The sequence below is a fragment of the Ruegeria sp. E5 genome (assembly GCF_056534105.1).
Genome location: NZ_JBQFPA010000006.1, coordinates 169,649 through 227,319 on the forward strand (window position 1 = coordinate 169,649; position 57,671 = coordinate 227,319).

Below are 57,671 nucleotides of genomic sequence, written 5' to 3' on the forward strand. Positions count from 1 at the left end.
ATAACCGGCTGAGCCGCTTTGCCGAGCTGTCGCAGAACTCGCAAATTCGGATCGCCGCCAATGACCGGACGCTTTCTGAATTCTCGCATGGATGGTCCAGCGAACACGCCCTGTCGGAACCACTGACCGGGGCGATGTTCGATATTCTGGTCGATATCTACCACGAACGACTGGTAGCACATGACGTGATCGACCCGGAGATGGAGGAGCTCTCGGACGAGTTGGAAGGGACCGACGAATACAACGCGATCATGCAGGACCTGTTCGACGAACATTACGCAGCCGACCCCGAAGGCTTTCGGGTCGCCCTGATCGAAGCGCGTGATTTGCTGGGGTCCTATCTTGCAGATGCGTGGGAGAAACTGGACCCCGATATGCTGAGCTACTTCGGCGTTGAACGCGCCTTGGTCATGGTCGATCACGAGGTCACCGGCGGCGCATTCCGGCAGATTATCGAAGGCAATTTCCGCATGCGCCACATCGGATTGACAGCGCCCGGCCCCCGTTTGACCAAGCCCGACGGAACGAGCCATGCCGCGTCGGTTCGTACGCTGTCACCCGAGGTGAATGAACCTTAAAGTCTTTGTTTTTCCCCCGCTATTGTGGCAGGTTACGCGCACGGGGTGATAATAGTGACATTCAACGCGCACTGAATGCGCAAACCGGGACAGGCGAGGCAATCGGCAGCGTCGACCCCCGATAGGGAGAAAGTGATATGTCTGAGTCCTTACTCAGTTTTTCCGAGGTATTACTGTTTGGGCGAGAGTTAAGTGATTTAAAACTGAAACAACGCTCGGTCCGGTTGGCCGAAGAGGTTGAGGAAGACTACGACTTCAGTAAGAAATTCACTAAAATCGACGGCGTGCATGTCCGGGAAGACGATCGCGTTCTGGTCCAGGTCGGGGATGCGGCGAATGAAAAGTCCGGCATCTACAAGGTCATCAAGGACGGCGACAAGTTCAAGTTCGACAAGCGGAAGAAGGTTCCGCACGACTCGTTTGTCTATATACGCCGCGGACGTCAGTTCAAGCATACCCACTGGCAGCAGATCGCGAACCGGCACTCGGAACAGCTGTTCATCGAACAGGATGGCCGCCGGAGGGGTCGCGGCGTCAATAATTTCATCGGGGACCAGTTCGGAGGCGATGCACGACTGGCCCGGATTTACGGCTTCGCCTATGACGGCACCTATTACGAGATGCCAGAACCCACGATCTTTCTGGTGCATGGCGAAGGCGAGAGCGCGACGGGTGGCAACCTGCCCCATGGCTTCAAGCTGCAGACCAGCAATGACGCTAACGCGCCGGACACCACGCAACAGGCCGCACGCGCGCCGATGAACCCCTCGGTTTCGGGCGTCGCGGCAGCGGATTACCAGATGGCCAATGACATCCGCGTCTGGAACTACGATCAGGCCGATTACACCATCCGCATGGATATCGCAGCCGGTCAGATCGAAGACGTGCTGCTGGACGTCTATTTTGAATATGACGCACCGATGATGTCCGGAGCCAAGGTCTCGGGCGCCAAGGTGAGCGGGGCCAAGGTCTCGGGCGCGAAGGTCAGCGGGGCCAAGGTGTCCGGTGCTAAGGTGTCAGGTGCCAAAGTCAGCGGCGCAAAGGCACGTGGTGAATAGGAAGGTTGAAATGATCCTGACCGATTGACGTTTGGTTTTATTCCAACGTCTGCTTTGGGTTGGCGGGCCATTTGTGCCTGACCCGCCATCCCTTTCGAAGATCAGAACTTGCCGTTTTCGTGCGCCATTTCGGCTGGCGTAGGCGAAACGACGTCCCAATGTTCAACGATCTTTCCATCTTCGACGCGCCATAGGTCGAAGAAGGCCCAAGGGTTCCCGCTGACGGTGGCATCTGAGGCGACAAAGACAAAGTTGCCTTCGGCCACCACAATCTGCGGCTCGAATTTGGTGATCACATTCCCCTGCTCTGCCCAGGCTTTGGTGCCCTCGATCAGGCCATCGATCCCATCAGCAAGCATTGGATTGTGCTGCATATAGACCTCGGAATACATCGGAGCTTTCTCGGGCGCGGCACCGCCCAGAACGTCACGCACAAACCCCAGAACCAGCGCCTTGTTTTCTTCTGTTTTCTCAAGATCGGTGATCTCGGTCGGCCCATCTGTCATGCCACGGCCCGACACTGTTGTTTCAGGAACGGGCTGCAAATTGTCCCAATGTTCAGCAACTTTGCCATTCTCGACGCGGAATATGTCAAAGGCGGCGAGGGTCGGTGCACCAAAAGCGTCCGCGTTGTCGAACGTGCTGTGCAATACAACCATATCGCCCTCGGTGATGACCCGGTGGGTAGTTGCAGTCATCCCGGATTGTTCGACCAAAGGGATCAGGCCGGCCAGGCCTTCGGCTCCGGTCGGGACTTGCGGGTTGTGCTGAATATAGTCCGGGGTAACGAGCTGTAGCGCTGCCTCCGGATCATGTTCAGCAAAGGCAGCCGTAAAAAGTGCGATTACAAGTTCTTTGGGGGACATGTTGATTTCCTGTGATTCGTATCTACTGGATACGTGGTAGCAAATCAATACTACATTTCAATTACGTACTTTAAAATGACCTGGTATGCTTGAGGCTACTGCCCGAATTTTCAGGTAGTTGTACCGAGGCCAACGTAACGCTATTGTGCGATTAAGTTTCGAAACAATACCAGAGATTGATATGCTACCAATTGGTGTTGCCAACAAGGCAGAAGCTTCCAACTGCTCAATCCGTTCCGTACTGTCCAATGTGACGGGCAAATGGCGGATGATCATCATCCTTGCGCTGGAGGATGAGCCGAAACGCTTTGGCGATCTCAAGCGCTGTATCGGAGACATCACACAAAGTGTGTTGACCGAAAACCTGCGCGGGTTGCAACGTGATGGTTATTTGACCCGCACCGTCGATCCCGGACCGCCAGTGGCAGTGTCTTATGAATTGACACCTTTGGGCAGAAGCTTGCTTGAAATGCTGAAACCGCTCGTCTTCTGGTCGCATGAACAAATGGATGAAGTCAGGCGACTACGCATGCAGTTCGACCGCGAACAGGCGAGTTGATTTTTATAGGCGAGATCGGGCAGCAGCTCAGAACCCGGCCTTTTTGAGCCCCTCGACAAAATGCTGCGTGTCGTCGGACAGGCGGTCCGGCTGAACCTTGGCCCAGCGCGATAGTGAGAAATTGGGATGCGCTGCGCGGTGTTTGTCGGCGATCTGGCGGGCCATTTCCAGCTCGCCCTTATGGGCATAGCTGGCAGCCAGCACGCGCTGCCCCTCGGTCGGGTTGTTCATCTTGTTCACGCATGAGATCACGTCGTCATAGCGTTTGAGATTGTAATAGGCCCCGCCCAGATGCCACAGGTACTGATCGGGGAAATAGGGGTTCAGGCGCATCGCCTGCTGCAGATGTTTGATGGCGGTTTCGTTGTCGCCCCAATGGGCCAGCGCATCGGCGTAGTCCGAATGCATGTCCGCATCGTTGGGGTTAAGCTGCAGGGCGCGTTTGTAGGATTCGATCGCCGAGTCATGCTCTTTACGATAAAGCTGCACATAGCCCAGCTCTCCAAACCCGCGCGCGTCTGTGGGGTCAAGCTCCACCGCACGCTGAGCCAGCGACAGCGCCTTGTCCAGCGCGCTGTTTGGGTCTTCGGTCCAGGAATAGCGCCAATCGATGTTGAGCGTGCGTGACAGGGCTGCTGCAGCCCGAGCATAGCCGCCGTCGCGCTCAAGCGCGGATTCGTAGCAATGCTGCGCCTTGCGGTTGTCGTTGCGGGTGTATTTGAAAATATGGTGCTGCCCCTGCAGAACCGAACCATAAGCCCGCAGGTCTGACGGGATTGCCTGCACCATGCGCAGCTTTTCATGCGACTCGATCATGACTGCGGTGGCGGCAACGATGCACTCGGTCACCTCATCCAGGATGTCGAAGATATCATCGAGCTTACGGTCGAACCGTTCACCCCAGATGGTGCGTTCGGTGTTGGCGTCGATTAGCTCGGCCGTGATCCGGATACGACTGGACGAGCGGCGCACACTGCCGCGCGCGATATAGCGCACGTTCAGACGCCGAGCGGCTTCTTGCGGCGACATCGACTGGGTCTTGAAGAAGAACGAGGAATTCCGGGCAATGATGAACAGGTTCCGGAACTTGGACAGGTTCATGATGATGTCGTCGGTCAGCCCTTCGGCGACCCAGCTGTCATCTTCATCCCCGCCTTGGCTGGTAAAGGGCAGCACCGCAACCGACGGGTTATCGGGCCTTTCAAGCACTTCCAGCTGCATCTCAGGACGTAGGGTTGCGGCCATTGTTGCACCCTCGACCTCGGTTCGGACACAATAGGTCGCGACCGGAGACATGATGTTCTTGAGCTGCTTGGGACCAAGGAATTCATAGCCATAGCGCAGGCGGTTACGGATCTGTTCATAGACGGCTGCGCTGACATAAACCCGTTCTGGCTCGGCAATCTCCTGCAGGCGGGCAGCGATATTGACGTTGTCACCGTGGATGCCGCGTTCGTCCATCAGAACTTCGCCCATGTGAACGCCAGCGCGAAATTTGATGTTGTGCTCGTCATCCCGCGCCTGATTATGTTCCGCAGCGATCCGATGCAGTTCGATGCTGAACTCTACTGCACTGGTCGCCGTGTCGAATAAAGCAAGGATGCCGTCACCGCGCACTTCGATGATTTTGCCCTGATACTTTGAGCAAGCCGATTCAAGCTGCGAAAGCAAAGACTTCAACGCGTTATACGTATCCATCTCATTCTCGCTCATCAGGCGGGAATAGCCGACAACGTCGGCAAAAAGCACCGCGCCTAGTTTCTGTTTTATTGATGCGTCCGAACCGGTCGTGTTCACTGGCAATACTCAATTGTGTTGTCATGTCGAATCCGACAGGACTGTTTTAGCAAAAAATGACTCAGAATACGTAACATTTTAGGTATCTGCACCGGAATCGGGGGGCCAAGACCACCCAGAGGCATCAAAACTGACCACTGTTTGGGTGCCTAACTCCTGCGCGAGCACCTCTCGACGCGCGATCCAGTCCTGCTGCAACATGCCGACGACAACCATGTCATGGAACTGCCCATCCGCGAACCAGGCTTGACGCATCGTGCCCTCGATCTCGCAGCCGATTCGCTGGATCAGATCACGGCTGCTGTGATTGTCGGCCCGGTAATACGAGGTGATACGGTTCAGCCCCAATTGCCGGAATGCGAAATCCAGCATCAGCGCAACCGAACGCACCGCCACGCCATGTCGACGGATGGATTTGTCGACAAAAACCGGAACCACCGCATCCCTGTTGACGCTGGAAATTGCTTCAAGCCCGGTCATCCCCACCAGATCACCACTGTCAGATTCGATTGCGAACCAGCATTTGCAGCAGTCCTTTGAGGTGTTTATCGCGTCTTCCCAATATTGTTCGGTCTGTACCAGGTTCTGAGGAATGCGCGACGTTCGGTCGAACAGGGCCAGGTCATGGATATCCTGAAACCAGCGCGCAACTGTTCCCAGATCCGTCTTTTCCAAAGGGCGCAATCTGAACAACCGGGGTGAGCTATCGGGCAAGAGAAAATATCCTCCGAGTACAATTCTGAAAATCTATTCGCGGGATACTAGCACGAAAATTTCAGAAACAATAAGAGGTTGTTCACACAACGCAGCCGTAGGCCGCTACCCGCTGAACGGGTGCAACCGACAAACTTGTAATGGGTGGCAGGTCGTAAAGAAGCGTTACGATCAATCAGCGGTTTTCAGCGCGAATGAGGAAGATGTTGCGCAGGTAGATGGACAGGCCCATCGACTGACCCAGAATAAAGACCGGGTCACGGCGATAGATCGCATAGCTCAGCAGGATAAGCCCGCCGCCGATCGAAAGGTACCAGAACGCCATCGGGATGACGGATTTCTTGGCGCGCTCTGACGTGATCCATTGCACGATAAACCGGGCGCTGAACATCAGCTGACCGGCCAGACCGATAAAGACCCAGAGCGCCTCGGTCGGGCTGTCGACGTGCAGGATTTCCAGAATGGTTTCTTTCATGACCGGGACGCCTCGGTTGCGGAAACGGATTTGGCGCGGCGGGTCAGCCAGACGACGCCGAACAGATCCCAGATGCCGACCATGGCCCGCCCGAAATTGGTGTATTTGGATTCGCCCGACAAACGCTGCTGATGCGCCACATCCACCAGCGCGATATTCCAGCCATAAGCCTTGAACAGAGCGGGCAGATAACGGTGCATATGATTGAAAAAGGGCAGATCAAGGAAAGCCTGCCGTCGGAACGCCTTGAAACCGCAGCCGGTGTCACGTGTGCCGTCTTTCAGCATCCAGCCCCGCAGTGCATTGGCAAAGCGCGAGGCAAGCTTCTTTGACGCAGTGTCTTGTCGGCCAACCCGTTGCCCCGCCACCAGGCCAATCGAGGCATCACCACCCGACACCAGCGGCGCCCAAATCTTTGGCAGTTCTTCCGGCGGGTTCTGTCCGTCGCCATCCAGCGTACAGCAGATATCCGCGCGTGCTTCCTTGACGCCGGAATGCACGGCAGCACTTTGGCCACCGGCCGTTTTGTGCTGCAGGATGCGCAGTTGCGGACAGTCTTTCTGCATCTGTTGCAGCGCCGCAAAAGTGCCATCGGTCGATCCATCATCAACCGCGACAATCTCGAACGCGGGCAATTCGGTCGCAGCAGTGCAGATGCCCTGGATAAGACCAGGAACAGCCCCCTGTTCGTTATGCATGGGAATCACGATCGACACAGTGGGTCGATTGTCAGCGTTGGCATCATGATCAGCATGCATAGTGGATAGCTTTACTTGTTTCAGTCTCAGGGCTTTTGCGGGATCAACGGCGAAAATTCAAGTGGCCACCGCATCGCAGGCCAACATCTGCGCAACTTGTTGGGGCATTGTTCAGCGATGGGGCGGATTGCACCGTGTCTCCTATTCAGGGGCGGGCGTGACACCGGTTGCTGACCAATAGACCAAACCGTCAACCGCAGTTGGCTGCGTCTCGAGCCCGATCAGGTCAGGTGCCAGCTCAGACAACTCACCCTCCGAACAGAGCCCTCGCAGCGGGCCGGTGGCATAGCCGAACCTGTCGAGGTATTTGTGCAGCTCCAGCCGTCTGAGATAGACAAAGCGCCTACCGTTGGAAGCAAAGACCGATGCCGCCCCGGGCGGTACGCGCAACTTGCGGTCATAGGCGCAGAGCAGCAGGGTTTCATCCGGTTGCAGCATTGCACCCAAAGGGGTCAGAATCTCGGCCTCGGGCACGCCCAAACGCACGCGACCCTTGCCCAGATCGGTGGCATCGCGGTCATAGAACAGGCCGCCTGCAACAAAGACCAGACCCAGCGCGGCCACCATCCCGGCCCAGCGCAGGCGCTTGACCGAAAACAACAAACCGGTTGCGGCGACCATCAGCATCGGCAGGATCAGCAGGGTGTAGCGTGCATAAACCTTGCCGGCTGCGGCCCACATCATGATGACGAAGAACGCGGCTATCCCTGTTGCAGCAAGAAGTCTGGGCCGCTTTTGCAGAAATGGCAGAGCGCAGATGCCGACAAAACCCAGTAGCCGCAACCACGGCTCGCCCGCGATGATCAGATCATAGAGTTTCCCGAAGCCGCGATCGCTGAGCGATGGGCGAAAACGATCCAGCATCTCGCCTTTGATGTTGCCATCCAGCGAGTCGCCAAAGAGGAACCGAAGCTCTTGCAGGATCGGCCAGGCGAAGGCCAGCGGGATCGCAATCTTGAGTGTCCGGCGAAACGTTCTGTTCTGCCAGATCTCGCTGAACGGTTCCGCCTGCCATCTGTTGGTCAACTTCAGCGTCAGTAGTGCCAGCGCCAGAAAGGCCAGCGGGGTTGGGCTTTTCTGCAAGGCGGCCAGTACCAGAGTTGCGCCGAAATAAGGCCAGTATTTCGGCTTTTCCAACGCTGCCAACAGGGCTGCAATTCCAAGGGTCGAAAAGAAAACCGCACCGGTATCAAGCATCGCGGATGTGGCGTGTTGCCAGAACTGAAGCGACGTGGCCACCAGCAGGACCGAAGGCAGCATGGCCCAGGGGCTGTCCGGGATCATCACCCGCGCCAGTACGGCCGTTGCCATCAGCGCGCCCAGCGCAAAGATCATCGACGGCAGGCGCAAGGCCAGAATATCAGATACGCCAAACTCCATCAGCAGTGCAGACATCCAATACTGCATGGGCGGTTTTTTCAGGCTAGGTTCGTTGTTGGAATAAACCGCCAGCCAGTCCCCATTGCGCGCAAAGCCTGTACTGCGGTCATAAGTGTAGAATTCATCGTAGTGATAGATGTTCCCAACACCCAGATCAGTCAGATACCAGGACCAGACCATGACCATCACCAATGCGGTGACGAAGTAAGGAAGCAATCTTAGCCAATTTGGGGAGGTACCGGTCATGCTTTCCGTGGTCCTATCGCGTCATAGAAATATGTGGTGTTGATCCCGCCGGGCCTTGTTTGAAACTGCCGCGCGTCGCGCTCCCATTATTGCGTCGCCCGTCCAAGAGCAAGAAGTTTAGAAGGGCGACCGCGCTTGTCAGACTGCAGGCTCGGCCTCGTCGGGCAACATCAGGCTCAGCTCACCCTCTTTGAAGCCATCGAAGGACAAGTCCCAGCTGGCACCGGGCCAAAGCAGTTGCAACTGCTTCTTCGCAGGCCGATAGACCGCAGTATAGAGCGTGCCGAAACCTGATCTGAAAGCCGTTGAATAAAGCGGCGGACGCAGGAACGCATCGATAAACCGCTTCTCGCTTTCCGGGTGCTGATTGAGACGGTTGAGCAAGAACCTTTCGCGTTCCACGGTGGCCGTAAAGCGCGCATGCGTGGACCATTCGACATGGCCCTGATGGTTGGTCGCGACCGGCTGGTCCGAGATTTGCGGGTGCCGGTCTGGGGCTAGATAAACCGTGCTGTGGTTATACTTGGCATCCAGAACGGTGACGTTATAGCTCATGTGGCAGGGGATGCGGCACAGGCAGTCGACCGCCTCGGCCGTTGTCTCGCAGGTTTGAAGGACATAGCGCAGGATCAGCGGCACGCCAAAGCCGTCGCCGACCTCGCGCCGCCCGCCAAAGGTGAGCGAGACCGTCAGACCGGCATCGTTGATGCCATCAAGCAGACCCAGAACGCCGTCGCTCATCCCGATGATCCCGCGCCCGTCCCAGCGGGTTTTCAGCAGAGCGGCGTCAAAGGTTTTTGGATGGTAGTCGTAATTGCGCACCAGAAACGGTGTCTTTCCACGCCAAATCGCCTGGCTGCAGCCCGAAAGATATTTCGGCGGGCAGTAAAAGCTGAGAAACCGTGCCTGGCTGTCGCTGCCGCCGACCAGTTCGACGATCTCTTCGTACAGCGGCAGAATCTCGGGCATGTGTTTTTGCAGGGCGCGTAGACATTCGCGATAGGTGGGGCGGGCCGAATACCCCTCTTGCGCCCACCATTTGCGGTAGGCGGGCCAGTATTCGGCAAACAGCCCGGCCAGCTTGGGACCGGGCTGCGCTTCGTCAATTGAGCGAAAAACAAGCGCCATGGGGCTTTCTACATGATTTTGAAGGCGGGGTCTTCCATCGGTTGTGCGGCGGGCAGCGGTTCAGCCGTATAAGCCGAAGTGATCCCATGAATCCACTTCTTCGATTTGTCTGTCAGTTTGAAGCCCTTGGTCATCGACCGCCCGCGAGTCACGAGGATACCCAGATCAGCACCCTCATAGCGGTAATCACCGACATTCGAGATACGCAGGAAGAACGCTTCGTTCTCGCCCACCGCGCGGCGGTGATAGTCGAAGCGGTCGAACACGACGCGGCCATCTTCCAGCATCTTGTAGATGCCCGACTGTGGGGCCTGCGTGATCCGGTCGACACTGTCATCGGTGTGTTTGATTACCATTTGCGACCAGCTGTCGATCATGTCCGGATCCGCCCAGCGGGCATTCAGTTCCTCGACATCCAGCTCGAAGGGCTTCTTTGAAAACTCAAGCAGGTGGAACAGAAACAGCGGCGCATCGGCGTGTGCAAAGGCCGCGTGGTTGGTCATCGAACTGGCGCCAGTGATGCGGGGGTTCAGTTCACCCAGCCACAGCTCATCGGTTTTCTTGTCAATCAGAAAGTCGAGTTCGAAATAGCCGCGATAGCCGGATTTCCGCAGTTCTTCACCGAACTGGAACGTCAGCTGCCGGGCCTGTTCGCGGGCCTTAGGTGGGAAAGCGGTCGAGAAAATCTCATTCCCGCACCAGCCGCCGCGATAAGGCGTGAGTTCCTTGAAGCCCACAAGCTCAGTCATCAGCGGGCCAACGATGGTACCCTCCGAGGTCGCGCAAGCCTCGATCGCCGCCCCGCGGCAATCGATCCGCTTCATGATCTTGATCTCACCTTCGCCGATGATCTCGTCTTTGTGCTTGTTGAAATCAGCTTCGGACTTGATGAAGAACGTCGTATGGCCGCTGTCGCCAAAGGCGGATTGTAGCACCAGATCATTCCCCAATCCGGCCTTTTCGCAGATCTTTTTCAGGTGATCATAGCTTTTGACAACGCTCAGCGTGTTGGGCACCGAAGGCACACCCGCCTTATTGCCGATACGGACAGTTTCGATCTTGTTGTCACATTTGGTGCGCAGCTTGGCTTTGGGGAACCACAGCTGACCGCCCAGCTCCTTGACCAGCTTCTCGGTCGTCTCGTCGAACATCAGGAAAACAAACTTGGGCTTTCCACCACGCCGCTTGACCAGGTCGATGACCTCTTTGTGCTGCAGCAGATAATTGTTGATGTCTTCGATGGACTGAAACTCATCATGCGGCATTTCCGAAGGCACAAACACGTTCGGATGTCGCCCGTCAAAGCAATCCATGTAGCAGATATAGGTGAAGTTCATCACCCATTCATCCAGTCCCAACAGATTGAAATTGGTCGCCGATACAAAATAGATCGGGTCCTTGTTGGTATGGAAATACCGGCGGATTTCCGAGATGTTTTTCAGCACCTTCTTTGGCATGATTGTTGTCCTCCCTGACCCCTTAGGGGTTCTTTACTGACTTCAAAGCGTCTTCGGTAAAAATGCGCAGGCCCAGATCGGCACGGAACCCATGGATTTCCGAGACGTCCAGTTCCTGCATGAATTTGAGAATTTCAGGGCTGATCACCTGCCCCGGTACCAAAATGGGAAAGCCCGGCGGATAGGGGATCACGAAGGTGGCCGAGACCATCTCTTCCCCGGCTTCGAGCCGTTCCAACATCTCCTTGTCGGGCTCGACGTAGTCGCAATTGTCTTCGTCATAGGACAGAAAAAACGCCGTACGGATGTCACCGGCTTCGGTACCTGCTTCACAGCGGAACGCATCGTGGAACCGACTAAAATCGGGCAGAGGTGGGACGTGTTCGCTCAGATTCCTGACGCGCTTTTCAAAGGCCCGTTTTTCCATCTTCGAGGCATCGTCCATCAGATCGTCGAGTTCCTTGGCGATCTCGACCAGAACCTCGATCAGATAAGCGACCGAGCTGCGTGTGGTGCCGATATTGGTCATGAACAACACGGTATTGCGCGAGGTCTTGTTGATCTGGATGCCGTATTTATCCATCAGGATCTTGGTCTTGAACGTATCGCCGTCCCAGCCCGTGGCGCCCACATGCAGCGTGATGCGGGTGGCATCCAGAACAAACTCGTCCTTGGCCCAGCAATCCCAAACATCGGCCCATCCCTGATCGGGATCGAAATAGCTGGTCATGCCGCTTTCGCGATATTGCTCGGGGATCATGTCGCCCGCCGTGACCAGCTTGAAATACTTTCTGAGCAGCGGATGGGTCGTCACGGCCCGGCGGATTGCCATCGCGCTTTCGACCTGCCGCTGGACGAACTCGTACCCTTCGATCTCGACTTGTCTGCGCCCAACATCCAAAGAGGCGATGATCTGGTAATTGGGAGAGGTCGAGGTGTGGGTCATATAGGCCTCGTGAAACGCCTCTTCGACCGCACCTTTGAACTGCTGGTCATTGACGTGGATCATCGAACCCTGCCGCAGCGCAGTTAGCGTTTTATGCGTTGATTGTGTGGCATAGACCCTAACACGCGCATCGGGCGGAGCGATCAGGCGGGTGTTCAGAAGGGTCTCATCATCCGTGCCCTTCAATTCCTCCTGCTGGTTGGCATGAGCCTCGGCATGTTCTGGGGTGCGGAATTGTTCGCGCAGGATATTGGCTGATCGCATCGCAGTACGTACGCGCGAATTCGGGGCAAAGCGCGCGTAACCGAACCACGCCTCATCCCACAGGAACACAAGGTCCTTTTTGATCGCCAGACATTCCTGCATCACCCGCTGCACGTTGTAGACGATGCCGTCGAATGTGCAGTTGGTCAGCAGCACCATACGAACCTGATCCAGCTTGCCTTCGGCCTTCAGGGTCAAAAGCTTGTGCTTGATTTCTCGGATCGGCACCGCGCCATACATCGAGTAATCGTGCAGCGGATAGCTGTCCATATAGACCACGCTCGCCCCCGCCAGCACCATGCCGTAGTGGTGCGATTTGTGGCAATCGCGGTCGATCAGCACGATATCTCCGGGCCGTACCAGTGCTTGCACAACGATTTTGTTGCAGGTCGAGGTGCCGTTAGTCGCAAAAAAAGTCTGTTTAGAGCCGAATGCGCGTGCGGCAGCCTCCTGCGCCTCTTTTATCGGACCTTTGGGTTCCAGCAGAGAATCCAGCCCGCCCGAGGTGGCCGAAGTTTCCGCCATGAAGATATTTGATCCGTAGAACGCCCCCATGTCCTGAATCCAGTGGCTGCGACTAATCGATTTACCCCGGCTGATCGGCATCGCGTGGAACACGCCCGTGGGCTGTTTTGAGTATTCCTTGAGCGCCGTGAAGAACGGCGTCTTATAGCGCCGCTGCACCCCGCGCAGGATGTTCAGGTGCAATTCCAGAAAGTCTTCCTGATTGTAGAAGACCCGCCGGCACAGGCCCAGATCGAGACCGGCAATATCTTCCGCCGAACGGTCGGTGATTAGATAAGCGTCCAGCTCGGGGCGCAGCATGCCGATCCGGCGGCAGGTTTCTGGTCCGTATTCCGAGGGTGACAGCGCATCAAGATCGGCGCCCTCGCCATAGAGACTGATATAGCGGCCCAAAACATTGGTTTCGTTCTTGGACTTCAGGCTAAGGCCCGGGCGAACAATGACCGCCTGTACATTCTGGTTGAACAGAACCCCGATCAGCGCATCCTCGACACTGGGAACGACAACGGTTTCATAAATAAACGGATCTTCGCTGCGGCGCATCCGTTGCAGGCTGGTTTGCAGGAACCGTTCCTGATGTTCGTTGACCTTGTCAACGATCATCACCTCGAAATATGGGCGGCCCAGCGCGCGGGCTTCATGGCTTTGAGTGGACTCGTCCTCGAACTCATCAACCTCGGTCTCATCCGCGATCAGCGGGATCGAGCGGCGACGATATGCCCCTGAGGTCAGCGCCCGCGACACCCGGCGCACGGCGGTTGAGAAATCGCCAAAGTTTCCATGGTCCAGCAAACGACGCAGATAGTCGAACGCCGATCCGCCCGGAAAAGCGAAATACACCTCGATCGGGGCCAGCGCCTGCAGCAACTGCCGTGCCCGGTCCCGATCTTTTTCGTTACCGCCCTGATCCAGGGACTCGGCCGTTTCCCGCAGCGCGCTCCACCGGTCTGCCCTCAATTGCGAGGCGCTGTAGTAGTCCGAGATGGTGTGGAGCTTTTCGCTATCGGAAATGCCGTGCATGAAATTTTTCCTTTCTGCCGATACCGAAAAGCTGGGCCGGTATCAGTCTGTGCCAGAGCGCCCTTTGTAGAGATACAGATTGTCGGGCTTGGTCGCGGCGTCTTCAGTATATCCCAGCGCCGTTCTGGGGTCGGATGCAGCGACGCCCGCAACGTCGCCTTTCTGCGGAATGCGCAGCGGGCCGAGCGTGTGCAGATAGGCATCCGCCCCGCTGGAACGGTCATAGACCGGGAACTCCGCCTCGCGGTCGCGGAAGCTTTTGAGAACCTGCCCCAGACCTTTCAGTCCGACCTCGCGTTGGCGGCGGACCTGATCAAGATCGATCTCGATAGGGAAGATATCCTCCTGTCCCGCAGACTGGTGCAGCACGGTGGCCGAGGGATCAACGACCAGTGAGCGGCCCACGCCCCCGGCGGCCAGCCCGTTCACGTCAAACACATAGCATTGGAACTGCGCAGCGGTCGCCTTGGCGATCGACAGCTCGGCCTCGCGGTCGGTTGTGCCGGTCAGAACCGGGTGCAGCAGAACCTCGACCCCTTGGCTGGTCAGGTGGCGGGTGGTTTCGGGGAACCAGATGTCGTAGCAGATCGACAGGCCAAACCGGCCCACATCCGGCACATCAAAGATGCAGAATTCGGTACCCGAGGCGATGTTCTGTTCATAAGGTTTGAACGGGAACATCTTGGAGTATTTTGAGACGATCTCACCTTCGGGGTTGATCACCACCGAGGTGTTGAAAATCCGTCCATCTTCGTGCTTTTCGAACATCGAACCGGGGATCAGCCAGATCCCATAACGCCGAGCGGCATCCTGAAAGCGCGACAGGTCGTCATTGGGAAAGGGCTGGGCAAACCGGTCGAGCGGACCATGAGGCGCCAGTTCGCTGAACAGGGCCATCTGGGTCCAAGGGAACCGCGCCATCATAATGTCGATCCGGTGCAGCATCGCGTCGACATTCGACTGCAACGCACCGACATGCATCTGGATTCCGGTTATCGCAAAAGGGGTCATTTTTCGTTTCTTCTCATTTTCTTGCCGATTGCGACCGCCGATTTGATCCGGCGTTCTTCATCGGAACATAAAACCGTGTGGTCACGCAAGCCTGCTGTCCTCAGGCTATGGTTTTCCGAGGCGACTGCCCTCATACTGCGGCTTCCTCGGCGGTATCTTCTGCCTGCGGTTCCACAAAATCGATGTCGTTGCGAACCCAGAAGAACCGGAATCCGCAACTGCGCAGCCATTTCTCAAGCCGATCAAGGCTGGACCACTCCCGCCGCAGCCCGCGCGTGGATTCGACCAGCGCCCATTGGCCATCGACCAGAAAGTATACAGTCCAGGTATTGGGATGCGCCGAGTGGTTGGCAAAGCCGCCGCTGATCACCTCACGCGCCGTGCGAACGGCGACCGGATAGTCGCCGATGCGACCCTCAGCCGCGAGAATGGCCAGATCGTTTTGACGGATCGTGAATGTGGGAAGGGGGGCGTCGTTCATGCAGCCTCGATCTGCGCCGCGTCCAGCAGCGCTTTGCGCCGTTCACTGATATCCGCTGGCTTCAGGTTTTCGACGCGGGTCGCCAACGTCCAGACATGACCAAACGGATCGGCAATCGTGGCGCAGCGTTCGCCCCAATAGGTGTCCGCCGCCTCAGCGATCAGGCTGGCACCGCTTTCCAACGCGACTGCAAGGGCAGTGTCCACATCTTCGACATACATATGATGCCCAATCGGAGTAACTGTGCCCGGAATGGCGGGGCCGTGCGCACCCCATCCGGCGGTGACAAACAGCATCGAGTTGCCGATCTTGATCGAGGCAAAGCCGGGGGCCTCATCCGCGTCATAGGCCTGTATCTTCGCATCAAAGGCGCTTTCGTAGAAAGTTAGCGCGGCATCGACGTCGGCGACGGCAAGCGATGCGGTGCAGGTGCGATAGCCACGTGGCAGAGTGGCAGGTTTCTTTTTCATTCCGGTACTCACTGAATTGGGCGGCGGACACCCTGGATTATCTGCAGGAATTTCCCGCACTATGCATCATACTGTGGATCAAACCAGGAGATACTGCAACACTATGATGCATAGTGCTGAAATTTCTGCCGTGATGCTTAGAATGTAGGCGGAGTGCAGGCGCTGATGACCCGGCAAACTTCGGGGCCGACCTGCCTGAACCGGTGCGGGGTGCGACTGTCGAAATAATAAGCATCGCCTGGTCCCAGTACCTTGCGCTTATCACCCACGGTCACCTCCACCCGACCCGAAATGACAATACCGCCCTCTTCCGCCTCATGCCCGTACATCACGCGACCGGTGTCAGCCCCTAGCTCGTAAGTTTCCTGCAAGATCATCATCGCGCGACCATGCAGGTTTGATCCTACCTGCCGCAGAGACAGCCCACCCTTTCCGATCTCAGTAAGTTCTTCTGAGGCGTAAAACACGGTCTGCTCAGGTTCGATTTCGAAGGAAAAGAAATCGGACATGCCAATCGGTATGCCTTGCAGAATACGCCGTAACGCACCAACCGATGGATTCATCTTGCCCGACTCGATCAGTGAGATGGTTGAGTTCGGCACATCCGACTTCTTGGCCAGCGCCCGCTGAGATAAGCCTGCACGCTCTCGCAAGGTTCGCAGGCGCAATCCGAGGGTCAAATCCTCTTGGCTGGTGTTCTTCATGTTCAGTATCCGCAACACTTGATCCTGCCGGGACGGTAAATCAATGGCTTATGAATCACAAGAAACAGGCTTTCGCTTGCAGGCGCAGATACTACAGTCGCGCAGTCAAACATACGGGCACCGCGCCCGGAAACGGGAAAGGACGCAAGATGCTGAACGCTCAGATTGCTGAACGCCGGAATACCTCGATCGCGCAGGGCGTGGGGATGCAAACGCAAGTCTATGTGGACCGTGCCGTGAATTCCGAGGTCTGGGATGTCGAAGGCAAACGCTATATTGATTTCGCCGCAGGCATCGCCGTTGTGAACACCGGGCATTGCCACCCCAAGGTGATGGAGGCTGTTCAGAAACAGGCCGCGAACTTCACCCATACCTGCCATCAGGTTCTGCCTTATGAGAGCTACATCCGCCTGGCCGAGCGCCTGAACGAGAAGGTGCCCGGCGACTTCACCAAGAAAACCGTCTTTGTCACTACAGGTGCCGAGGCGGTCGAGAATGCCGTCAAGATCGCGCGTGCTGCCACTGGCCGCCCGGCTGTAGTGGCCTTTGGCGGCGCTTTTCACGGCCGCACCTTCATGGGCATGTCGCTGACCGGCAAGGTTCAGCCCTATAAAGCGGGCTTCGGCGCGATGATGCCCGATACCTATCACGTCCCGTTCCCGATCGATCTGCATGGCACCTCGACCGAAGATTCGCTGGGTGCTTTGACTAAACTGTTCAAGGCCGATCTTGATCCGGGCCGGGTGGCCGCGATCATCATCGAACCGGTTCAGGGCGAAGGTGGCTTCTACCCCGCTCCGGCTGAGTTGATGCGTGGTCTGCGCGCGCTTTGCGACGAACATGGCATCGTTCTGATTGCCGATGAGGTACAGACCGGCTTTGCCCGCACCGGCAACCTGTTCGCGATGGACGCTTATGACGTCTCTGCTGATATCACCACCATGGCCAAAGGTCTGGCAGGTGGTCTGCCGCTGGCCGCCGTCACCGGTCGTGCCGAGCTGATGGACGCCGCGCACCCGGGTGGTTTGGGCGGAACCTATGGCGGCAACCCGCTGGGGATCGCCGCCGCCCATGCTGTGATGGATGTGATCGAGGAAGAAGACCTGTGCACGCGCGCCAATGAGCTGGGCTCGCGCTTGAAACAGCGTCTGGAATCGATCCGTTCCCGCACGCCCGAGATTGTAGATATTCGTGGTCCGGGCCTTATGGTTGCGGCCGAGTTCAACACGACCGACGGCAGCGCCCCGAATCCCGATATGGCAAACGCCATACGGGTCGAGGCATTGAAGCGTGGATTGATCCTGCTGACATGTGGCGTATATGGGAACGTAATTCGTTTCCTCGCGCCGTTGACGGTGCAGGACGAAATCTTCGCCGAGGCCATGGATATCCTCGAAGCCTCGATCGACGCTGCCAAAGGAGCCTGAACATGCTGGATACCAAAGTGACCAAGCTGGAGCTGAAAGATCCCAGCCTTCTGGAACCCCGCGCCTATATCAACGGTGAATGGGTCGAAGGTGAGGCAACGTTCCCTGTCTACAACCCCGCGACTGGTGATCTGATCGCCAATGTGACAGATGTCAGCATTGAAGGCACAACACAGACCATCGATGCAGCTTACGCTGCGAAGAAGGAATGGGCTGCTCAGACTGGCAAGGAACGCGCCGCCATTCTGCGCAAATGGTTCGACCTGATGGTCGAAAACGCAGACGATCTGGCAACCATCCTGACCGCCGAGATGGGTAAACCCTGGCCCGAGGCGCGCGGTGAAATCCTATATGGCGCGTCCTTTATCGAGTGGTTCTCGGAAGAGGCCAAGCGTGTATACGGCGACGTCATCCCCGGCCACCAGCGCGACAAGCGCATCGTGGTGCTGAAGCAGCCCGTGGGCGTAGTGGGATCAATCACGCCTTGGAATTTCCCGAACGCAATGATCGCGCGCAAAGTTGGCCCAGCGCTGGCCGTGGGCTGTACCTTTGTGGCGCGCCCAGCGACGCTGACGCCGCTGTCGGCGACGGCGATGGCGGTTTTGGGTGAACGTGCGGGTATACCAGCGGGTGTGTTCAACGTGATCCCGGGCACCGACAGCTCAGGCGTCGGTAATGAGCTTTGCACCAATGACAAGGTCGCCAAGATCACCTTCACCGGCTCGACCCGTGTAGGACAGATCCTGATGCGTCAGGCGGCGGGCACCATCAAGAAGATGTCGCTGGAACTGGGCGGTAACGCACCATTCATCGTCTTTGACGATGCCGACGTGGATGCCGCCGTGGATGGCGCGATGATCGCGAAGTTCCGCAACAATGGCCAGACCTGCGTCTGTGCCAACCGCATCTATGTGCAGGCGGGCGTCTATGACGAGTTTGCTGCCAAGCTGGCCGAGAAGACAAAATCTTTGAATGTCGGCGACGGCTTTGGCGACGGCATCACCACAGGTCCCCTGATCAATCAGGCGGCGGTCGACAAAGTTGAAGAACATATCTCGGACGCGGTTTCCAAAGGGGCGACTGTAACGCTGGGCGGCAAACGCTCGGATCTGGGTGGGACATTCTTTGAACCCACCGTTCTGACTGGCGTAACCCGCGACATGGTTGTGGCAAAGGACGAAACCTTCGGCCCCGTCGCTCCGCTGTTCAAATTCGAGGAAGAAGACGACGTCGTCAGCATGGCCAATGACAGCGAGTTCGGCCTGGCCTCGTATTTCTACAGCCGCGATCTGGCGCGCGTCTGGCGTGTGGCCGAGGCGCTGGAATCGGGCATGGTGGGCATTAACACTGGCCTGATCTCGACCGAAGTCGCCCCGTTCGGCGGTGTCAAACAATCCGGTCTAGGCCGTGAGGGTTCGAAATACGGGATCGAGGATTTCCTTGAGATGAAATATCTCTGCATGGGTGAAATTCAGTAAGCGCCTCGTGCCTTGAAAATTCAACGCACTCGCAGTCCGCTGCGGGTGCGTTTTTCGTTTCAGACCGATGCGTGCCCGCGCAGACGGAACACCAACGGCATCATCACCAAGACCAGAGCCGCCGAGAAAAAGAACGGTGCGCCGGGCAGATAAGTGCCTTCGCCATCGACCGACGCCTGAAAGATGCCGGTCATCACCAAAGGCGACAGAACCGCAGCGACAGAAGACAGTGACGCGATGACTCCCTGCACCACGCCCTGCCGGTCTTCGTCCGCCTGGTTCGAGGCCATAGCCGTGATCAAGGCAGGCACGAGGTCGGACAGCGCGGCAAGCAGAATAAAGATGACAAGGGCCGTAACCGTTACGGTAAACCCAAAGCCGATCATTCCGACCAATGCCGATACCATCCCCAGCAGCAGGGTTCGGTAATCGCCGATCCAGCGAATGAAGACCGGCATCAGTCCGGCTTGGACGAAGGCCAACAGCACGCCGTATGCGGCCAGCGACAGGCCGATATACAGCGTGGACCAGCCAAACACCTCTCGTATCCAGAAGGCCCAGAGGGTGGGGTAGACCATGTTGGCAAATTCAAAGATGAAAATACACAGCAGCGGCACTGCCAGCCCCGGAAAGCGGAAGGCGTCAAAGATCGATTTGAACGGGTTCAGGTCGCGCTTGCCAAAGGGGCGGCGCTTTTCTGGTTTCAGGCTTTCGGGCAGGACGAATACTCCGAACAGGGCGTTGGCGGCGGACAAGACCGCGGCAATCCAGAACGGCGCAGTGATACTGATCCCGGCAGCGATGCCGCCGATGGCTGGGCCAAGCACAAACCCAATCCCGAAGGCCGCCCCGATCAGACCGAAATTCGCCGCCTTCTCAGTCGGTGAGGATATGTCAGCGATGTAAGCCGTTGCGGTAATATAGGTCGCCCCCGCAAGCCCCGCGAGCGTTCGCCCCAGAAGAAGCAGCCAGAATGTTTCGGCCAGCGCCATGATCACATAATCCAGCGCCAACATGGTCAGCGCTGCGATCAGGATCGGCCTGCGGCCAACCGCATCCGAAATGCTACCCACGATAGGTCCGCACAGGAACAGCGCCCCGGCATAGGCGGCCATCAGCAGCCCACCCCAAAAAGCCCCCTGCCCGGTATTGCCCGCACCGACGCGATCCATCAGGTCGGGCATGATCGGGAACACGATGCCGATACCGATGGCATCAATCATCAGCGTGATCAGGATAAAGGTTATCGCGCGGCTTTTGAACATACCGCCCTATCGGACGAGTACGCTGTTAAAGCAAGAGAAAAGGGCTGCGTGGTACAATTGTCCAACAGCCCTTTTGCAGTTCGCCTTTATTGGCCTAGTGCCACGCCTTCGCGGCGCGGATCAGCCGCTCCGATCAGCTGGCCATCCTTGATCAGGATGGCGTGAAGCCCACTGTTGAGATCGACCTGTTTGACCTCATGCCCCTTGGCTGTCAGAGCATCAGCGAATTCGGCAGCGGATGTTCCCTGCTCCAGATCCATCGCAGACCCGTTGCGATGCACAAAATGCCCGGTTTCGATGGCATCCTGCGGGTCCATTTCCCAATCCAGGATCGCAATGATCGTTTTGGCCACATAGTTGATAATGCGGCTACCGCCGGGTGAACCGATCAGCAGATAGGGCTCACCATCCTTCATCACGATAGTTGGTGACATCGAACTGCGCGGGCGTTTGCCACCCTCAACGCGGTTGGCCACCAGACGGTCGCCATCCTTTGGTGCGCGGTCGAAATCGGTGAGTTCGTTGTTCAGCAAGAAACCCCGCACAAAAACTCGGCTGCCAAAGGCGGTCTCAATAGTGGTCGTCATCGACAGCGCGTTGCCGTACTGATCTCGGATCACGATATGGCTGGTGCCGGGACGATCCGGGTTTTGCGAGGGCGCAAACAGGGCGGTGTGATCACGTGGCGGCTCACCTGCCTGACGCTTCTCGCTGGCTGCAGCAGGGTCGATCATCTCCGAGCGCAGCTTTAGATAGTCCGTGTCCAGAAGACCCTTGACCGGTACATCGATAAAATCGCTGTCGGCCATGTAAAGCGCGCGGTCGGCATAGGCCAGCTTGGCGGCCTCGGCATAGAGATGCGCCATCTCGGCGTTCCACCCAGTGCCTTCGAGGTCGAAGTTGCTGAGTATCCCCAGAATCTGCCCGACGGTCAGGCCGCCGGAGGTTGGCGGACCCATTCCGCAGACATCGTAGCCGCGATAATCGGCGCAGACGGCGGGGCGGATTTTGACGCGGTAGTCGGCCAGATCTTCAAGCGTGATGTTGTTTTCCACCTTGGATGTGGCATCCACTGCCGCCACGATATCTTCGGCGATGGGGCCGCTATAGAAGGCGCCTGCACCCTGATCGGCCAGAATGCGCAGGGTTTCGGCAAACTCGGGGTTCCGTAGTAAGGTTCCAGCCTGCAGCGGCGTGTCATCTTCGTTGAAGAAATACGCTTTGCCCGCCGGGAACACACCGACTGAGCGCTCACGTTCAATCGTGCTTTGGATCGAGTTTGCCATGCGGGGCGAAACCTCAAACCCCTGCTCGGCCTGATCGATGGTAGACTGGAACAGCGAGGCCCAGTCTTTCTTGCCATAGAGGTTATGGGTCACTTCCATCAGGCGCAGAATGCCCGGAACGCCAACAGATTGTCCGCCTACAACAGCTTCGGGCCACGGCATCTTTTCACCGTCCGGTAACAGAAACCGTTCAGGCGTGGCTTTCGCAGGGGCTTTTTCACGCGCATCAAAGGTGGTCAGAGTTTTAGCCGACGCATCCCAATACAGCATGAACGCACCACCGCCGATGCCCGATGATTGCGGTTCAACCAGATTGAGCATCAGCTGCACGGCAATCATCGCATCTGCGGCTGTGCCACCTGCGGCCAGCACATCATATCCGGCTTTGGCAGCAATGGGATTGGCGGCCGAGACCATGAACTCGGTGCCAGTCACCGAGTTTTTGTCCTCCCAACCATAGCCATATTCCGGCGCAGGGTCCTGCGCATTGGCCGCGCAAGCGACAACACCCAACGCCAGAACGGCGCCGGTTTTCATGAATGTCTTCATCATAGAAATCTCCCGGTAAGGATCTGCGAGATTGGCTACTGAGTAACAAACTTCAAATGGCAGATTCTCAGCTTAAATCCGATCGATTTACCGCACAACATATACTGACGTGTGCGAATGCCTCACGACGCGCGCCGCATTCGGACCAAGCAAATAGTCTTTCAAGTCAGGCTTATGCGCGCCGATCACGATCAAGTCCGAGCCCGCGCCTTCCGCGGTTTTGAGAATCTCCTGATAGGCGCTGCCAGTTGCCACCACATGACGGACCTTGGCGTTGCGCTCTTCCCCCAGCGTGGCGGCGCAGAGGGCGACCAGCTTTTCATGAGCCTCTTCAATCACCTTTTCGTGGTGGTGGGGCTCAAAAAAACTGCTGACAAAGCCTTCGCCATAGTCAGGTGTCACGGTCACGACATCCAGCCGCGCGCCATCCATTTCGGCCAGCGCTGCGGCGCGTTCAAGGACAGCAACATCAAGATCGCCATTGCTGATATCCACAGCGCACAGAATTGCTTGGGTCATGCGGGTTCTCCCTGTTTTGCGGCGCGGCCGCGCTGGAGGAAGGCGACAAGACCCAACAGGATCAGCGCCGGGATAAAGATCAGCTCTTTCGCGGGCTGGCTTTGCGGGGCCTGAATGCTGGTGATGCGAACGGCATCGTCAGCATAATAGTCGAACATGTCCAGCTCATCCGCGACCGGCGTACCGAACATCGGCTCGTCGAGCTTGACCAGACCATCCTCTTCCAGCGTCATCAGCCCTAGGGCGTCGACACGCGCTGTGCCGTCGGCCCCTTCCGGAATGTCCAGAACCACGGTGGTTTCGGTCATATTGCCGGTGTCAAAGTCAGGACCTGCAACCTCGATCCGCATGGTGCTGCCCGGTGCGGCCTCACCCACGGCCTGCGTCAGCTGTGCCGGTTCGATCTGCGCAAAGGGCGGTGCGATGCGGTTCATGAAGAAATCCGGACGGAACAGCGCAAAGGCGATCAGAATCAGCGCCACGCTTTCATAGATGCGGTTCTTGGTCAGGAACCAGCCCATGGTGCCGGCAGTGAAGATCAGGATCGCGATGGTCGCAGAGACGGCCACCAAGATTCCCTGTACCCAGCCCACATCGATCAGCAACAGGTCAGTGTTGAAGATGAACACGAAAGGCAGTGCCACGGTGCGCAAGCTGTAGAAGAAGGCGGTAAAACCCGTCTTGATCGCGTCCCCGCCCGAAACGGCGGCGGCGGCAAAGCTCGCCAGACCAACCGGCGGTGTCACATCAGCCATGATACCGAAGTAGAACACGAACAGGTGCACCGCGATCAGCGGCACGATCAGCCCATCCTGCGCGCCCAATTCCACGACCACACCCGCCATCAGCGAGCTGACCACGATATAGTTCGCCGTGGTCGGCAATCCCATCCCGAGGATCAGGCTGAGCAGACCCACCAACGCCAGCATGGCGATCAGGTTACCGCCTGACAGGAACTCGACCAGATCGGCCATCACTTGGCCCACGCCGGTCAGCGTCACGGTGCCCACGATCACACCCGCAGTGGCGGTGGCCAGCGCGATACCAATCATGTTGCGCGCGCCGTCGATCAGCCCGTTCCACAGGTCGACGACACCGGCCTTGAAGGCATTCGCTGTGTCACTTTCACCCCGGAAGATCGACTTGAGCGGTTTCTGCGTCAGCAGGATCACGAACAACAGCGAAGTCGCCCAGAAGGCTGATAGGCCCGGTGATTTCTGTTCGATCATCAGGAAATAGACCAACACGATGATCGGTAGCAGGTAATGCAGACCGGCCTTGTAGATTTCGGCAATTACCGGCAGTTCAACCTCTTTGGCATTAGGATCGTCAGGCACCAAGTCCTCTACTCCGGAAGCCAGCCAAAGCAGGATCAGATAGGCCAAAACGATCAGCGCCGACAGGACCAGACCCGACGCATCGGGCATGAGCGCGACAATCGCTTTGATCGGGTACTGGATGCCATAGCACAGCCCGGCAAAGCCCACGAAGAACAGCGCCATTCCACCGATTGTGCGCCCCATCGAAACGACGCGGTCGCCCAGCGTCGGCATGTTCCGCTTCACCGCTTCAAGATGCACAATGTAGACCAGCGCGATGTAGGAAATCGCAGCAGGCAGGAAGGCGTGGGTGATCACCTCAACGTATGAGATGCCCACATATTCCACCATCAGGAAGGCAGCAGCGCCCATCACCGGTGGCATGATCTGGCCGTTCACGGATGAAGCGACCTCAACCGAGCCCGCTTGTTCGCTGGAAAAGCCCACACGCTTCATCAGTGGGATAGTGAAGGTGCCGGTCGTGACAACGTTCGCAATGGACGAGCCCGAGATCAGGCCGGTCGCCGCAGAACCAACAACAGCCGCTTTGGCCGGGCCACCGCGCAGGTGCCCCAGCGCGCCAAAGGCCATCTTGATAAAGTAGTTGCCCGCGCCCGCCTTATCCAAAAGCGCGCCGAACAGCACGAACAGGAAGACGAACTTGGTCGACACGCCCAGCGCGATGCCAAAGACACCTTCGGACGTGATCCACATATGGCTCATCGCCTTTTGCAGGCTGGCACCTTTCCAGCGGATCACCTCGGGCACCCACTCGGAGGAACCAAAGAAGACGTAGGCCAGAAAGATCGTGGCGATGATCGCCATTGCCGGGCCAAGCGCGCGACGCGCGGCCTCGAACAACAGCAGCAGGCCAACAAGGGCAAACCACTTGTCCGTATCGTCTGCCAGCCCCCCGGCATCGACGATCTTTTGATAGAAGAAATAACCATAAAGCGCCAGAAATGCGCCCACGATCCCCATGATCCAATCCTGAATCGGGATGTAGTTCCGCGGGCTGGATTTCAGTGCCGGATAGGCCGAAAAGGCCAGGAACATCGCAAAGGCCAGATGAATCTGGCGTGAGTTGTTCACTACACTGCCCGGCAGCAGATAATTCGATAGGGGAGAGGCCAGAACGACCTGGAACACCGACCACAAAACCGCAACGATCGCCAGAAACAGCCCGACATTTCCCGCCGGATCACGCGCGCCTGCATCTGATGAGGCAACCAGTTCCTGAAGCTCTTCTTCGGAAAGAGGGCGATTGCCCTGTGTGTCGGAACTCATGTTGGTATCTCCCTGTCCTTCGGCCTTGGTTTTTACGGCCGTCTTGTCTCCGGTTTAGCCCGGATATGAATCGGGGCGCCCCGAAAGGCGCCCCGTGTCAGGTCTGGTTACTGAATCCAGCCTTTTTCTTTGTAGTACTTCTCAGCACCCGGATGCAGCGGTGCCGACAGGCCGTCCGCAATCATCTCTTCTGGTTTCAGGTTGGCAAATGCCGGGTGCAGCTTTTTGAAGTCATCGAAGTTCTCGAAGACCGAGCTGACAACCGCATAAACCGCGTCTTCCGACACGTCAGCCGAAGTCACGAAGGTTGCACCAACACCAAATGTCGAGGTGTCACCATCCGAACCACGATACATGCCACCTGGGATGGTTGCGGTACGGTAGAAGGAGTTGTCACCAACCAGCTTGTCAACCGCGTCGCCGCTGACGTTCACCAGAACCGAGTCACAGGCGGTGGTTGCTTCCTGGATCGAACCCGATGGGTGACCAACGGTGTAAACCATCGCATCGATCTGGTTGTCGCACAGGGCAGCGGACTGTTCAGCCGCCTTCAGCTCGGTCGCCAGTTCGAAATCGTCGGTGGTCCAACCCATTTCGCCCAGCAGCACTTCCATGGTGCCACGCTGACCGGAACCGGGATTGCCGATATTGACGCGCTTGCCCTTCAGGTCTTCGAAATTCGAGATACCCGCGTCGGCACGCGCCACAACCGTGAACGGCTCTGGGTGTACCGAGAACACGGCACGCAGGTTCTCAAACGGGCCGGCTTCTTCGAATTTCGAGCTGCCGTTGAATGCGTGGTACTGCCAGTCCGACTGTGCCACCCCAAACTCAAGCTCGCCTTCGCGAATGGTGTTGATGTTGTAAACCGACCCCCCAGTCGACTCCACCGAACACCGGACCCCGTGCTCTTTCCGGCCCTTGTTGACCAGACGGCAGATCGCGCCACCCGTCGGGTAATAGACACCCGTAACGCCGCCAGTTCCGATCGTGATAAATTCTTCAGCATATGCCGCTGGTGCCATCAGGGCCGCCGCGGCAAATGCGGTGATTGAGGTTTTCTTGAACACTTTGACACTCCTGTTGTCAGTCTTTTTTGATCTGTGGGGTGCCTGAAACCTTTCAGAACACAACAGAAAAAATCGCACTGGAATCAGGCCCCCCGATGATAAAGAGGAAAGCGAAACCAAACAGCAGGTGTCTATACGGTAGATTACGTATAGGCTTGGATTCAGATATAGGGGAAAGAGGGTAACTGATCACATTCTGTGACTGTGATACCGACCCGTGCAGAAGGTCGTTTGGACAAGAATTGAACTACGCAGGGCAACAAGAAATACGCCAGGACCACACTGAGCCAGCCCGCAGGCGAAGATCGCTGCGCGCCACGCTTGCGCTGTGTTTGGGTGGGCTGCAGTTCATCGCCATCCTTTCGGTGATCCTGTCGACCTTTGTCAGCTCGGAGAACGCGCTGTTGCGGCAATCCCGAACATCGCTAAACGAAGTCAGTGTCAATGTCATCGGCCAAGTCAAAAGTTTTCTGAACCCCGCCCGGCAGGCCTTGGATGCAACTCGGCGACTTGCTGAAAATGACGTACTGGATATCAGCGATCCTGGCGTATTGGAAAGCCATTTTTTTCAACAGCTACAGGTCGCGCCTCAACTCGCAGGGATGTATCTGGCCGACGCGACGGGCAGGTTTGTCTACGTCATGCGCGCGGAAGAGCCCGGACGTTATCGCACCAAGTTCGTTCCGCCATTCCTGCCCGGCACCGCGGAACATCCCGCCGATTTCCAATGGCGCAACGATCAGTTCACATTGCTGGAAACGGCCACTACCCAGACTGACACCTATGAGGCGCGCACCCGGCCCTGGTTCAGAATGGTGACCGAAGCCAAAGCACCGATCTGGACAGAGCCTTATATCTTCTTCACCACGCGCCAGCCGGGGATCACTTATAGTGTCCCCATATTGGACGATACCGGAGCTATCCGTGCCATTTTGGGTGTCGATATCCAGATCGACGCCCTGTCGGGATTCCTGCTGGACATCTGGTCGGAACGACGCGGTGCCGCGCTGGTTCTGAACGAAAATGGCGCGGTGCTGGCGCATCCAACGCTGGTGCTGATCCGGCAGGAAGCACATATGGAAGCGCCCGAGCTGACGCGTGTGGACCAAATCGCAGACCCCATCGCGCAAAAGGCGTTCGGAGATGTCGTGCAAACCGGTCTGAGCGACACGGAAGGACCGGTTCATACCGATTTCCAGCTGAACGGTCAGGACTATGTGGCGATGCTTATCGAGGTGTCCGAGCCGGGGCTGCGTTGGTTGATCGGGCTTTATGCGGCCGAGGACAACTTTATCGGCGAGATCAAGAAGAACCGGACGCAAGGCGTCTGGATCGCGCTTGCCATTGCCATTCTGACCGGCGCAATCGGACTTGCCATGGCCGACCGGATCTATGCCCCTGTGCGCACCTTCGCCAGCCAGAGTCAGCAATTGCGCAGCGGAGAGATCACCACCGAAGAAGGCCTGCACAGCCCCTATCGCGAGCTGGAAGATACCGGTGCGGCTCTGACTCAGGAAGTTCGGCAACGGCAACGGTTCGAAACCGCCTATGGCCGCACCTTCGATCTGGCCTCGCGCGGGATGGCGCAGATCTCGCCCGAAACGGGGCGGTTTCTGCGGACCAACGAACAGCTGTGCGATATCATGGGATATCAGCCGGATGAATTGGAGAAGATGACGCTGGCCGACATCCTGCCGGAAGATGAACAGCAGATCGCGGTCAAGTTTCGCGAAACCCTGCTGCAGGATTCCGAGTTCATCGCCGAAAACCAGTTTATCCGAAAAGACGGATCCCCCATCTGGTTGCGGGTCAATGCCATTCTGATCCGCGATGAAAGCGGTACCCCTGATCATGCGGTTGCCATTATCGACAACGTCAGCGATCGAAAGCAGGCCGAGGATGAAGTAAGCCGCCTCAGCCGCGATCTGTCCCATGTGGCACGGGTCAACCTGATGGGCGAGATGGCCTCGGGGCTGGCGCATGAGCTGAACCAACCGCTAAGCGCGATTTCCTATAATGTCGACGCCGCAAAGATCACGCTGGATGAAATCGGCGATCCCGATCCTGAGGTGATAGAAATCCTTTCGGATATCGACCGCCAGTCGCGCCGTGCGGGCGACATCATCCGCGCCCTGCGTGATGTGGTGCGTAAGGATCGCGGACGTCAGACTCCGTTTGAACTGAACGGGTTGATCCGGCAAACCGTCAGCCTGATGGACGCCGAGGCGAAGTTACACGAGATCAAGCTGCTTTATGAAGAAACCGACCTTCCTCTTGTCATCGGAAACCGGACGCAGATCGCTCAGGTTCTGGTTAACCTGTTGCGCAACGCGATCGACGCCTTGGCCCTGGATCCGGATGGCAAGGGTAAAATCACCATCACTACAAAGACTAGCGATGAACTGGTCGAGGTGCGGGTTGAGGATAACGGGCCCGGGATTAGCGATGGTGTCACCTTGTTCAACTCGTTTGACACCCAGAAGACCGACGGGATGGGGCTGGGCCTGTCCATTTGTCGGACCATCGTCAAAGCCAATGACGGAGCCATTTGGTACGAGCCTACTGAGACGTCCGGGGCGCGCTTCTGTTTCACCCTGCAGCGCCGCGATCAGCCCAAGGAGGATCACGCATGACCTTTGAGCCGCTGGTCGTCTATATCGTCGATGACGATGAAGATGTGCGCGTCGCCTTATCTCGGTCGCTCAGCAAACGCGGACTACGGGTCGAGCATTTTGCCGATGCGCAGACATTTCTGAATCAGGTGCATGAGGACGCAAAAGGTTGCCTGATCCTGGACTATGGCATGCCCGGCATGGACGGGCTGGAATTGCAGGAACATCTGAACCGGCGCGAGTCGACCATACCGGTCATTTTCATCTCGGGTCACGGCGGCATTCCGGAATCCGTGCGGGCCACCAAGGCGGGTGCAATTGATTTTCTGGAAAAACCCTTTGACCTGCAGGTGCTGATCGAACGGATACAGGCCGCGTTTGAAATAGGCGACCGTCTGCGCGCCGAGAAATCGCGACGTCAGATGCTTGCGGATAAGCGCAGACTTTTGACCGACCGCGAGGAGCAGGTCCTGCAACATATTCTGACCCACCCCGCGCGCACGTCGAGCAAGGAGATCGCAACTGCCTTGGGTATCAGCCCCCGCACGGTAGAAATTCATCGCGGGCGCATCCAGCAGAAGGTCGGCGTGAAAACCACGATAGAGCTGTATGAACTGTTCGGGCAGATGCAATGATCGCAAGCCTGATGATGTATGCCCGCCCTCAGCTTGATGAGGCACATCTGCGATACTGGAACCTCATCCGTGACAATCTGAACCGCGCCGGGATCGAGAGCCCTGAGCATCTGTCGCAGGACGCCGAGGAATTCTCGGTCTGGCAGCACCCGGAACTGGTGCTCAGCCAGACTTGCGGCATGCCGTACCGGACATGGCTGCACGATAAGGTCGCGTTGGTTGGCACGCCAGACTATGGTCTCGACGGGTGCCCGCCCGGCTATTACCGCAGTGCTCTGGTCGTGCGCGCCGATGATCCACGCACAAATCTGATGGCGTTTCGGGAAGCGGCGTTCGCTTACAACCAGACATTTTCGCAATCTGGCTACGCCGCGCCTTATTGGCATCTTGAGCCGCATGGCTTTTGGTTCAAGCACCGTGTGCAAACCGAAGGTCACCTGAAGTCGGCGCATGCCGTCGCGGAAGGTCACGCCGATATCGCCGCCCTTGATGCGGTTTCTTGGCGATTGATGGCTGAGTATGAAGAGTTTGCCGCATCTCTGCGGGTGTTAGAGTGGACGGACCCGACGCCTGGCCTGCCATTGATCACTGCGGAGGGTAACGATCAGCAAGCGATTTTTACAGCGGTTGAACGGGCAATTGCGCAGTTGGATGATGCGGATCGTACTGCCTTGGGGATCAAAGGTCTCGTGAGGATTCCGGCCGAACGTTATCTGGACGTGCAAAACCCGCCGGGATCGGTTTAGTCGTCTTGTGTGCCGGTGTCGCCGACGACAGCCGATAGCACATAATGGCTTTGGTCGCCCTTGATCAAAATCGGTGGGCCGGGCTGTTTAAGCTGCGGAACGACGCTTTCAACGCCGAGACCGCGCGTTAGGTCTGTCGCGCGACTTCCTCCGTGACCGGCTCGGCCTTTCCCTCGATCATGTCCTCTTCGACCGGCTCTTCAAGTGACTCTTCAGCACTTTCTTCAGGTTCCTCTGCCTCTTCAGCCTCTGATTGATCCTCAAGCGCGCCAACGATCAGAGGCAGCATGTGCACACCCGTCGCACTAGCAATCTCGGGCGTCTGAGGCGTCTGCCAGCTGAGCGTATCGAAGCTGCCGCAGTTCTGGCACACCGGTCCCCATTCAGGCTGAATGTCGTGGCAATTGGTGCAGACCCATTGCGGCCCGCGCGGTGCGTTCAACGCCTTGGCCAGCCAACCCTGAACCACCGCGTCCGAGGCGCCCTCGCCCCGTTCAATCGCAGCCATCAGCGTGTAGGCCCGTGCATCCCCCTGCTTTTCGACAACATCACCCAGCGCGCGTCGCGCTTCGGGGAAGTCTTCGGCTACGATGTTCAGCTCGGCCAAAATCAGGCGTGTTTCCATATTCTCTGAATGAATGCGGGTCAAAGCGGTGAACCGCTTGATCCGCTGTTCAGGTGTTTCGTCTGGCACAATCTCGGCAAAGGCATGGGCCAGATCTGGGTGAGGCTGTACTTCCCACGCCTTTTTCAGAATCTTGGTGGCTGCACGCGGTTTGCCCTTTTCGATATAGGCGCGCGCGGCCATGGCGGCTGCTGGGACAAGATCGGGTGAAAGGCGGTTTGCCTCAATCGCATGTTCCTGCTGTTCGACCGTCGCCGTGTCGTCCAGCAGCACTTTGGCCTCGGACAAAGCCAGGACTGCGTCGCGCCGTTTGAACACGTCGCGCGGCAAATACCCGGCCTTCAGCTTCGAGGTCAACGTGGACCGCGCACCGGCCCAATCCTGCGCTTTGGTCTGCAGGTTCAACAGCACATCCTGCGTTTCTTCATGCCGGGGTTTGAGGGCCAGAGCCTTCTCGGCCAGCTTGCGCGCGGTTTCATCATCGCCTTCGGCCAGCTTTTGCTTCATGATCCCGCGCACACCGACAAATCGCGTGGCGTTGTTGGTGACCAGCTTCTTGTAAGTCTCGGACGCTTTCTTGGTATCACCGGTCATCTCGGCTGCCTGCGCCACCAGCAAATTGGTCAGTTCCGGATTGTTCAGCAGCTTCTCGGCCTTGTTCGCCTTGGTCATTGCCACGCGCCCCTCACCCGAGGCAAGCGCCATCAACCCGTCCGCCAGAGCCTGATATCCCCGCTTTTCCCGACTGCGATCGAAATACCGTGAAAGGGCGGTTTCATCACCGTTTAGGAATTTCAGCGTGGCGATCAGCAGCGTAAGCAGCTTGAAGAACAGCCAGACCGCAAACACCAGCACGCCCAGCGCGATCACTGATTGCAGCGGGCCCAGTGTGTATTCGGTGCCGGCGACGGTGATCTGCACGCCGCCGGATGATTCCATCAAGAACCCAGCACCCATGGCCAGCAGGCCGATAATCGCAACAAAAACAAGGATCTTAAACAATGACCACAGCATGGCAGGTCCTTCAGTTCGAGTTCAGGCTTGAAGCAAGCGTATTTGCGGCCTCGACGGCAGAGGCCCGTGTCTGCGCCGCCTGCTCCCAATCCGCCAATGCGGTCTGCGCCGCTTCGGGCAAGGATTTCAGTTCGGTCAACGCCTTAGTGACATCACCATCCGCCAACGCCGCTTGAGCGCGTGACAAGACCGCGTCCGGATCTTCGCCCTCTTGCGGGGTCACCGACCGCGCGCCTGTCTGGCGCTGCAAGAAAGCAACCAAGCCGGTGCCTTTATCGGCATCACGGGCATCCGCCAGTGCGGCGCGGGCTGCGGGGGCAAATGAGCTGCGCAGCGCCGAAAGGGTCTCAACTCCGTCCTTCGAAGATGCAGCCAAGGCATCGGGTACATCGACACCACCGGCTTTCAGTTCAGAGACCAAATCTTCATAGGGTTGACCGGCATCCAATTGACCATGCAAACGCGACAGGATGGCGGCGTTGGTCGCCGCGCGCGCCTCGGCCGAAGCTTTAGCCTCTAAAGCCTGCGCGTCTGAGACCATCTTCTCCACTTCGCTACGCTGAGCGGCCAGAGAATCCTGTAGTTTCTTCAATTCTGCCTCGAACGCGGCTGTGGCCTCGGGCGAGACATTTGCTTCAAGCGGCTGCTTCTCAAGCGCGGTCAGGCGTTCCTCAAGCGGGTCGACCTTACCGGTCAGGCCATCAACACTGCTCTTCACGGCAGTAAGATCGCTTTCGACCGGAGCAAGCTTATCCGACAACGCCTTGATCTGATTTGACAAGCCCGAGACATCGGGGCCTTCAGCAAGAGTTTTTGTCAGTTGGGCAATCTGATCGGATTGTTCCGCCAGCTTCGACTCGAGTGCGGAAATTGCGTCCGAGCTATCTGCTCCTTGAGACAATAACCCGCTGTTGCCTGCAGCAAATCCGAGGCCTGCAGCAATAACCCCGCCCAACAAAGCCGGAACAAACCCACCGCGTTTTTCGACTGTGCGTTCGATCACCTTTTCTTCGGTCGGCTCGGCCCTGTTCAGGGCTTCGGCTTCGGCTTCGGCTTCGGCTTCGGCTTCGGCTTCGGCTTCGGCTTCGGCTTCGGCTTCGGCTTCGGCTTCGGCTTCGGCTTCGGAAGTCAATTCGTCCGCAGCGTTATCCGCGTCAACGGATTTCTCATCCGAGACTGCATCACTTTCGGTCTCGGCGGCTTCTACCACCTCTTCGACGCTGGGGTCTTCGACCGGTTCCTGATCGGGTTTCTTCTTATCAGCCACCGCGTTAATCCCCTTATCGATTCCCAAAACACATGAACAACAGACTAACCCAAGTTAATCTGCACCCGGCGCGCTCTCAACCCGCATCACGTGTTTCACGAGTTTTTTCACGGCTTTCTGCATTTTGTCCGGGGTCGGTTCATCCGCGATCTTCAGCCGCTCGAAACTCAGTGTTTTAAGGGGTTCCGCTGTGGCTTCGCTGATCGCGGCCAGCCACAGAGGCGCGGATCCGGCCCAGACATCGGCAAATTGTCGCGCTGTGCGGGGCGAAAATAGCGGGGCGATGATGGGCTGATCACCCTCGGCGGCGTGGGAAGCCTCATCACTCAGCGGCAAAAGCTGTTGCCGATAAATCGGCTGTTCGCGGGTGGTCAGCCCGGATTCAGTCAAACGCGCGGCGACGTTGCCACGGCTGTGTTCTCCGCGCAGATGTAGCAGCGGGCTGTTTGGCTTGAGTTTGAGCAGATTGGCCACCAGCCCTTCGGCCGTCGCACCCAGCATCTGCGCTTCCCACCCTGCTGCCTGCGCTGCCTGCGTGGTCACCGGACCAACGCAATAGGCGGGCAGGCTGCGTTCCACATTCAATACGGCGGCGGCATTCACGCCATTTGCCGAGGAAAAGATCAGTCCAGCAGAATCATCGGACTCAACCATGACACCCAGCGGTTCGATTTTTAACAAGGGCGAATGGATAACCGCGACTTGCGACCGAATGTGGTCCGGCAGTTGCGCAACGAACCTGTCCGAGGCGGCGCGAGGGCGGGTCATCAACAAATACAACGGTCGGCGCCTTCGGCCTTGGGATTGTTTGCATCCGCGCGGGGTGATACCCCGCTTGGCAATCATGATGCAACGGATCAGGCCTATGGTGCAAACACTTACCGTCCTTGGACTGGAAAGCAGCTGCGACGACACCGCAGCCGCCGTTGTGCGGCAGGGCACAGGCGTAGGGGCCGAGATCCTGTCATCCGTGGTGCATGGCCAGACTGAGTTGCACAGCGCCTATGGAGGTGTCGTGCCCGAGATCGCGGCGCGCGCGCATGCCGAAAAGCTGGATATTTGCATCAAACAGGCTCTAACACAGGCCGATATGGGCTTAGATGATCTGGATGCAATCGCCGTCACCGCCGGGCCAGGTCTGATTGGCGGCGTGATGTCCGGTGTGATGTGCGCAAAGGGTCTGAGCGCAGCGACCGGGCTGCCGCTGATCGGGGTGAACCATCTGGCCGGGCACGCGCTGACGCCACGCCTGACCGACGGGATTGCCTTTCCCTACCTGATGCTGCTGGTGTCGGGTGGTCACTGCCAATACCTGATTGCGCATGGTCCGGAGCAATTTACCCGACTGGGCGGTACGATAGATGATGCCCCCGGTGAAGCCTTCGACAAGACCGCCCGGCTGTTGGGCCTGCCGCAACCCGGTGGCCCCTCAGTCGAGGCTGAGGCGCGCGCGGGCGATCCCAAACGTTTCCGCTTTCCCCGGCCCCTTCTGGATCGCCCCGGATGTGACCTGTCTTTTTCGGGACTCAAGACCGCGCTGATGCGGATGCGGGATAAGGTCGTAGCCGAAAAAGGGGGGCTGACCCGACAAGATCGCGCTGATCTGTGTGCCGGTTTTCAGCAGGCTATTGTTGATACCTTGGCTGAGAAAACCCGCCGCGCGATTGCCCAGTATCTTGAGACATCACCGTCAGAACCGGTTATTGCCGTTGCCGGAGGTGTCGCAGCAAATTCCGCTATTCGCTCAGGATTAGAGACTGTTTCCGCGGAAATGGGCGCCCGATTTACTGCCCCTCCGCTGGCTTTGTGCACTGATAATGCCGCAATGATCGCCTATGCGGGTATGGAACGATTCCGCACCGGTGCACGAGATGGGTTGGACCTGACGGCGCGGCCCCGCTGGCCCTTGGATCAAACCAGCCCTGCAATGCTGGGTAGCGGCAAAAAAGGGGCCAAGGCATGAGCGTGACCGTCCTTGGTTCTGGCGCATTTGGAACCGCTCTGGCGATATCTTTGGCGGGCAATGGGCCTGTAACTCTCTGGTCACGAGATGCCGAGCAAGCAGCGCAGATGCAGCACGGGCGCGAGAACCCGCGACGATTGCCGGGCGTTACACTGCCCGCCAGTGTTTCAGTGACAGCTGAATTTGAACAAGCGGCGCAATCCGATGTGTTGTTACTGGCCGTCCCAATGCAAAAGCTGCGCGATGCGTTGACGCAATATACCGGCGAACTGGGTGGCAAGGTTTTGGTGGCTTGCTGCAAGGGGATCGAACTGTCCACGGGGCTGGGTCCCGTTGCAGTCATCCGTCAAACCGTTCCGGACGCACTTCCGGCCTTGCTGACTGGCCCCAGCTTTGCCGATGATATCGCGCGCGGTTTGCCTACGGCGTTGACGCTGGCTTGTGATGATGCCGAACTGGGTGAAGCGCTTCAGCAAGAGCTGACAACTGCCAATCTGCGTCTTTATCGTACCGCCGATACCGTCGGGGCAGAGCTAGGTGGAGCGCTAAAGAATGTGATGGCTATTGGTTGCGGCGCGGCCATTGGTGCAGGGCTTGGCGATAGCGCCCGCGCTGCGTTGATCACGCGCGGATTTGCCGAGATGCAGCGCTTTGCCGCCCAGCGCGGGGCACGGCCCGATACGCTGATGGGGCTATCGGGGCTGGGTGATCTGGTTCTAACCTGCTCATCCGAATTGTCGCGAAACTATCGTTTTGGCCTTTGTTTGGGTCTAAGCAAGCCATTTGACAGCACCACAACCGTCGAAGGTGTCGCCACTGCGCAGGCCATGTCCGAAATCGCAGCGAGCGAAGGGTTAGACATGCCCATCAGCGCAACGGTGGCGAAACTCAGCAGCGGTGCCTACAGTGTCACCGACGCGATTCAGGCCCTACTGGGTCGCCCACTCAAGGAGGAATAATATGCTCATCGCCCTGATCGCCCGGGATAAAGCTGGTGCCCTACAGACCCGGCTGGACAACCGCACGGCCCATCTGGCTTACATTGAAGAAACCGGTGTTGTGGCGCAGGCTGGCCCGTTGCTGGACGGCGATGCAATGATCGGATCGCTGGTCATTCTGAACGTCGAGGATCTGGCCGCCGCGCAAGCTTGGGCTGAGAATGACCCCTACGCGCTGGCCGGCCTGTTCGACTCGGTTGAATTGATCCCGTGGAAAAAGGTCATCGGCTGATGGCGTATTGGCTGTTCAAATCCGAACCCTCGACCTGGAGCTGGGATCAGCAGGTCTGCAAGGGAGACGCGGGCGAGGAATGGGATGGGGTGCGCAACTACCAGGCCCGCAATTTCATGCGTCAGATGCAGATTGGTGACCGGGGTTTTTTCTACCACTCGCAAAAGGACAAGGAGATTGTCGGCATTGTCGAAGTCTGTGCCGAGGCCCATCCCGACAGCACAACCGATGATGAGCGTTGGGAATGCGTGGATATCAAAGCCGTCCGGTCTTTCACAATTCCGGTCAAACTGGATCAGATTAAGGCGGATGAGCGTTTGGGTGAAATGGTTCTGGTCAAGAATTCACGCCTTTCAGTGCAGCCGGTCAGCGATACAGAATGGCAGTTGATCTGCGCTTTGGGCGAGACAGAGGCGGATTGAATGAAAAGGGAAGGCCCTGACGACTTCAGAACCTTCCCTACCCCGCGTGCTCCCAAGCTCACCACACGCATACGGAATTCTGTTGGTTCTGACCGTCCTGGTCATATCCTGACCTTAGCCGATTTCAGAACCGCGCTTCAAACGCCAAGTATTTAGAGTTTCAATCAAATACAAAACACCCGCCGGTAAGACCGACGGGTGCTGAAATGGTTCTTGGCTGGGTCAGCTATAGACCGATTCTTTGCCGAAATGCTTGGTCAGCATGTAATAGACGACAGCGCGGTACTTGTTACGCTCGGACATGCCATAGGTCTCCATGGCCTTGTTGATCCCTTCCATCAGTTCGGGACCATCCGACAGGCCCAGCTTTTTGATGAGGAAGTTGTTCTTGACCGTCTCAAGCTCGCCTTCCTGGCTGGCCGCCACTGTCGACGCATCCGCGTCATAGATCGCCGGACCACAACCGATGGTGACCTTGGTCAGCAGGTCCATATCGGGGTCCATCCCGCATTTGCCTTTTAGATCTTCAGCGTATTTGGCGATCAATTCGTCGCGTTTGCCCATGTCCCAATCTCCTTAATCCATTGTCACGGAACTTTTTACCGATGCACGAGAGACTAGCCTTGTCGGCGGAATTCCCAAAAGGGAAAAATCACAAGGTTTCCCCCTAGGCTGAACTTCGCGGGACTCGGTGATTTGATTTTTTCAGATTTATTATTTAACATTTTTGTTAATTATGATTCCCGGAGGTCCCCATGCCCGTAACGTTACCGAATGAAACCACCGAATATCGGTCAGCTCGTAATGCACTTCTATCCGCCGAGCGGGACCTGAGAGCAAAGGTTGAAGAGGTCGCGGCCTTGCGCCGTTCTCTTCCAACCGGAGGCAAAACCCCTAACGATTATGCGTTCCGAGATCTGGCAGGCGAGGGTGCGCCTATGTCGTCGCTGTTTGGCGATAAGGATACGCTGATTATCTATTCGCTGATGTACGGACCCGACGCGGAACGCCCCTGCCCTATGTGTTCGGCGTTTCTGGACGGGCTGAACTCTCAGGTTCATCATCTGAAGCAGAACGCCTCGGTCGCCGTAGTGGCGCAGAATACGCCCGAAAAACTCTCGGCGCTCAAGGATGAGATGGGTTGGAATGCGCTGCCGCTCTACTCAGCATTAGGGACGAATTACCAACGTGACTATCTGGCCGAGACCGACGGGGGTGATCAGCTTCCCATCCTGAATGTCTTTCAACAGCTCCCTGATGGCATTCATCACTTCTGGAGTTCCGAGCTGTTCTTTGAACCCAGCGATTGGCATCCCCGGCACGTGGATGCGGCTTGGCCACTGTGGAATGTTCTGGATTTCACGCCACAGGGCCGCGGCGATTTTATCCCGTCTCTACGCTGAGGTACTATCGGCAGTAGCCCCAGCCGGGCCCCTGCAGGTGGAAGTGATCGGCATGTAAGCGGTTGTAGTCAGGGCCAAGCACCACGCGGAACCAGTCACAGGCTCCGCGCCATATCTGGCGCAGAAAATCGGCCTCGGGCCCGTCAGCGTCCCAGTCAGCCAGCAGGTTCAAGCTGCGCCCGTCAGAGAGATCCATTCCGACGATGTCGATCGCGTCCGCAGTGGCGTGACTGCTCCAACCATTGTCTTGTCCTTGCGCGGTCCGCATCCGGCGGCAGTTATAGCTGCCGATCTGGCGCATTCTGCTGACGGAAGTCCCCAGTAGTTGCTGCGCAGCGGGTTGCACAACATGGTGTTCCCACATGACAAGCCGCAAAGTTGTGGCACACCGGGTCTCGACTGCAGTGACGCGGGCGTTCACCAGACCGAACAACCGGCCGCGTCCCTCGATTCCGCAATTCTGGTCCACCACCAGATCGTCCAGCGGATCAAACCGAGCTCCAGCCTCGGCCAAGGCTGCACGGCATAAAGCGTCATCCGCCAGTGCGCGGTTCAACTGGTAAGGGGTGACCGGGGTGACCGGGGCCGTCACGGTCAGATCACGCAGCGGGTTCCAGTGCGGGGGTACAGGCGTATTGGGATGGGCAAGCAGCCACCAAACGCCGCCGCCCAACACGGTCAACAGCGTTAAGAGGCCAAAAAGAAAAGACGCCGCCGAAAGCAGGATTCGGCGGCGTCTAGAAGCTTTGGTCATGCGTCTTTCGCACTTAGTAGCGGTAGTGTTCCGGCTTGTAGGGGCCTTCGGGTTTTACGCCGATATAGGCCGCCTGATCGCTGTCCATCTGGGTCAGCTTCACGCCGATCCGGTCCAGATGAAGACGGGCAACTTTTTCGTCCAGATGCTTGGGCAGGATGTAGACTTCGTTCTTGTATTCATCGCCTTTGGTGAACAGCTCGATCTGGGCCAGGACTTGGTTGGTGAAAGAGGCCGACATCACGAACGAGGGGTGACCGGTGGCGTTGCCAAGGTTCAGCAAGCGACCTTCGGACAGCAGGATAATGCGGTTGCCCGAGGGCATCTCGATCATGTCCACCTGTTCCTTGATGTTGGTCCACTTGTGGTTCTTCAGGCTGGCTACCTGAATTTCGTTGTCGAAGTGACCGATGTTACCGACGATGGCCATGTCCTTCATCTCGCGCATGTGCTCGATGCGGATCACGTCCTTGTTGCCGGTGGTGGTGATGAAGATATCCGCGTTTGCGACTTCGTCTTCCAGCAGGGTGACTTCGAACCCGTCCATGGCCGCTTGCAGCGCGCAGATCGGATCGACTTCGGTCACTTTCACGCGGGCGCCTGCGCCACGCAGCGAAGCCGCCGATCCTTTGCCCACGTCACCATAGCCGCACACAACCGCAACCTTACCGGCCATCATGGTGTCGGTGGCGCGGCGGATGCCATCAACCAGCGATTCCTTGCAGCCGTATTTGTTGTCGAACTTCGACTTGGTGACCGAGTCGTTCACGTTGATCGCCGGGAACGGCAGGTGGCCATCTTTCACCAGCTGATACAGGCGGTTTACACCGGTGGTGGTTTCTTCAGAGACGCCTTGGATCTGGTCGCGCATTTTGGTGAACCAGCCCGGAGACGCGGCCATGCGCTTGGCGATCTGCTTCTTGATCACCTCTTCCTCTTCCGAACCAGGAACGGGGATGATGTCCTCACCCGCTTCGGCGCGGGCACCCAGCAGGATATACAGCGTCGCGTCGCCGCCATCGTCCAGGATCATGTTGGGGCCTTCGTCGAACAGGAAGGATTTGTCCAGGTAATCCCAATGCTCTTCCAGCGTCTGGCCCTTGATGGCGAAAACGGGAATACCAGCCTCGGCAATCGCCGCCGCCGCGTGGTCCTGCGTTGAGAAGATGTTGCACGACGCCCAGCGCACATCAGCGCCCAGCGCCACCAGCGTTTCGATCAGAACGGCGGTTTGGATGGTCATATGCAGCGAACCGACGATCCGCGCGCCTTTCAGCGGCTTGCTTTCGCCATATTCGGCGCGCAGGGACATCAGCCCCGGCATTTCCGTTTCAGCGATATCCAGTTCCTTGCGGCCAAACCCGGCCAGCGAAATGTCCTTAACGATATAGTCCCCGGCCATCAGGTTCTCCACTCCGGTAAATCTTGGTCCGGGCTGCCCCTAGCATTCCTTGGGACAGGAGGCAATGTGGATGGCCGGAAACAGGAAGTCTGGTGACAAAATATCAGCTTGGCGTGCCCTCTGCCTTGATTTTGGGGATCGCTTCAAAAAAATCAGTGCCAACGGCGACAATACAACTCATGCCGTTCGCCTGGGTCACCAAAACGGTATAACTTCCCGTTTCCTTCGAGGTCCAAACCTCCATGACCGTCTGCCCGCCACGTGATTTCTGAAGACCGCCAAAGGTTAATTCCTCGGAGTAATTGTCTTGCAGTTTGGTAATCACGTGCTCGCGCTCTGCGCAGTTCTGGGCAAAGGCGGGTGGCGCGGTTGCGGCCATTCCGAAGGTCAGGGTTGTTGCAAACAAACGCTTGAACATAGCAAGCTCCTTTCGATACGAGTTTCGTTTCGAGAGGGCGCAACTGGGAGGAGTCAGCACCCCCCTCAGTCCTTGATGTCGGGATCGTATCGCGCAGGTTCAAAGCACGAATGCTCAAGAAATTGTTGGCAGCATGTGATCCAGACAGATACATCATACCACAAGAACGCGAATTGAACGTGTCCCAGTTCACAAGGCATGGTAAAATGGCAACACAACCCAGAGCGTGGCAAAGAATGCTGTCGGGCCGTCGGCTGGATTTGCTGGACCCGACACCCGTGGATATCGAGATCGAAGATATCGCGCACGGGCTGGCCTTTGTGGCGCGGTGGAACGGTCAGACCAACGGGGATTTTGCCTATTCCGTGGCCGAGCATTCCTTGCTGGTGGAAGAGCTTTTTGGCCGCATCGCACCAAATGCACCGACGAAATGGCGGTTGGCGGCACTGTTACACGATGCCCCCGAATATGTGATTGGTGACATGATCTCTCCGGTGAAATCCGCCGTTGGCCCGGATTATGGTGATTTAGACGACCGGCTGGCTGCTGCGATTCATATACGTTTTGGGTTGCCCGCCGTGGTACCAAAAACAGTGAAACGCCAGATCAAGAAGGCGGACAAGATCAGCGCCTGGATGGAGGCGACGCAGATCGCGGGTTTTTCTGATACCGAAGCATCAAAGTTCTTTGGTCGTCCGGACAAGGCAATATTAGAGGGGTTGCAGATCAAACTGCGTCCCCCGATTGAGGTGCGACAGGCCTATACCGCGCGGCATCAGGAATTGTTGGGCAGCATTTAGGTCGCCAATAGATCAGCAGCTCGGCCTATGCTAATTTTCCGCTAAAACAAGACCATAATCGGACGCAGGTTCAGATGAGCGACGCAGACAGCCAGATACCGGTCACGAACGCGCAGATGGAATATGCCAACGCGTGTTTACGTGAAGCGTACAATCTGACAGGCCGAGGGCGGGTGCGCAATCTGATCCGAAAGTCACTGCTGCCACAGTTGATCGCCTACCGGGGCATTCGAATCCACCTGCACCCTTATGACAATTTCAGCGAATTCTCTCTTTGGCAGAAGGGCCGGTCCCCGGAAGAGCTTGAGCTGAATTGGCTGAAAGAAAGCTTTGCGGGGAAGACTCTCAAGGTTTTGGATATCGGTGCAAATTTTGGTCTGTATTCACTTTTCTTGTCGTCAATTCTTAGCCCGGACTCCCGGATTCATGCGTTTGAGCCTAATCCGACACTGGCCGAACGCCTCAGCAATAATTGCTCTCTGAACGGATTTGGCAACGTGGAGCTGAACACTTTCGCGATCGCGGGCGAAACTGGTGAAGCGACGCTTATTATAGAAAAGCGGGGCGACACGGCCACCAATCTTGGTCAGGCGCGTTTGGCAAACGACACAGCGTATCTGGAGCTATCAAAATACGATACGATTGAGGTGCAGACCCGAACACTGCTTGAGCTTACACATCTGCATGATGCCGATTTTGCCAAGCTTGATGTTGAAGGGCACGAGCCGAACATTCTTATGCCTTTTCTTGAAAGCGCAGAAGATGCAGCGCTTCCCCAATATCTACAGCTGGAAACCGTGAATCTTGGTGATAGCGCCGAACGCCTGTTTGCCTCACTTTCTGATCGTGGCTATGAAAATGCCTTTCAAACTCAACGTAATATCATCTTCAGAAGATAGGCCGTGCAAGGAAGAATCGCGATCATGATCAAACCCACTCAGGCCAAGCCGATATGAAGGTTGGGCTATTCTCCTGCGCCAAGGATGAAGGGCCGTTTATACTTGAGTGGGTCGCGTATCATCTGCTGGTCGGGTTTGATCCTATTCTGATTTACAGCAATGACTCGACAGACGGCACCGCCGAGCTGCTTGATGCGCTTGATAAAAACGGGGTTATTTCCCATGTTCTGCAAGATCTGAAACCCGGGCAAGTACCACAGCATACAGCGGCGGAAACGGCCTATGCGCATCCTTCGCTTAACGATGCCGATTGGCTGATGTGGCTTGATAGCGATGAGTTTCTTTTCTGTGCAAACGATGAAAATCAGGTCGCAGGTCTCGTCGAACGCTGTTCCGGTTTCGCCGAGGGCATCGCCGTGAATTGGTTGATCTTCGGAAATGGGGGCAACGACAAGTGGGAACCGGGGCTGGTCACGCAACGATTCCTAAAGCGTGCCGATACAGATCATAATTTGCATCGCTACTTCAAAACGCTTTTTCGAAAGTCTGATAAAATACAGGGGTTTGGCCTCCACCGACCCCACTTACAGCCAGACTTTCGGAACGATGGATCGCAATTTGTAAATGCTACGGGCCTGCCGATGCACGAACACATGTATCGTACGGGATCACGGCGAAGACATGCGCTGGGCGCCGCGCCCGAGCATCTGTCTACACACGATTGGGCTGCTGTCATTCACTACCCGGTGAAAACGCGAGACAGTTTCGCGCTCAAGCGGCAGCGCGGGCAAGGCACGAAAGCGACAGATGCACCCAACCGGTCCAGCCGGTTTCGTGAAAGGTATTGGAACAAGTACAACCAGAACAGCGTCGTGGATGATCGAATGCTGGCGATGGGTGGCAAGCTACAGGCAAAGGTTGATGAGTTGCTGTTATTGCCTAAAGTTGGGTGCGCGCACTCTGCCTGCCTTAAGAATTACGCGCTGAGGCTTCAAACTCAGGCTCAACCCGCGCCCTGAAAGTCGTTTGGAACGGCCCGGAGAATACACGCTATTAAGTCTACGGGTCTATCTTGGACTGCGCTTCGCCAGAATCCGCTGCAACGTCCGGCGGTGCATGTTCAACCGGCGCGCGGTTTCCGAGACGTTCCGGTCGCACAGTTCATAAACGCGTTGGATATGTTCCCAGCGGACGCGGTCGGCGCTCATGGGGTTTTCCGGCGGCGGGGGCAGTTCGTCGCCCTTGGCCAACAGAGCGTTGGTGATGTCAGTGGCGTCGGCGGGTTTGGACAGATAGTCGGTTGCACCAATTTTGACCGCCGCAACGGCGGTGGCGATGGCGCCATAACCGGTCAGAACCACAACCCGGCTGTCGGGGCGTTTTTCGCGCAGCACTTCAACCACGTCCAGCCCATTGCCATCTTCAAGTCGCAGATCAACCACGGCATAGGCAGGTGGGCGGGCTGTGGAAATGGCGCGGCCTGCGGCGACGGAACCCGCGGTTTCAACCTCGAATCCGCGTTTTTCCATGGCCTTGGCCAGACGTCTCAGAAACGGCTCGTCATCATCTACCAGCAGCAGCGATTTGTCGGGGCCGATTTCAAGCTGGGAACTGTCTGCCATATGTGGGTCTTTCCGCTATTTCATGCCTCTTGGCTTAAACATGAGTAATAGCAGCGCCATTCCAAAGGTCAAACCGACTGTTGAGGATCAGGCCTGATCAAGAAAGCAGCCAATCTTGTCCGCCATCTGCTCGGCCGTTTCATCGCGTTTGAAAAATTCCAGAAACCCGTCCTCGGGCGTCATCAGATAGGTAAAGGTCGAGTGGTCGACCAAATAATACTCATCGCTTTTGTCTTGGGCCTTGTAATAGGTCTTGTACGCCTTGCTGGCCGCCTTGATCTGCTCGGGCGATCCGGTCAGGCCAATCACGCGTTCATGCAGGTTGAATGCGAAATCGCCCACAACCTCGGGGGTATCGCGATCCGGGTCTATCGAGATGAACAACGGCGTCACCGACTGACCGCGCTCTGCCAGCAAATCGATCGTGTCGACATTGCGCGACATGTCAAAGGGGCAAACATCCGGGCAGAAGGTATAACCGAAGTAGACAAGCGTGGGCTCGGTGATCACATCCTTGTCGGTTACCGTCTCACCCTTGGCGTTAAGCAGTTCGAACGGCCCGCCGATCGCCGCGCTCCCGCCCGCGATCTGAGACGAGCGGCACTGCGCGAATTTGTCGTCCGCGCCGCCCCGCGTCAACAGCCACATGGCACCAAGACCAATTGCAAGAACAACAGTTGCGAGAATAGCATAAAGACGAACCATGGCGCGTATCCTGATACGAAAGGGGATGTTGATCGATTCTGCCGGGACACCTATCAACATGTCGGACCGACGCAATAGGACATAATCGACAGATGACGAATTCCAACACCAGTCTTTGGCGTGGGCAGGAGCGCAGTACCTGGATCAGGCTGCGCACGCTGATCCTGCTGCGATGGGTCGCCATTATCGGCCAGTTTACGGCCATCACGGTTGCACAGAAATATTACGACGTTCAGCTTGAGCTGGCATTGTGTTATTTCGTCATCGGCATTTCGGTGATGGGTAACCTCACGGCGATTCTGTTGTTTCCCGAAAACAAGCGCTTGTCGGAATTCGAGAACTTCCTGATGGTGCTGTTCGATCTGCTGCAGCTGTCGATCCTTTTGTATCTGACGGGGGGGCTAAACAACCCGTTTGCGCTGCTGTTGCTGGGCCCGGTGACGATTTCCGCAAATGTAATGAGCACCCGCTCGACCCTGATCATCGGCAGCGTTGCGGTGATCCTGACCACGTTGCTGGCGCAATTCCACCTCCCGCTGAGAACCAATCTGGGGTTGGTGCTGGATATCCCCGATATTTTGCTGTTCGGAAACTGGGCGGCGATTATCATCGCCATCGTTTTCATCGGCGCCTATTCGCACCGCATCAGTTCCGAAGTTCAATCGATGTCCGAAGCGCTCTCGGCCACCCATATGGCGCTGGCGCGCGAGCAAAAGCTGACTGATCTTGGTGGTGTGGTGGCCGCAGCCGCGCATGAGTTGGGTACGCCGCTGGCAACGATCAAGCTGGCCAGTTCAGAACTGATCGAAGAGCTGGACGACCGGCCTGAGCTGATGGAGGACGCAGCCTTGATCCGCGAACAGGCTGACCGCTGCCGCGACATCCTGCGCGATATGGGCCGAGCTGGGAAAGATGATTTGCACCTGCGTCAGGCGCCTCTGTCCACCGTGATCCATGAAGCGGCAGAGCCACATATCAATCGTGGTAAAGTGGTGCATTTCGACGAAGGACCAGTTGCGGATGGCGATGTGCAGCAGCCCTCAATCCTGCGCAAGCCCGAGATCATTCACGGGCTGCGCAACCTGATCCAGAACGCAGTGGATTTCGCCCAGTCGACGGTCTGGGTCGAAGCTGAATGGACCTCTGATCGGATCAGCGTTTCGATCATGGATGATGGGCGCGGCTACCCCTCCCACATCATAGGTCGGATTGGTGACCCGTTCATGCGCCGCCGCCGCGCCGATCGCAGTAGTCGGCCGGAATACGAAGGCATGGGGCTAGGTCTGTTCATCGCCAAAACCCTGCTGGAACGCAGCGGTGCCGAACTGAGCTTCGCCAATGGCGCGGACCCTTATCAGACCCTGACTGACCAACCGGACCGCAGGGGGGCGATCGTCAATGTCGTTTGGCCGCGCAAGCTGATCGACGCGCAAACCGGGGACACTCCGGTTCCCTCGGGCGCCAACCAACCGTTCCAGATCTGAGTTAAGACCCCGTTAACCATTGTTGTTCATATAGATTCAAACGTTTTACCCGGGGGTTGGAGCAATGGCCGAATGGATCGTTCTGGCCGCAATCAGTGTGGTTTCGGCCAGCTTTGCGATATTGTGGCTCTTGCCACGCCATCAGGCCAAAACAAGAGATTTCGGGCTGTCAGCGCCCGGAGCGCTGTTCGATGTTGTCTTCCTGTTCGATGGCGACCGGTTGATCAGCCATTCCGATATTGCGCTGGCAGGTTACGAATCCGTCAGCAACTGGGCTGATCTGCGGCGTTTGCTGCAACGTGATTTTCCCGCTTTCCCCGAAACGCCCGAGATTGTCCGGTCCGGGGGCAACATCGCCGTTTCAGCCATCGACTGCACAGTCGAGCGCGAGGTTCTGTGCGAATGGATCGATGGTATCATTCGGGTTCAATTACGTGATCTGACGGGGACCATCCCTGCGCCACGCCGTGACCAACGCGATCCAATTCGTTTGGCGATGGAGCAGGCGCCCTACCCTGTTTGGCTGATAGATCACCGTGACAAGGTGGGCTGGTGCAATGCGGCCTATGTACGGTTGGTTCGCAAGATCGCGGGACCGGATGCCGATCTGACGGACCCTCTGTTTCCTTCTCACAAGGACGAGGCGCAGCTGAGCCGAAAAACCCGCGTCTCGATCCCGGTCCGGGACAGCGACGCCAAGCTTTGGTTTGATCTGACCCGGGTCGCGCACGAACAGGATCAGTTGTGTTACGCGGTTGATATCAACGCAATTGTCGAAGCCGAGACAGCGCAGCGCAAGTTTGTGCAGACCATGACCAAGACCTTCGCGCAGCTCTCCATTGGTCTGGCGATCTTTGACCGCAACCGGCAACTGGCCCTGTTCAATCCAGCGCTGATCGATCTGACCACCCTGCCACCCGACTTCCTGAGCCTGCGCCCAAGCCTGTCCAGCTTTTTTGACCGGCTTCGCGACCAGCATATGATGCCCGAGCCTAAGAACTATCGCAGTTGGCGGCGCCAGATGAACGACCTTCTGGAGGCGGCACAGGACGGAAACTATCAGGAAACCTGGTCGCTGCCATCAGGATCGGTCTATTCCGTCAGTGGTCGCCCGCATCCCGATGGGGCCGTGGCTTTCCTGTTCGAAGATATCACCGCCGAAATCACACTGACCCGACGGTTCCGCGCTGAAACGGACCTTATGCAATCCATTCTGGACAAGCTGGCTGATGCCATCGCGGTGTTTTCGGATGACGGTTCGCTGGCGATCACAAATTACGCCTATCAGGTGTTGTGGGGCGACAGCGGCGAAGAAGGATTCGAACCAGCAACGGTGCTGGAAATCACACGCCAATGGCAGGAGCACTGCACCGCCACGCCGATCCTTGGCGAGATCCGCGAATTCGTCACCGCGCGAGAGAATCGGGCCGAATGGTCGGCTGAACTGATCCTAAAATCCGGCGGCTCTTTGAACTGCACGGTCAGCCCCATGCAAAACGGGGCAACAATTGTCCGTTTCGCCTCGGACAACCCGGTCAGGAACATCACGGAAATACAAAAAATCAGCGCCTGAACCGGTTGCAGCCGACCCGGCGCAGGTTCATTGTGACGCCATGAACGCACCGCTGACTCTGACCTCGAAATCCCCATTCGACACTGCTGAAGTTGCCACCAAACTGGGTGGCGCATTGCAGTCTGGCGATACTATCCTGCTTGAAGGTACCATCGGCAGCGGCAAAACCCATTTCGCACGCGCATTGATCCAATCTCTTCTGTCCGCACCCGAAGATGTGCCTTCGCCGACCTTTACTCTAGTTCAGGTTTACGAGACGCAGCTTGGTGAGGTCTGGCATTCAGATCTCTATCGTCTTTCTGCCGTGGAAGAGATCGAAGAGCTGGGGCTGGTCGACGCCTTCGACGCCGGCATTTGCCTGATCGAGTGGCCTGAAAAGCTGGGTCCCCTGACGCCAGAGCCGGCCTTACTGATCCGGTTCACCACAGACGCCAACGAACAAGATACGCGACAACTTACGATGTCGTGGACAGACCCGAAATGGAACGCCAAGCTGGAGGGGATCCAATGACGAACCGGGCCATTTTGGCAGAAGCCTTGATCGCGCAGACACCATGGAACGGCGCACGGCATACGCCTTTGGCGGGTGATGCCTCGAACCGCCGGTACGAGCGTCTGACCGACCCTGCCACCGGCCGGACCGCCGTTTTGATGGATGCTCCGCCCGACAAGGGCGAAGCTGTTGAACCCTTCGTGCGTATGTCGAAGTACCTGCGTTCCATTGGGTTGAGTGCGCCGGAAATCTACGCCGAGGACTGCGAATACGGGTTTCTGTTGCTCGAAGATTTGGGCGACGATCTGTTCGCACGCGTCTTGCGGGACGATCCGACGCTTGAGCGCACGCTGTATGACGCCGCAACCGATGTACTTGTCCATCTTCACGCGGCGCCGACGCTTTCGCTCGACAGTTACGACCCCGCTATGATGACCGAATTGGCGGCGCTATCGTTCACGAAATATGCGCAAGGCATTCTTGGATCGCACGACGACGAGGCCCGCGCCCGGTTCGAGCTGCGCTTTGCGGATATCCTGCACCGGGAAACCGGCGGAACACGGGTTGTTGTGCAACGCGATTACCACGCAGAAAACCTGATCTGGCTGCCCGAGCGCGAAGGTCTGGCGCGCGTCGGTCTGCTGGATTTCCAAAGCGCGATGCTGGGGCATCCCGCCTATGATTTGATGTCACTGCTACAGGATGTGCGTCGGACTGTGCCCGCCGGGATCGAGATGCGGATGATCGACCGCTATATCACCGCAACCGGCGTCGATGGGCATGATTTCCGCACCGCATATGCTGTTCTGGGCGCACAGCGTAACCTGCGCATTCTGGGCGGTTTTGCCCGGTTGGCGACCGATTATGGAAAGCCACACTACGTCGACCTGATCCCGGCTGCGTGGGCACATTTGATGCGCGATCTCGAACATCCCGCGTTGGTGCCGGTGGCAGACCTGTTGCGCAGCGCCCTGCCCGCCCCAAACCCCGAGAACCTGGCAAAGCTGAGGGCGCAATGACCGACACCCCCCAAGCTGCAATGCTGTTTGCCGCGGGCTTTGGTACTCGCATGGGTGTCCTGACCAAAGACCGGCCCAAACCGCTGATCGAGGTGGCCGGGCGGCCCCTGATTGATCACGCACTGGATCTGGTCGATGCGCTAAGGCCGTTGCGGGTTGTTGCCAACCTGCACTACCACGCTGATCAGTTGGCTGATCATCTGGCGGGCTGCGACGTTATGATATCGCGGGAAGAACCGCGCATTTTGGATACTGGTGGTGGGCTGCGCGCAGCGCTACCTCTGCTTGGATCCGATCCCGTATACACCTTGAACAGCGACGCGATCTGGGCTGGGCCCAACCCACTGAATTTACTGAAGGATCATTGGAATCCGGATAAAATGGATGCGCTGCTGATGTGCGTTCCAGTTGGGCAAACCCTTGGCCACACAGGCCCTGGTGACTTCACTCAGGACAGCACAGGGCGGATCGTCCGCGGTGCCGGTCTTGTTTACGGCGGGGTACAAATTCTGAAAACCGAAGGGCTACATGACATCGCTGAGGACGTGTTTTCATTGAACGTATTGTGGGATCGAATGCTGCAGCAAAAGCGCCTGTTCGCACTGTCTTACCCCGGTCGCTGGTGCGATGTGGGGCGTCCCGAGGGTATTGATCTGGCCGAGGGGCTGATTGCCGATGTTTGAGCCCAGCGCCCTGCCCCGGGTATTCGCCATTCCTCCGGGCGCGGATTTCCCCAAGGTGCTGGTTGACGGTCTGCATGAGCGATTTGAGGGGCAGCCGCCCGATGCGCTGGCCCGGGTACAACTGGTAATCAACACCCGCCGGATGGCGCGCCGGGTGCGCGATCTGTTTGATCAAGGTCCCGCTTGCCTGTTGCCACGCCTCTCTTTGGTCACAGATCTTGGCGAAAGCGCCGATCTGGCGCAGATCCCACCCGCAATCCCGCTTCTGCGTCGCAGGCTGGAGCTGACGCAGCTGATCGCAAAACTACTGGACCAGCAACCCGATCTGGCGGCCCGGTCCTCGCTGTTCGATCTGTCTGACAGTCTGGCCGGGCTGATCGACGAGATGCAGGGGGAAGGTGTCTCGCCCGATGCGATCAGGCAACTGGATGTCAGCGACATGTCCGGCCATTGGGCACGGGCGCAGGCCTTTATCGGCATCGCCGATCAGTTCATGGAATCCGGTTCGGACGCGCTGGATGCGCAGGCCCGACAGCGGCGCGTGGTCGAGAACCTGATCGCGCGCTGGGAGGCGTCGCCGCCCGAACATCCTGTCATTCTGGCAGGCTCTACCGGGTCTCGCGGGACCACCCTGATGCTGATGCAGGCGGTTGCGCGTCTGCCTCAGGGGGCGCTGGTGCTGCCTGGCTATGATTTCGACCGGCCTGAACATGTTTGGAGCAATCTGGATAACCCGCTGACATCTGAGGATCATCCTCAATACCGGTTCCGCAAGCTGATGCTTGGGCTAGGGCTTGGCCCGGATCAAATCCGGCCATGGACCACGGATCAGGCCCCTTCACCTGCCCGTAACAAGCTGATTTCGCTTGCATTGCGCCCTGCCCCGGTCACCGACGCATGGATGACTGAAGGCCCGCTCCTGCCCGACCTGAACGGTGCGACCAAGGATGTGACGCTGATCGAGGCGCCCTCGCCCCGGGCCGAGGCCTTGGCCATTGCGCTACGCCTACGGCAAGCGGCCGAGACCGGCCAGACCGCCGCGCTAATCACCCCCGACCGGATGCTAACCCGGCAGGTCAGCGCCGCACTGGACCGGTGGAATATCCTGCCCGATGACAGCGCGGGCCTGCCACTGCAGCTGTCTCCGCCCGGGCGGTTCCTACGCCATGTCGCCGGGCTGTTCGCGCGCCGCCTGGATGGCGAGGCTCTGCTGACGCTGCTCAAACACCCACTGTGCCATGACGGGGGCGACCGGGGCAGCCACCTGCTGCATACCCGCGATCTTGAGCTTGACCTGCGTCGCTATGGCCCGCCCTTTCCCGACAGCGCCAGCCTGACCGCTTTCGCCATTCGTACTGAAGCGCCCGAGGACTGGGTCCGCTGGGTTACCCAGACATTTTGCGATCAATACGACCCCACCGAACAGCCACTGCCGGACTGGGTCGCCCGGCTTCGCACGCTGGCCGAGATGATCTCGGCAGGTGCAACCGGTGAATCTGGCACATTGTGGGACAAGAACGCGGGCCAGAAGGCGCTTGCGGTGATCTCTACTTTGGAAGCCGAAGCACAGCATGGCGGTGCGATGACCGCCCATGACTTTGCCGAACTTCTGGGCGCGTTGTTGGCAGGTGAAGAAGTCCGCGACCGTGATGCACCTCACCCGCATCTGATGATCTGGGGCACCCTGGAAGCGCGCGTTCAGGGTGCGGATCTGCTAATTCTGGGTGGCTTGAACGAAGGCAGCTGGCCCGAGGCTGCGGCACCCGACCCCTGGCTGAACCGTCAGATGCGCAATGAGGCCGGTCTTTTACTGCCCGAACGCAGGATCGGCCTGTCCGCGCATGACTTCCAGCAGGCGGCAGGTGCTGCAGAGGTGGTTTTGACCCGCGCTACCCGCTCGGATGATGCGGAAACCGTACCATCCCGTTGGCTGAACCGCATGACCAACCTGTTGCAAGGCCTGCCTGAACAAGGTGGAACTAGGGCGTTAGAAGCAATGCAAGCGCGGGGCCAACGGTGGCTGGATTGGGCAGAGATGCTGGAACATGCACCCCGAATCGCACCCGCGCACCGCCCGTCGCCACGACCACCCGTCGCGGCGCGGCCACGGCGGCTATCGGTGACCGAAATCAAACGCCTGATCCGCGATCCGTACGCCATATATGCCCGACATGTCCTGCGATTGAGACAACTGGACCCGCTGGTTCAGGCGCCAGATGCCCTGCTACGCGGTATCGTCATCCACGAGGTGATGGAACAATTCGTGCGCGACAGCGTTCTGGATCCGGCTTTATTGACCCGAGAAAATTTCCTGAAACGCGCCAAAGCTCTGCTGGACGACCACGTTGCGTGGCCAACTGCCCGAAAGCTGTGGCTGGCGCGGCTAGAGCGGATTACCGATAGCTTTCTGTCCGCCGAGATTCACCGCCGCGCCGATGGCGGGCCTGTAGCATTTGAAGTTGGAATGCGGCTGGCGTTGACGCCGCTGGAGTTCACCATTGCCGGACGTGCCGACCGAATCGATCGAAGCGGGCAGGGGGCTTTGCGTATCATCGACTACAAGACGGGCACTCCGCCAACGGAAAGTCAGCAAGCCAAATTCGACAAACAACTGCTGATCGAGGCCGCAATGGCCGAGCAGGGCGGTATCGAAGGATTCGATCCGCTTCCCGTTGCACAGGCGATCTTCATTGGCATGGGCGGCACCTATAAAGAAGTGCCCGCACCGCTGCAGAAAGAGCCGACCGACAAGGTGCTGGCCGAACTGAAAGAGCTCATATCAGCCTATTTAGAGCCTGATCAGGGGTTCTCTTCACGCAGGATGCTGCACAAGGACACAGATATAGGGGACTATGATCACCTCGCCCGGTTCGGCGAGTGGGATCGTTCAGCGGAAACCGAACCGGAGGACCTGACATGACCCCCCGCAATGATGCCACCGAACGGCAGGTTCAGGCCGCGCGCCCGGACGCCTCAACCTGGCTGGCGGCCAATGCGGGCTCGGGCAAGACCCGGGTGCTGACCGACCGGGTGGCGCGGCTGTTGCTGGATGGCGTACAGCCGCAGCATATCCTGTGCCTGACCTATACCAAGGCCGCGGCCAGCGAGATGCAGAACCGGTTGTTCAAACGTCTTGGCAAATGGGCAATGTTGGGCGACGGCGACCTTCAGTCTGAGTTGGTCGAACTTGGCGTACCGGGCGTGATCGATCCCGACCGGTTGGCGCAAGCACGGACCCTGTTTGCCCGCGCTATTGAGACGCCTGGTGGCCTGAAAATCCAAACGATCCACTCCTTCTGTGCTTCGCTGCTGCGACGGTTCCCGCTTGAGGCGGGGGTCAGCCCTCAGTTCTCCGAAATGGAAGACCGGGCTGCGGCGTTGCTGCGCGAAGAGATCATTGAAAGTTTTGCCGACGGCCCTCAGGCCGAATTGATCGAAGACGTTGCCCGCTTTGTCACCGATACCGGTTTTGACAAACTGACTGCCGCTGTTGCGCAGAAACGAAATCAGTTTGAACATGTGCTGCAATGGCCGGACATTCTGCAACGGTTTGATCTGCCCGAAGGTTTTGATGAACAGGTCCTGCTGCGTAACGTGTTTCTGGGCGGTGAGGTCGAACTGATCCAGTCCATTTTGCCCGCGCTTTCGGAAAGCGGAGGGAACAATGCCAAGGCCGCCGACAAGCTTGTCGGTTTTACCGACGCCCGGCTGAGCAAACTGACGATACTTGAAAACGTCCTATTGACGGGTAAGGGCGCGAAAGAGCCCTTTGCCGCAAAACTCAACAGCTTTCCAACCAAGGCGCTGCGTGAAGGGGTGCTGGCAGATCGGATGCCCCAGCTCGAGGCCCTGATGCTGCGGGTCGAAGCCGCGCGGGAACAACGACTGGCGCTGGTTGCGGCCCAGAAAACCCATGTATTACATCGCTTTGCCGCGGCCTTCCTTCCGGAATACGAGCGGTGCAAGCAGGTGAGGGGTTGGCTGGATTTTGATGACCTGATCCTGCGCGCACGTCAGGTGCTGAACGACCCAGCGGTCGCAGAATGGGTGCTGTACCGGCTCGACGGTGGCATCGATCACATTCTGGTGGACGAGGCGCAGGACACCAGCCCGGATCAATGGGACGTGATCGAAAAATTGGCTCAGGAATTTACCAGCGGGGAAGGGGCCCGATCCGGAGTTGAGCGCACGATCTTTGTGGTTGGTGACAAGAAACAGTCGATCTATTCCTTCCAGGGCGCCGACCCGCAAGCCTTTGACCAGATGCAGGCCGAATTTGGGCGGAAACTTCGAGAATCAGGCTCTAAACTGTCGGATTCAACGCTGGAATATTCGTTCCGCTCGTCCAGCGCGATCCTTGGGCTGGTCGATATACTGTTCGAAAACCATGTAGAAGCCGGGTTCCACAAGGATGCCTTACACCGGGCATTCAAGGCCGATCTTCCTGGGCGCGTCGACCTATGGCCGGTGATCGAGAAGGTTGAAGACGAGGATGACAGCGATTGGACCGATCCCGTTGATCGACCCGGCGCACGGCATCACACCGTCATTCTGGCAGAACAGGTTGCCCGGTCGATCAAGGATATGATCAGGGATGGCGCCACCATTCCCGATGATGGCGATGCGTCGGGGGCATTTGTCCGGCGCAAAGTGCAGCCCCGCGACTTTCTGATCCTTGTCCAACGCCGCTCGGACCTGTTTGCCGAGATCATTCGCGCCTGCAAAAGCGAGGGCCTGCCCATCGCGGGGGCGGATCGCCTGAAGGTGGGCGCGGAACTGGCGGTCAAGGATCTGGCTGCTTTGCTGAGCTTTCTGGCCACACCCGAAGACAGCCTATCACTGGCGACAGTCCTGAAATCCCCACTGTTTGGCTGGACGGAACAACAGTTGTTCGATCTGGCTCATCGCAGGGAGGAAACTTATCTATGGGCAGCGTTGCGCAATCGTGCCGAGGAGTTCCCGGTAACGCTTGCGATTCTGAACGACCTACGCGGTCAAACCGACTTTCTGCGTCCTTATGATCTGATCGAACGTATCCTGACGCGCCATGACGGGCGACGCAAACTGCTGGGCCGGCTTGGGGCCGAGGCTGAGGATGGTATCAACGCGTTACTGTCGCAGGCGCTGGCCTATGAACGGACAGATATCCCAAGCCTCACCGGTTTTCTGGTCTGGATGCAAACCGACGATCTGGAGATCAAGCGCCAGATGAGCGGTGTCGGCAATATGATCAGGGTGATGACCGTTCATGGCTCAAAAGGATTGGAATCACCGATCGTAATCCTGCCGGACACTGGTAAACGACAGCCACCACGAGATGCCGAGATCATGATGGCGGGCGATACTCCGTTGTGGAAAGTGCCTTCTGATGCCTCACCTGCATTGATCGCAGCTGCGCGCCAAGAAGCCAGAACGCGCGAGGAGAATGAGCGGCTGAGGCTTCTATATGTGGCTCTAACACGGGCAGAAAAGTGGCTAATAGTGGCGGCCGCCGGGGATGTAGGCAAGGATGGCAACAGTTGGTATCAGATGGTTGAGGCCGCGATGGCGCGGGCAGGGGCTACTCATGTTCCCGGCACCCAGACCCTTCGACTGGCGCATGGAGATTGGGAGGCTTTGCCTGCCGTTGAACAGGGCAGCATCCCGCACAACGAACAGCATTTGCCTGTATTTTTTAACCACCCCGCGCCAAATCTACCCGCGCCAGCCGAAACGCTCAGCCCCTCTGATCTAGGGGGTGCGAAGGCCTTGCCCGGAGATGCGGGGCAGGATGAAGAGGCGGCGAAACGACGCGGATCGCAGCTGCACCTGTTGCTCGAACATCTTCCTGCTGCCGCACAGGATCAATGGCCGCAGCTTTGCGCACGGCTTCTGGCCGATATGCAAGATGTTGAGCGGCAAGATCTGCTGACTGAGGCCACATCGGTGCTGACGGCCGAATATCTGAAACCGGTCTTTGGCTCGGATGCGCTGACCGAGGTTTCGGTCTCTGCCGATCTGAACGGCACACGAATGCATGGGGTCATCGACCGGCTGATTATCACGGATAAAGAGGTGCATGTAATTGATTTCAAATCCAATGCGACTGTTCCGACCGGGCCAGAATCCTGCCCCGAAGGGCTGTTGCGCCAGATGGCGGCCTACGCCCATGCCCTGTCGCAAATCTATCCCAATCACAGTATCCGCACCGCTATCTTGTGGACGCGAACCGCGCACCTGATGTGGTTGCCACACGATATGGTGACGGACGCCCTGACACCGAACCCTATATCTTGACCTTGCCCGGTGCCGCACCTAGGTTCTGAGCCCAAGCATTCCCAGTCAGGAGACAGACATGTCGACCGTAGCCGTTACCGACGACACCTTTGACGCCGAAGTCAAGAATTCCGATATCCCCGTCGTGGTGGATTTCTGGGCCGAGTGGTGCGGCCCCTGTAAGCAGATCGGCCCCGCCCTGGAAGAGCTGGCCAGCGAATATGGTGGCAAGGTGAAGATTGCCAAGGTCGATGTCGACAGCAACCCAAACTCAGCCGCGGCCATGGGCGTGCGCGGCATTCCGGCGCTGTTCATTTTCAAAGACGGTCAGGTGGTTTCGAACCGCGCTGGCGCGGCCCCGAAGGCGGCCCTGCAAAGCTGGATCGACGAGTCGATCTGACCTTCGCTAGTGTGCGAACGAAAAAAAGGCGCCCCGCATTGGGCGCCTTTTTTTATTAAAGCCACTGCGTGACAAGAGTTTAGACTCACTTGATGGTCCACCTCACCGATACTCCCGCGCCGTCTTTGTGGGTAAATGTAACGGTGTCGTCTGCGATTGAAACCACCTGACAGTCGTGGGGCATCACTTCACCGACGATCACGATTCTCCGACAGTAATACCTGTCTTTCCACTCCCACGTGCCGCTGATACTGCCACCTTTCGGGCCTTTGCCCTCAACCGTGCCGTCCTTGTGAATAGTCACCCAGGTTTCGCCCTGAACCAGCTTCTTATCAACGATCAGGTTCATAAATTTCGCTTTGTTTTCTATGACTTCAGCGGATACGCTTGGCGCCAGAAGTCCAAACAACAACAATGATGACATGAGCCGAAAATACGTCATGGAATCAAACCTTTCATAGATCGTGTGCTTAAACAGACAGAATTCTAGTCGATAGCGGCGGTACACACCAAACATTCGGGTTTCGTGGTTTGGCCGGATGCAGTTCACTGTACTGGTTCTTTCAATTCGCAAGAACTCGTGCAGATTGTCGGGTCATCAGGAATAAGG

The 57,671-nt window shown here is 57.7% G+C and carries 52 protein-coding genes (1 of these 52 cut by a window edge); 24 read left to right on the forward strand and 28 right to left on the reverse strand.

From position 1 onward, the window contains the following. On the forward strand, positions 1-578 hold the 3' portion of the coding sequence (locus ACR0BI_RS20165) for a gluzincin family metallopeptidase (RefSeq protein ID WP_170397993.1). Its footprint begins 733 nt before the window's first position; 578 of the gene's 1,311 nt are visible here — the last part of the coding sequence; its start codon lies beyond the left edge, outside the window; its stop codon occupies positions 576-578. Between the two features lie 137 nt (positions 579-715). Continuing rightward, a complete protein-coding gene (locus ACR0BI_RS20170) occupies positions 716-1,636 on the forward strand; it encodes a pentapeptide repeat-containing protein (RefSeq protein WP_170397991.1) in 921 nt (306 codons plus the stop codon). A gap of 101 nt (positions 1,637-1,737) precedes the next feature. Here the strand turns inward: ACR0BI_RS20170 and ACR0BI_RS20175 are convergent, their stop codons facing one another. Then, a complete protein-coding gene (locus ACR0BI_RS20175; protein WP_170664116.1) occupies positions 1,738-2,502 on the reverse strand; it encodes a nuclear transport factor 2 family protein in 765 nt (254 codons plus the stop codon). A 181-nt stretch (positions 2,503-2,683) separates the two neighbouring features. Here ACR0BI_RS20175 and ACR0BI_RS20180 point away from each other — a divergent pair, with 181 nt between their 5' ends. Beyond that, positions 2,684-3,061 carry a winged helix-turn-helix transcriptional regulator gene (locus tag ACR0BI_RS20180; RefSeq protein WP_170397987.1) on the forward strand — a complete coding sequence of 126 codons (378 nt, stop codon included), beginning with the start codon at positions 2,684-2,686 and terminating at the stop codon, positions 3,059-3,061. Positions 3,062-3,088: 27 nt separating this feature from the next. Here ACR0BI_RS20180 and ACR0BI_RS20185 read toward each other — a convergent pair whose 3' ends face one another. From ACR0BI_RS20185 to ACR0BI_RS20240, 12 genes are all read right to left on the reverse strand, one after another. Continuing rightward, entirely contained in the window at positions 3,089-4,858 is a 1,770-nt protein-coding gene (locus tag ACR0BI_RS20185; protein ID WP_170407986.1) for an adenylate/guanylate cyclase domain-containing protein, read from the reverse strand. A gap of 78 nt (positions 4,859-4,936) precedes the next feature. Beyond that, entirely contained in the window at positions 4,937-5,572 is a 636-nt protein-coding gene (locus ACR0BI_RS20190) for a GNAT family N-acetyltransferase (RefSeq protein WP_480562879.1), read from the reverse strand. Between the two features lie 175 nt (positions 5,573-5,747). Beyond that, positions 5,748-6,047 (reverse strand): lipid-A-disaccharide synthase N-terminal domain-containing protein, encoded by a 300-nt coding sequence (locus tag ACR0BI_RS20195; protein ID WP_039542759.1) that lies wholly within the window; start codon positions 6,045-6,047, stop codon positions 5,748-5,750. After that, positions 6,044-6,805 (reverse strand): glycosyltransferase family 2 protein, encoded by a 762-nt coding sequence (locus tag ACR0BI_RS20200; protein ID WP_170407982.1) that lies wholly within the window; start codon positions 6,803-6,805, stop codon positions 6,044-6,046. The genes ACR0BI_RS20195 and ACR0BI_RS20200 overlap by 4 nt, the downstream gene beginning before the upstream one ends. A gap of 141 nt (positions 6,806-6,946) precedes the next feature. Further along, positions 6,947-8,431 (reverse strand): ArnT family glycosyltransferase, encoded by a 1,485-nt coding sequence (locus ACR0BI_RS20205; protein WP_480562878.1) that lies wholly within the window; start codon positions 8,429-8,431, stop codon positions 6,947-6,949. 138 nt (positions 8,432-8,569) lie between these two features. Continuing rightward, positions 8,570-9,559 (reverse strand): C45 family autoproteolytic acyltransferase/hydolase, encoded by a 990-nt coding sequence (locus tag ACR0BI_RS20210; RefSeq protein WP_480562877.1) that lies wholly within the window; start codon positions 9,557-9,559, stop codon positions 8,570-8,572. Positions 9,560-9,567: 8 nt separating this feature from the next. Further along, positions 9,568-11,016, reverse strand: coding sequence for a biotin carboxylase (locus ACR0BI_RS20215; protein ID WP_170407976.1), 1,449 nt, complete (start codon positions 11,014-11,016; stop codon positions 9,568-9,570). 22 nt (positions 11,017-11,038) lie between these two features. Beyond that, on the reverse strand, positions 11,039-13,771 hold the full coding sequence (locus tag ACR0BI_RS20220) for an aminotransferase class I/II-fold pyridoxal phosphate-dependent enzyme (RefSeq protein ID WP_480562876.1): 2,733 nt from the start codon (positions 13,769-13,771) through the stop codon (positions 11,039-11,041). A gap of 42 nt (positions 13,772-13,813) precedes the next feature. Beyond that, complete coding sequence (locus ACR0BI_RS20225) at positions 13,814-14,782, reverse strand: carbon-nitrogen hydrolase family protein (protein WP_170425418.1); 969 nt, start codon at positions 14,780-14,782, stop codon at positions 13,814-13,816. Between the two features lie 130 nt (positions 14,783-14,912). Next, the gene (locus tag ACR0BI_RS20230; protein ID WP_170397963.1) at positions 14,913-15,263 is read right to left on the reverse strand and encodes a hypothetical protein; all 351 of its coding nucleotides are present in this window, start codon (positions 15,261-15,263) and stop codon (positions 14,913-14,915) included. Next, entirely contained in the window at positions 15,260-15,733 is a 474-nt protein-coding gene (locus tag ACR0BI_RS20235) for a VOC family protein (RefSeq protein WP_170397960.1), read from the reverse strand. Before ACR0BI_RS20235 ends, ACR0BI_RS20230 begins: the two co-directional genes overlap by 4 nt. Positions 15,734-15,870: 137 nt before the next feature. Beyond that, positions 15,871-16,437, reverse strand: a complete 567-nt coding sequence (locus tag ACR0BI_RS20240) for a cupin domain-containing protein (protein ID WP_170425413.1) — start codon at positions 16,435-16,437, stop codon at positions 15,871-15,873. 149 nt (positions 16,438-16,586) lie between these two features. On the opposite strand from ACR0BI_RS20240, the gene ACR0BI_RS20245 reads away from it, so the two are divergent. Next, complete coding sequence (locus ACR0BI_RS20245; protein ID WP_223117341.1) at positions 16,587-17,864, forward strand: 4-aminobutyrate--2-oxoglutarate transaminase; 1,278 nt, start codon at positions 16,587-16,589, stop codon at positions 17,862-17,864. A gap of 2 nt (positions 17,865-17,866) precedes the next feature. Beyond that, positions 17,867-19,342, forward strand: coding sequence for an NAD-dependent succinate-semialdehyde dehydrogenase (locus ACR0BI_RS20250; protein WP_170609187.1), 1,476 nt, complete (start codon positions 17,867-17,869; stop codon positions 19,340-19,342). 59 nt (positions 19,343-19,401) lie between these two features. On the opposite strand, the gene ACR0BI_RS20255 is transcribed toward ACR0BI_RS20250, so the two are convergent. From ACR0BI_RS20255 to ACR0BI_RS20275, 5 genes are all read right to left on the reverse strand, one after another. Next, entirely contained in the window at positions 19,402-20,607 is a 1,206-nt protein-coding gene (locus ACR0BI_RS20255) for an MFS transporter (RefSeq protein WP_170407966.1), read from the reverse strand. Positions 20,608-20,693: 86 nt separating this feature from the next. After that, positions 20,694-22,445, reverse strand: coding sequence for a gamma-glutamyltransferase (ggt, locus tag ACR0BI_RS20260; RefSeq protein WP_480562875.1), 1,752 nt, complete (start codon positions 22,443-22,445; stop codon positions 20,694-20,696). A gap of 84 nt (positions 22,446-22,529) precedes the next feature. Beyond that, the gene (locus tag ACR0BI_RS20265; RefSeq protein ID WP_170397943.1) at positions 22,530-22,961 is read right to left on the reverse strand and encodes a universal stress protein; all 432 of its coding nucleotides are present in this window, start codon (positions 22,959-22,961) and stop codon (positions 22,530-22,532) included. Next, positions 22,958-25,567: a TRAP transporter permease gene (locus ACR0BI_RS20270; protein WP_170397940.1), complete on the reverse strand. Its 2,610-nt coding sequence runs from the start codon at positions 25,565-25,567 to the stop codon at positions 22,958-22,960. The genes ACR0BI_RS20265 and ACR0BI_RS20270 overlap by 4 nt, the downstream gene beginning before the upstream one ends. Before the next feature lie 107 nt (positions 25,568-25,674). After that, positions 25,675-26,637: a TAXI family TRAP transporter solute-binding subunit gene (locus tag ACR0BI_RS20275; RefSeq protein WP_170397937.1), complete on the reverse strand. Its 963-nt coding sequence runs from the start codon at positions 26,635-26,637 to the stop codon at positions 25,675-25,677. A gap of 242 nt (positions 26,638-26,879) precedes the next feature. On the opposite strand from ACR0BI_RS20275, the gene ACR0BI_RS20280 reads away from it, so the two are divergent. From ACR0BI_RS20280 to ACR0BI_RS20290, 3 genes are read left to right on the forward strand one after another with little or no spacing between them, the layout of a single operon-like run. Then, positions 26,880-29,270, forward strand: coding sequence for an ATP-binding protein (locus ACR0BI_RS20280; protein ID WP_170425407.1), 2,391 nt, complete (start codon positions 26,880-26,882; stop codon positions 29,268-29,270). After that, positions 29,267-29,884: a response regulator transcription factor gene (locus ACR0BI_RS20285; protein WP_170397932.1), complete on the forward strand. Its 618-nt coding sequence runs from the start codon at positions 29,267-29,269 to the stop codon at positions 29,882-29,884. Before ACR0BI_RS20280 ends, ACR0BI_RS20285 begins: the two co-directional genes overlap by 4 nt. Then, positions 29,881-30,630 carry a phosphate/phosphite/phosphonate ABC transporter substrate-binding protein gene (locus ACR0BI_RS20290; protein WP_480562874.1) on the forward strand — a complete coding sequence of 250 codons (750 nt, stop codon included), beginning with the start codon at positions 29,881-29,883 and terminating at the stop codon, positions 30,628-30,630. The genes ACR0BI_RS20285 and ACR0BI_RS20290 overlap by 4 nt, the downstream gene beginning before the upstream one ends. 127 nt (positions 30,631-30,757) lie before the next feature. Here ACR0BI_RS20290 and ACR0BI_RS20295 read toward each other — a convergent pair whose 3' ends face one another. From ACR0BI_RS20295 to ACR0BI_RS20305, 3 genes are read right to left on the reverse strand one after another with little or no spacing between them, the layout of a single operon-like run. After that, complete coding sequence (locus ACR0BI_RS20295) at positions 30,758-32,269, reverse strand: heme biosynthesis HemY N-terminal domain-containing protein (RefSeq protein ID WP_480562873.1); 1,512 nt, start codon at positions 32,267-32,269, stop codon at positions 30,758-30,760. Positions 32,270-32,279: 10 nt separating this feature from the next. Then, positions 32,280-33,536, reverse strand: a complete 1,257-nt coding sequence (locus tag ACR0BI_RS20300) for a COG4223 family protein (RefSeq protein ID WP_480879073.1) — start codon at positions 33,534-33,536, stop codon at positions 32,280-32,282. Positions 33,537-33,590: 54 nt separating this feature from the next. After that, positions 33,591-34,304 (reverse strand): uroporphyrinogen-III synthase, encoded by a 714-nt coding sequence (locus ACR0BI_RS20305; RefSeq protein ID WP_170407952.1) that lies wholly within the window; start codon positions 34,302-34,304, stop codon positions 33,591-33,593. A gap of 97 nt (positions 34,305-34,401) precedes the next feature. Between ACR0BI_RS20305 and tsaD the strand changes: the two genes are divergently transcribed. Genes tsaD through ACR0BI_RS20325 form a run of 4 tightly spaced genes read left to right on the forward strand, consistent with a single transcriptional unit; the run spans position 34,402 to position 37,151 of the window. Next, complete coding sequence (gene tsaD, locus ACR0BI_RS20310; protein ID WP_170407950.1) at positions 34,402-35,499, forward strand: tRNA (adenosine(37)-N6)-threonylcarbamoyltransferase complex transferase subunit TsaD; 1,098 nt, start codon at positions 34,402-34,404, stop codon at positions 35,497-35,499. After that, positions 35,496-36,458, forward strand: coding sequence for an NAD(P)H-dependent glycerol-3-phosphate dehydrogenase (locus ACR0BI_RS20315; RefSeq protein ID WP_480563157.1), 963 nt, complete (start codon positions 35,496-35,498; stop codon positions 36,456-36,458). Before tsaD ends, ACR0BI_RS20315 begins: the two co-directional genes overlap by 4 nt. 1 nt (position 36,459) lies before the next feature. Then, complete coding sequence (locus ACR0BI_RS20320; protein ID WP_170425387.1) at positions 36,460-36,729, forward strand: YciI family protein; 270 nt, start codon at positions 36,460-36,462, stop codon at positions 36,727-36,729. Next, entirely contained in the window at positions 36,729-37,151 is a 423-nt protein-coding gene (locus ACR0BI_RS20325) for an EVE domain-containing protein (protein WP_170425384.1), read from the forward strand. The genes ACR0BI_RS20320 and ACR0BI_RS20325 overlap by 1 nt, the downstream gene beginning before the upstream one ends. Before the next feature lie 222 nt (positions 37,152-37,373). On the opposite strand, the gene ACR0BI_RS20330 is transcribed toward ACR0BI_RS20325, so the two are convergent. Next, on the reverse strand, positions 37,374-37,715 hold the full coding sequence (locus tag ACR0BI_RS20330) for a DUF2853 family protein (RefSeq protein ID WP_170397892.1): 342 nt from the start codon (positions 37,713-37,715) through the stop codon (positions 37,374-37,376). A 191-nt stretch (positions 37,716-37,906) separates the two neighbouring features. On the opposite strand from ACR0BI_RS20330, the gene ACR0BI_RS20335 reads away from it, so the two are divergent. Then, positions 37,907-38,554, forward strand: a complete 648-nt coding sequence (locus tag ACR0BI_RS20335; RefSeq protein ID WP_170425381.1) for a DUF899 family protein — start codon at positions 37,907-37,909, stop codon at positions 38,552-38,554. Between the two features lie 4 nt (positions 38,555-38,558). Here ACR0BI_RS20335 and ACR0BI_RS20340 read toward each other — a convergent pair whose 3' ends face one another. The 3 genes from ACR0BI_RS20340 to ACR0BI_RS20350 form a co-directional block, all read right to left on the reverse strand. Then, positions 38,559-39,308 (reverse strand): extensin family protein, encoded by a 750-nt coding sequence (locus tag ACR0BI_RS20340; protein WP_170566594.1) that lies wholly within the window; start codon positions 39,306-39,308, stop codon positions 38,559-38,561. Positions 39,309-39,321: 13 nt separating this feature from the next. Beyond that, positions 39,322-40,710 carry an adenosylhomocysteinase gene (gene ahcY, locus ACR0BI_RS20345; RefSeq protein ID WP_170397884.1) on the reverse strand — a complete coding sequence of 463 codons (1,389 nt, stop codon included), beginning with the start codon at positions 40,708-40,710 and terminating at the stop codon, positions 39,322-39,324. Positions 40,711-40,813: 103 nt separating this feature from the next. Beyond that, the gene (locus tag ACR0BI_RS20350; protein WP_480563155.1) at positions 40,814-41,128 is read right to left on the reverse strand and encodes a hypothetical protein; all 315 of its coding nucleotides are present in this window, start codon (positions 41,126-41,128) and stop codon (positions 40,814-40,816) included. Between the two features lie 206 nt (positions 41,129-41,334). On the opposite strand from ACR0BI_RS20350, the gene ACR0BI_RS20355 reads away from it, so the two are divergent. From ACR0BI_RS20355 to ACR0BI_RS20365, 3 genes are all read left to right on the forward strand, one after another. Then, complete coding sequence (locus ACR0BI_RS20355; protein WP_170397878.1) at positions 41,335-41,928, forward strand: HD domain-containing protein; 594 nt, start codon at positions 41,335-41,337, stop codon at positions 41,926-41,928. A 209-nt stretch (positions 41,929-42,137) separates the two neighbouring features. Next, entirely contained in the window at positions 42,138-42,827 is a 690-nt protein-coding gene (locus ACR0BI_RS20360; protein ID WP_480790627.1) for an FkbM family methyltransferase, read from the forward strand. Between the two features lie 53 nt (positions 42,828-42,880). After that, a complete protein-coding gene (locus ACR0BI_RS20365) occupies positions 42,881-43,846 on the forward strand; it encodes a glycosyltransferase family 2 protein (RefSeq protein ID WP_170425369.1) in 966 nt (321 codons plus the stop codon). 48 nt (positions 43,847-43,894) lie between these two features. Here the strand turns inward: ACR0BI_RS20365 and ACR0BI_RS20370 are convergent, their stop codons facing one another. Continuing rightward, positions 43,895-44,449: an ActR/PrrA/RegA family redox response regulator transcription factor gene (locus tag ACR0BI_RS20370; protein ID WP_039542641.1), complete on the reverse strand. Its 555-nt coding sequence runs from the start codon at positions 44,447-44,449 to the stop codon at positions 43,895-43,897. A gap of 87 nt (positions 44,450-44,536) precedes the next feature. After that, a complete protein-coding gene (locus tag ACR0BI_RS20375) occupies positions 44,537-45,154 on the reverse strand; it encodes an SCO family protein (RefSeq protein WP_170625366.1) in 618 nt (205 codons plus the stop codon). A 92-nt stretch (positions 45,155-45,246) separates the two neighbouring features. On the opposite strand from ACR0BI_RS20375, the gene regB reads away from it, so the two are divergent. The 8 genes from regB (at position 45,247) to trxA (ending at position 57,061) form a co-directional block, all read left to right on the forward strand. After that, positions 45,247-46,638, forward strand: coding sequence for a sensor histidine kinase RegB (gene regB / locus ACR0BI_RS20380; RefSeq protein WP_170397866.1), 1,392 nt, complete (start codon positions 45,247-45,249; stop codon positions 46,636-46,638). Between the two features lie 64 nt (positions 46,639-46,702). Further along, positions 46,703-48,211, forward strand: coding sequence for a PAS-domain containing protein (locus ACR0BI_RS20385; RefSeq protein WP_480563153.1), 1,509 nt, complete (start codon positions 46,703-46,705; stop codon positions 48,209-48,211). 40 nt (positions 48,212-48,251) lie between these two features. Continuing rightward, on the forward strand, positions 48,252-48,722 hold the full coding sequence (gene tsaE, locus ACR0BI_RS20390) for a tRNA (adenosine(37)-N6)-threonylcarbamoyltransferase complex ATPase subunit type 1 TsaE (RefSeq protein ID WP_480563152.1): 471 nt from the start codon (positions 48,252-48,254) through the stop codon (positions 48,720-48,722). Further along, positions 48,719-49,723 (forward strand): phosphotransferase, encoded by a 1,005-nt coding sequence (locus tag ACR0BI_RS20395; RefSeq protein ID WP_170425366.1) that lies wholly within the window; start codon positions 48,719-48,721, stop codon positions 49,721-49,723. The genes tsaE and ACR0BI_RS20395 overlap by 4 nt, the downstream gene beginning before the upstream one ends. Beyond that, positions 49,720-50,406 carry a nucleotidyltransferase family protein gene (locus ACR0BI_RS20400; protein ID WP_480563150.1) on the forward strand — a complete coding sequence of 229 codons (687 nt, stop codon included), beginning with the start codon at positions 49,720-49,722 and terminating at the stop codon, positions 50,404-50,406. The genes ACR0BI_RS20395 and ACR0BI_RS20400 overlap by 4 nt, the downstream gene beginning before the upstream one ends. Continuing rightward, a complete protein-coding gene (gene addB, locus ACR0BI_RS20405) occupies positions 50,399-53,326 on the forward strand; it encodes a double-strand break repair protein AddB (RefSeq protein ID WP_480563148.1) in 2,928 nt (975 codons plus the stop codon). The genes ACR0BI_RS20400 and addB overlap by 8 nt, the downstream gene beginning before the upstream one ends. Continuing rightward, a complete protein-coding gene (gene addA / locus ACR0BI_RS20410) occupies positions 53,323-56,682 on the forward strand; it encodes a double-strand break repair helicase AddA (RefSeq protein WP_480563146.1) in 3,360 nt (1,119 codons plus the stop codon). The genes addB and addA overlap by 4 nt, the downstream gene beginning before the upstream one ends. Positions 56,683-56,740: 58 nt before the next feature. Beyond that, positions 56,741-57,061, forward strand: a complete 321-nt coding sequence (gene trxA / locus ACR0BI_RS20415; protein ID WP_170397826.1) for a thioredoxin — start codon at positions 56,741-56,743, stop codon at positions 57,059-57,061. Positions 57,062-57,146: 85 nt separating this feature from the next. On the opposite strand, the gene ACR0BI_RS20420 is transcribed toward trxA, so the two are convergent. Then, positions 57,147-57,410, reverse strand: coding sequence for a hypothetical protein (locus ACR0BI_RS20420; protein WP_170397824.1), 264 nt, complete (start codon positions 57,408-57,410; stop codon positions 57,147-57,149). Positions 57,411-57,671 lie beyond the last annotated feature (261 nt).

What these genes read in the sequence shown, in the direction of transcription:
- ACR0BI_RS20170 (WP_170397991.1), top strand. Translation starts at nt 716, where the DNA reads ATGTCTGAGTCCTTACTCAGTTTTTCCGAGGTATTACTGTTTGGGCGA.
- ACR0BI_RS20175 (WP_170664116.1), bottom strand. Translation starts at nt 2,502, where the DNA reads ATGTCCCCCAAAGAACTTGTAATCGCACTTTTTACGGCTGCCTTTGCT.
- ACR0BI_RS20180 (WP_170397987.1), top strand. Translation starts at nt 2,684, where the DNA reads ATGCTACCAATTGGTGTTGCCAACAAGGCAGAAGCTTCCAACTGCTCA.
- ACR0BI_RS20195 (WP_039542759.1), bottom strand. Translation starts at nt 6,047, where the DNA reads ATGAAAGAAACCATTCTGGAAATCCTGCACGTCGACAGCCCGACCGAG.
- ACR0BI_RS20200 (WP_170407982.1), bottom strand. Translation starts at nt 6,805, where the DNA reads ATGCATGCTGATCATGATGCCAACGCTGACAATCGACCCACTGTGTCG.
- ACR0BI_RS20205 (WP_480562878.1), bottom strand. Translation starts at nt 8,431, where the DNA reads ATGACCGGTACCTCCCCAAATTGGCTAAGATTGCTTCCTTACTTCGTC.
- ACR0BI_RS20210 (WP_480562877.1), bottom strand. Translation starts at nt 9,559, where the DNA reads ATGGCGCTTGTTTTTCGCTCAATTGACGAAGCGCAGCCCGGTCCCAAG.
- ACR0BI_RS20215 (WP_170407976.1), bottom strand. Translation starts at nt 11,016, where the DNA reads ATGCCAAAGAAGGTGCTGAAAAACATCTCGGAAATCCGCCGGTATTTC.
- ACR0BI_RS20220 (WP_480562876.1), bottom strand. Translation starts at nt 13,771, where the DNA reads ATGCACGGCATTTCCGATAGCGAAAAGCTCCACACCATCTCGGACTAC.
- ACR0BI_RS20225 (WP_170425418.1), bottom strand. Translation starts at nt 14,782, where the DNA reads ATGACCCCTTTTGCGATAACCGGAATCCAGATGCATGTCGGTGCGTTG.
- ACR0BI_RS20230 (WP_170397963.1), bottom strand. Translation starts at nt 15,263, where the DNA reads ATGAACGACGCCCCCCTTCCCACATTCACGATCCGTCAAAACGATCTG.
- ACR0BI_RS20235 (WP_170397960.1), bottom strand. Translation starts at nt 15,733, where the DNA reads ATGAAAAAGAAACCTGCCACTCTGCCACGTGGCTATCGCACCTGCACC.
- ACR0BI_RS20240 (WP_170425413.1), bottom strand. Translation starts at nt 16,437, where the DNA reads ATGAAGAACACCAGCCAAGAGGATTTGACCCTCGGATTGCGCCTGCGA.
- ACR0BI_RS20245 (WP_223117341.1), top strand. Translation starts at nt 16,587, where the DNA reads ATGCTGAACGCTCAGATTGCTGAACGCCGGAATACCTCGATCGCGCAG.
- ACR0BI_RS20250 (WP_170609187.1), top strand. Translation starts at nt 17,867, where the DNA reads ATGCTGGATACCAAAGTGACCAAGCTGGAGCTGAAAGATCCCAGCCTT.
- ACR0BI_RS20255 (WP_170407966.1), bottom strand. Translation starts at nt 20,607, where the DNA reads ATGTTCAAAAGCCGCGCGATAACCTTTATCCTGATCACGCTGATGATT.
- ggt (WP_480562875.1), bottom strand. Translation starts at nt 22,445, where the DNA reads ATGATGAAGACATTCATGAAAACCGGCGCCGTTCTGGCGTTGGGTGTT.
- ACR0BI_RS20265 (WP_170397943.1), bottom strand. Translation starts at nt 22,961, where the DNA reads ATGACCCAAGCAATTCTGTGCGCTGTGGATATCAGCAATGGCGATCTT.
- ACR0BI_RS20270 (WP_170397940.1), bottom strand. Translation starts at nt 25,567, where the DNA reads ATGAGTTCCGACACACAGGGCAATCGCCCTCTTTCCGAAGAAGAGCTT.
- ACR0BI_RS20285 (WP_170397932.1), top strand. Translation starts at nt 29,267, where the DNA reads ATGACCTTTGAGCCGCTGGTCGTCTATATCGTCGATGACGATGAAGAT.
- ACR0BI_RS20290 (WP_480562874.1), top strand. Translation starts at nt 29,881, where the DNA reads ATGATCGCAAGCCTGATGATGTATGCCCGCCCTCAGCTTGATGAGGCA.
- ACR0BI_RS20295 (WP_480562873.1), bottom strand. Translation starts at nt 32,269, where the DNA reads ATGCTGTGGTCATTGTTTAAGATCCTTGTTTTTGTTGCGATTATCGGC.
- ACR0BI_RS20305 (WP_170407952.1), bottom strand. Translation starts at nt 34,304, where the DNA reads ATGACCCGCCCTCGCGCCGCCTCGGACAGGTTCGTTGCGCAACTGCCG.
- tsaD (WP_170407950.1), top strand. Translation starts at nt 34,402, where the DNA reads ATGGTGCAAACACTTACCGTCCTTGGACTGGAAAGCAGCTGCGACGAC.
- ACR0BI_RS20315 (WP_480563157.1), top strand. Translation starts at nt 35,496, where the DNA reads ATGAGCGTGACCGTCCTTGGTTCTGGCGCATTTGGAACCGCTCTGGCG.
- ACR0BI_RS20320 (WP_170425387.1), top strand. Translation starts at nt 36,460, where the DNA reads ATGCTCATCGCCCTGATCGCCCGGGATAAAGCTGGTGCCCTACAGACC.
- ACR0BI_RS20325 (WP_170425384.1), top strand. Translation starts at nt 36,729, where the DNA reads ATGGCGTATTGGCTGTTCAAATCCGAACCCTCGACCTGGAGCTGGGAT.
- ACR0BI_RS20330 (WP_170397892.1), bottom strand. Translation starts at nt 37,715, where the DNA reads ATGGGCAAACGCGACGAATTGATCGCCAAATACGCTGAAGATCTAAAA.
- ACR0BI_RS20335 (WP_170425381.1), top strand. Translation starts at nt 37,907, where the DNA reads ATGCCCGTAACGTTACCGAATGAAACCACCGAATATCGGTCAGCTCGT.
- ACR0BI_RS20340 (WP_170566594.1), bottom strand. Translation starts at nt 39,308, where the DNA reads ATGACCAAAGCTTCTAGACGCCGCCGAATCCTGCTTTCGGCGGCGTCT.
- ahcY (WP_170397884.1), bottom strand. Translation starts at nt 40,710, where the DNA reads ATGGCCGGGGACTATATCGTTAAGGACATTTCGCTGGCCGGGTTTGGC.
- ACR0BI_RS20350 (WP_480563155.1), bottom strand. Translation starts at nt 41,128, where the DNA reads ATGTTCAAGCGTTTGTTTGCAACAACCCTGACCTTCGGAATGGCCGCA.
- ACR0BI_RS20355 (WP_170397878.1), top strand. Translation starts at nt 41,335, where the DNA reads ATGGCAACACAACCCAGAGCGTGGCAAAGAATGCTGTCGGGCCGTCGG.
- ACR0BI_RS20365 (WP_170425369.1), top strand. Translation starts at nt 42,881, where the DNA reads ATGAAGGTTGGGCTATTCTCCTGCGCCAAGGATGAAGGGCCGTTTATA.
- ACR0BI_RS20370 (WP_039542641.1), bottom strand. Translation starts at nt 44,449, where the DNA reads ATGGCAGACAGTTCCCAGCTTGAAATCGGCCCCGACAAATCGCTGCTG.
- ACR0BI_RS20375 (WP_170625366.1), bottom strand. Translation starts at nt 45,154, where the DNA reads ATGGTTCGTCTTTATGCTATTCTCGCAACTGTTGTTCTTGCAATTGGT.
- regB (WP_170397866.1), top strand. Translation starts at nt 45,247, where the DNA reads ATGACGAATTCCAACACCAGTCTTTGGCGTGGGCAGGAGCGCAGTACC.
- ACR0BI_RS20385 (WP_480563153.1), top strand. Translation starts at nt 46,703, where the DNA reads ATGGCCGAATGGATCGTTCTGGCCGCAATCAGTGTGGTTTCGGCCAGC.
- tsaE (WP_480563152.1), top strand. Translation starts at nt 48,252, where the DNA reads ATGAACGCACCGCTGACTCTGACCTCGAAATCCCCATTCGACACTGCT.
- ACR0BI_RS20395 (WP_170425366.1), top strand. Translation starts at nt 48,719, where the DNA reads ATGACGAACCGGGCCATTTTGGCAGAAGCCTTGATCGCGCAGACACCA.
- ACR0BI_RS20400 (WP_480563150.1), top strand. Translation starts at nt 49,720, where the DNA reads ATGACCGACACCCCCCAAGCTGCAATGCTGTTTGCCGCGGGCTTTGGT.
- addB (WP_480563148.1), top strand. Translation starts at nt 50,399, where the DNA reads ATGTTTGAGCCCAGCGCCCTGCCCCGGGTATTCGCCATTCCTCCGGGC.
- addA (WP_480563146.1), top strand. Translation starts at nt 53,323, where the DNA reads ATGACCCCCCGCAATGATGCCACCGAACGGCAGGTTCAGGCCGCGCGC.
- trxA (WP_170397826.1), top strand. Translation starts at nt 56,741, where the DNA reads ATGTCGACCGTAGCCGTTACCGACGACACCTTTGACGCCGAAGTCAAG.
- ACR0BI_RS20420 (WP_170397824.1), bottom strand. Translation starts at nt 57,410, where the DNA reads ATGAACCTGATCGTTGATAAGAAGCTGGTTCAGGGCGAAACCTGGGTG.